Here is a 57,671-nt window from a genome sequence, read left to right as displayed (position 1 = left end):
TTCCGGAAAAATAAATGGATAATACGCACCTGTCTTTAACGACAGAGATATTAAAGGGCTGTAGCCAAGCGGTAAGGCATCTGGTTTTGATCCAGTGTACCGCAGGTTCGAATCCTGCCAGCCCTGCCAATATCCTTCCCGAATTCCCCAAGTCATATTATCCTCGAACAGGAGCGCCTTAAATGGCTAACAGAAATGTCATGATTTTTGCGGGAAACGCAAATGTCAGTCTTGCAGAAAAAATCTCCCAGTATTTAGATATTCCTCTTGGTAAAGCCGATGTTGGCCGTTTTAGCGATGGCGAAATCATGGTTGAGATAAAAGAATCTGTTCGTGGACAAGATGTCTATGTTTTGCAGCCGACTTGTACTCCTGAACCTGCTGTTAATCTGATGGAAATGTTGGTGATGATTGATGCGCTTAAGCGAGCTTCAGCAGCACGTATTACAGCCGTAGTTCCTTATTACGGTTTTGCGCGTCAGGATCGTCGTCCTCACTCGGCGCGTGTTCCGATCACTGCGCGTCTTTCCGCCGATATGATCACTGTAGCTGGTGCTCATCGCGTCATTACTGTGGATCTTCACTCGGATCAGATTCAAGGTTTCTTCGATATCCCGGTTGATAATATTTACGGTTCGCCTCTATTAGTTGAAGATATGCAGAAGAATTGTGACTTGGAAAATGTCACGATTGTGTCTCCTGATATGGGTGGTGTGGTTCGCGCACGAGCTGTTGCCAAAGCGGTTGATGCGGATATGGCGATTATCGACAAGCGTCGTCCAAAAGCGAATGTTTCACAGGTTATGAACATTATTGGTGATATTGAAGGTCGCGACTGTATCATCATTGATGATATGGTTGATACCGCGGGTACTTTATGTAAAGCGGCTGCGGCATTGATGCAACGAGGCGCTAAAAGCGTTTCTGCTTATGTCGTTCACGCGGTTCTTTCTGGCCCTGCGGTTGAAAACATTAATGGTTCTGTTCTGAAAGAATTGGTAGTCACTGATTCGATTCCGGCTACGGCGGAAGCGATGGCTTGTGAGCGTATTCGTCGCGTAAGCATCGCCGGAATGCTGGGTGAGACGATCCGCCGTGTTCACCAGGAAGAGTCGGTAACGGAATTGATGCACCACTAATTGGTTACTGCTTCGAATTCGAGAAAACGCCCCTTTTGGGGCGTTTTTGCTTTTTAGAGATATGGAATACAATTGAAGTGCTTGAATTTAATATAAAAAGCTGGAAAAAAGCCTTTTTTTGAGTATAATTCTCGCTTCCCTTGCGTTTGGTCGCGAAACGTAAGATTTATGAATTGGCAGTCTTTGAATATATGAAGGTACGGTAACCGATTGATTTACCGGCTATTTATAAAGATTGTCGTTATTGGAGTATAGAAAAATGAGCCAAAATTGGACAGCAGAAATCCGTTCGGAAGAAGGGAAAGGTGCGAGCCGCCGCCTTCGTCGTGCGGGTAAAGTACCAGCAATTATTTACGGCGCTGATAAAGATGCGGTATCGGTTGCTTTTGCACAAAACTTTGTAAAGCACGAGTTTGAAAATAGAGACGTTTTCAACACCGTTTTGACAATCGATGTTAACGGTGGAGAGACTGAAACATGTGTTGTTAAGGATGTTCAACGTCATCCAGCAACTGGTGATGTTTCTCACATCGACTTGCAGCGTGCTTCTGATAACAATCAGATCACGAAAACTGTACCGTTCAACTTCGTTGGTAAGGCTTCTGCGCCTGGTGTGAAGATGGGTGGTATGATGACGATTCTTCAGCCTACTGTTGAAATTCGTTGTTTGGCTAAAAATCTACCGACAGCTATTACAGTTGATGTTTCTACAATGGAAGCAGGTGCAAGCTTGCGTTTGTCTGAGTTGGCGTTGCCTGAAGGTGTTGTAATCACAGCATTGACTCACGGTAATACTGATTACGACCAGTCAGTTGTGAACATCACTAAGCCAAAACGTAAGTAAGGATTTATTGATTCAATTCAATAAAGACTTGATTGTTTGAGAGCCGGCGTATGTCATCTGTTCAACTTATTGTAGGCCTGGGTAATCCGGGCGATAAATATGACCAGACTCGACATAACGCCGGTTTTTGGTTTGTGGAGGAAGTAGCCAGACAGTATGGTGTGGTATTTCGTCCAGAAACCAAATTTCTTGGCGAAGCGGCTCGTGTGCAGTCTGCCGGTTTAGATTTCTGGTTGTTAAAGCCGGCCACATTCATGAATCGTAGTGGTCAATCGATCCAGGCCTTGGCAAACTTCTATAAAATTCCCGTTGAATCCATTCTGGTTGTTCATGATGAACTGGATTTGGAGCCTGGTGTCGTCAAGCTCAAGAAAGGGGGCGGTCATGGCGGCCATAACGGTTTGAGAGATATGATCGCGGCTATGGGTAAAGAATTTCTGAGATTGCGCTTGGGAATTGGTCATCCGGGGCATCGGGATCAAGTAGTCGATTATGTCTTGAAGTCACCTTCTAAAACGGATCGCCAGAAAATCGATGACGGAATTTATGAAGCGAGCCGGGTGCTTCCGGATTTGATCAAAGGCGATCTTCAGAAAGCGATGCATCAGCTTCACACCAAATCTTAATACAACGCCCTCTATATTCTTAAGGAGACACTCAATGGCAATTAAATGCGGAATCGTTGGCTTACCTAACGTTGGAAAATCGACATTGTTTAATGCATTAACGAACGCTGGGATCGAATCTGCTAACTACCCGTTCTGCACGATTGAGCCGAATGTCGGTGTTGTGCCGGTTCCGGATCCGCGTGAAGACGCGCTGGCAGAAATCGTAAAACCGGAGCGTGTATTGTCCGCGACGGTCGATTTCATGGATATTGCCGGCTTGGTTGAGGGTGCCTCCAAAGGTGAAGGACTTGGGAATAAATTCTTGGCCAATATTCGTGAAACCGATGCGATCGTCCAAGTAGTGCGTTGCTTTGAAAACGACGATATCGTGCATGTCGCCGGTAAGGTTGATCCGTTGAGTGACATTGAAATCATCAATATGGAATTGGTGTTGGCGGATATGGAATCGATTGAAAAAGCGATTCAGAAAGTACAGCGTGTTGCCAAAAGTGGCGATAAGGAAGCTTCCGCTCGTTTGTCCGTGTTGGAAAAAGTCCAGAAAGAAGTTGAAGCCGGTAAGTTGGTGCGCCTGATTGACCTGAGTGATGATGAGCGCAAGCAGTTACAGGACCTTCATCTATTGACCATCAAGCCGATGATGTACATTGCCAATGTGAATGAAGACGGCTTTGAGAATAATCCATATTTGGATGCCGTTGAGAAGTTGGCTAAAGAGCAGGGTGCAATTGTTGTGCCGGTATGTGCAGCAATCGAATCTGAAATTGCTGAGTTGGATGCGGAAGATAAGGCCGACTTCCTAGAAGAAATGGGGCAAGAAGAACCAGGTTTGAACCGAGTGATTCGCGCCGCTTATAAGTTATTAGGCTTGCAAACGTATTTTACGGCCGGTGTAAAAGAAGTGCGTGCTTGGACGATCAAGGTCGGAGCAACTGCACCGCAAGCAGCTGGTGTTATTCATACGGATTTCGAGAAGGGCTTTATTCGTGCCGAAGTCACTTCTTATGAAGATTTTGTTGAGTATAAAGGGGATGCCGGAGCTAAAGCAGCCGGTAAGCAACGATTGGAAGGGAAGGAATATATCGTGCAGGACGGAGACGTAATGCATTTCAGATTCAATGTCTGATCGAATTTAACTTGGCAGGCCTGCTTGGTTTTGGATTTTAACTGCGTAAATTGATGGAAAATTTATGCATAAGTGATTGAAACCATTTGAACTAAGCAGTATAATCCTTGCTCTCGTTAATCCTTCCCCCTTATTGCCCGTTAAAACAGTAAGTGGATTGATCGGACTTAACGTAAATCGTTATAGAACGATGGATCTTATGGATTTGGATTATTTAAATTTTAGGAACAAATTATGAAAACATTTGTTGCAAAGCCAGCTGAAATCAAACGTGACTGGTATGTTGTGGATGCTGAAGGTAAAACTTTGGGTCGTTTAGCGGCGGATATCGCTTCTCGTTTACGTGGTAAGCACAAGCCGGAATATACTCCTCACGCTGACTGTGGTGATTACATCGTTGTTATCAATGCAGACAAGGTTGCAGTAACTGGTAACAAGCGTAAAGATAAGATGTATCATCACCACACTGGTTATGTTGGTCATCTTAAGTCTACCAACTTCGAAAAGTTGATCGATAAAGCACCTCAGCGTCCAATTGAGTTTGCAGTAAAAGGAATGTTGCCTAAAGGTCCTCTAGGGCGTGCAATGTTTAAAAAACTAAAAGTGTATGCTGGAACTGATCATCCGCATACGGCACAACAACCTAAAGCACTTGAGTTGTAAGAGGAATTAGAAGATGGCAACAGAACAATACTACGGAACAGGACGTCGTAAAAGCTCAGTCGCTCGCGTATTCTTGCGTGCGGGGTCTGGAAAAATGACTGTAAACGGTCGTGATATCAAAGAGTATTTTGCTCGTGAAACCGACCTAATGGTTATTAACCAGCCTCTTGAAGCAACTGAAAACCTTGAGAAGTTTGACGCTCACATCACTGTTGTTGGTGGTGGTACAACTGGTCAAGCTGGTGCAGTTCGTCACGGTATCGCTCGCGCATTGGTTGCGTATGAAGAAGGTAACCGTCCTGCATTGCGTGCACGCGGTCTATTGACTCGTGATGCTCGTCAGGTTGAACGTAAGAAAGTGGGTCTGCGTAAAGCACGTCGTCGCCCACAGTTCTCAAAACGTTAATATTTACATATTTTCGCTTTGTATCAAAAACCCGCCTTATGGCGGGTTTTTGCTTTTTAGGCTTGAGTGTTAAAAAAATAATTAAGTTGTAATTGTTAACTTGTTGATTGTTTATGAGTTGAATAAGAGGGATTGCAAATTGTGTTGCAAAAAAACAACATCAAATAATTTTGTAGTTTTTTTGCAAAAAAAAGTTGCGTAGTAAATTTTAATCCAATATAGTCACTTTCAAGTTCACCAGTGGTGGACAGTTTTAACTAACTTAAGGATTGTAAAAATGAAAAAGAATGTAATTGCTCTAGCAATCGCTTCTGCTATCGCAGCTCCTGTTGCAATGGCTGACGCTCCTACTGTTTATGGTCAGATCAACATGAGTATCGATAACGTTACTGACGCTGGTACCTCTGTAAACTCTAACGCTTCACGTATCGGTATCAAAGGTTCTCAAGACCTAGGTAACGGTTTGAAAGCTGTTTACAAAATGGAATGGGAAGCTGACGTAGCTGGTGGTACTAATGCTACTACTACTACAACTACTTTCAAAGACCGTAACGCATACGTTGGTCTTGCTGGTGGTTTCGGTACTGTATTGATGGGTCGTCACGACACTCCATACAAAATGTCTCAAGCGACTGATATGTTCAACGACGGCGCTGGTGATAACAAGCCTCTAGCTGGTAAACTTGGTTTTGGTGGTAAAGGTGGTGAAAACCGCGCTGCTAACGTTCTAGCTTACGTTTCTCCATCTTTCGGTGGTGTTAAGATCGTTGCTGCTGGTATCTCTCCAGAAGCTACTGATACTGCAACTCAAGATACTTCTTTGACTGATGCATACTCAATCGCTGCTATGTACGGTTCATCTAAGAAAGGTCTTTTCTTGTCTGCTGCATACGATAACTTCACTGACAACCTAACTGGTACTAAAGACTACACTGAAACTCGTGTGTCTGCTCAGTACGCTACTGGTGGTCTAGTTGCTAACGCAATGTATCAGAACTTCGACGACGGTGTTACTGGTGATACTGCTACTGAAGGTTCTAACATTCAAGCTAACATCGGTTACACAATGGGTGCTTTCACTCCTAAAGCTAAGTACTCTTCTGTAGACTACAAAATGTCTACTATGAAAGACGCAGCTGGTTTCGGTGTAGGTCTTGATTACTCTTTCGGTAAGAAGACTACTGGTTACGTTGAATACGTAAGCCTAGACAAGCACATGGCTAACAACAGCCTAGCTAAGTCTATGGACACAGTTTCTGTTGGTCTATTGCACAAGTTCTAATCAATTGCTGTCGTAAGACAGTTTGATTAAAATTTTGTCTAAAGCCCCGTCTGTTTACAGTCGGGGCTTTTTTATTGCCTGCAAAAAGCCATTGTTTCTTTTTTGGCTATTCCTACTACGTTATACTTTTCTACTGATTTGATTGAGTTTTAAGGTGTCAGTTTATGTTGAGAGAATGTCAACCTTGTACGGCATGTTGCGACGGTTGGGTGCAAATAAAGGTCAAGGGGTGTGAAGCTTATCCTGGACATCCATGTCCTCACAGTACCGGAAGTGGGTGTGATGACTATGATAATCGCCCGGTTGATCCGTGCCGTAAATTCGAGTGTGCCTGGGTTAAATCCGGTTCCTTTTTACCCGATTCGTTTAAGCCGAGTGAGTGTGGCGCATTGGTTATTGATTCGATTTTGACCTGGCAAGGACTTAAAGTGGATCTGGCTGTTCCGGTTGGTAGAGAGATACCTGAAGAAACATTGGCCTGGTTGATGCAATTTGCCGAGCGTGAGATGAGGCCATTGATTTACCAGCAGCAAGACCCTTCTAGCCCTGCCTTGGAGAAGAATCCTTTGACCCTGGCTTATGGCCCTCCTGCATTCCAGGAGTGGGTGCTTGAGCAGCAAGCTAATAATATAAGTTTATGGTAATAAAAGAAAAATCCCACGAAAGTGGGATTTTTAGTTTATAAGGATTATTCTATACTAATAGTATGGAATAGAGTTTGAGAGTATCATGTAAAACATAGTGAGGTGTTTATATGGATGTATGCCGCAAACAAAATGGATTTGTTTTGATGCTCTTTATTGTAGTAGTGGTGATTGTAGCTGCATTGTGGGTGTCTACTAAACATCAAAGCTTGATTTCCGTTTTCAAGAATGAAGAGTTGGATCAGGAATTGTATGCTTTGAAACAGGTCAGGAAACGGTTGTTGAATTTTGCGACTTTGCAGCCGGAAATTTATATGACGGACTCCGGTAGTGGGAACTTGGAGGGGAGTGATAAGATTCCTGGTGTAGGGTATTTCCCTTGTCCTGATTTGGATGGAGATGGGCAAACGACAGGGGTGGAAGACAACTGTGGGAATCCTCTTCTGCCAGCCTCGGCTGAACCTCAAAAAACAGGATTTGTACCGGATCCTTATTTGAATGTCGGTTTGGGCTCATGTAATGGAGCGGGGGTTTGTACTGGATACGTACCGAGAGAAATCTCCACTTACAATATTTATTTTGCGCCTGCCGGTCGATATTTCTATTTTTTGGATGAGCGTTTTAGCACCCAAAATACCAACTATAACAATGTTGGGGGGGTTGGTCCTAAACGATACGCGCCTTTGTACCCGAACAGGCTTGGAGGTGACCCGTTATCTGCTACGAGTAGTACGGATTCGTTTGACCCTGTGTTAACTTTGAATGGTGTGGGTGGATATGTAGCTATCATTATTGATGCAGGTGATGACGGCTTGGACGCAGCCAATAACGACGGTGATTACAATTTTGTTTCCGGTACTCCGGATTTGAGTGATTCAGAAGGTGCCGATCAGATTGTTGGAATCACTTATGAAGATTGGATTGCCTTGATGGCTCATAGGGTATGCGTTGAAAAAGGACGTATAGAAGGTGTTGATGCCGATTACACCGATATCGATCATGCTTTGCCGCATTGGTATAACGACTATAACGCAACCACTAACCCGAGCGGTGGAAATTGGCGCACGTGGGGGATTGTATGTCCATAAAAAGTCAGAAGGGTTTCTCTTTAATTGAAATTGCACTTGGGCTTTTAATTCTGTCGTTCGTGCTAGCAGGGTTTAATGGTGTATTCGAATTGGTGTTTGATACCGACCACAAGATGGAAGAGCAGCAAAATATGGAGCGTATTGACGATTCGATACAGACTTATTTGTCCGTCAATGCTTATTTGCCCTGTCCCGATACGGATGGGGATGGCGTTGAAAATCGAACGGTTACCAGTGGAATTTCAGTTTGTGATGATCGTGAGGGGACTCTACCGTTTAATGATTTGGGTGTGCCGGAAAAAGATGCGTGGGGGAACCCTTATTATTACAGAGTACACCAGCGAGCTGAAAGCTCTACCTATGTGAACGATATTTGTGAGCCCGCGAGTGTTTTAGGCAAGTCCGGTACGCGTACTAAGGCGAATTTATGGTTATGTCCCGCAACGAACATTTACTACTGTTCAGCCAGTATCACGGCTGGCAGTGATTGCAATGTTTCATTGGGAATATGTAGTGAGCCGTGTACCAATACAACGGATCCAAGGCCTTTGCTTAATTCCACGAAGCCCCCTTTCTTTCATTTGGCGACGCCTCCGTATGGAGGTGTGACCGGCTCTTATAATTTGACGGTCAGTGATGAGGATGGAAACCAGATGGGAGAGGGCGTGGTTGCCGTTGTGGTTTCCTGGGGAGCGAACGGAAATAAGGTAAATCGAAGTAGTTGCAGTGGTGGGACTGCAGACGAACTTGAAAATTGTGATGATGATAGGAATTTTGTTGATACTCAGACGGGAAAGGATAGGGATTTTCTAACCTGGGTCACCGTTAATCAGGCAAAAGTGGCCATAATTGGCACGGGAGAATTTAGATGAAAAAGACAATGGTAAAAAACCTAAGAGGCTTTACCCTGGTTGAGATCGCAATCGTTCTTGCGATTATCGGTTTGGTTTTCGGTGCCGGCTTCACTACGTTGGGTGCTTATATAGACAATGCGAACCAGTCTCATACCATGGGTAATTTGCAGGTGACTAAGCGCGCTATGCTGGACTATGTATTGGTGAACCGTCACATGCCTTGTCCGGATACGGATAATGACGGGGTGGAAAATAGAACTGGTATTGCATGTACTTCCAGTAAGGGAACGGTTCCTTTTGATGACCTTGGCTTGGGCTTTGATGTGACCAGTGATGATTATGGTAACGTGTTCGCTTACGGGATTAATACGGATGCAACGAATGCGGTAGCAATAGTGAATTCGGCTAACTCGGCGAGTTATTTTGGAAACCAAAGTCCTCCGGCGTTTACGTTGCAGACTCCTCCGACAACCGATGTTCCTGCGGTGCCGGAAAGTTACACCGTATGTAAAAAGTCTGCTACCGGGTGCGATATCACACCTAGCAATATTGAAGTGAGCGCGATTCCGGCTGTTATCGTTGCATATAATGAGAATGGCGGTTCAACTTCTTTGACAACCTGTAATGCAGAAACAGGTAAAGAGGCAGAGAACTGTAATAACGACCTGTTTCTATGGAAGAGCTATTTCAATAGGGCGGATTACGACGACCAGATGGTGACGATTTCGGGTTATGAAATCAAACAGCAGATTTTGGATTTGTTGAATAACATCTCTCTGACTTATGATGACTCTAAATATGATGGTTATGATGTCATCATTCGTGGAGATGTGGATAGTTCCAATGACCTAAACGTCGGTACCGGTGAGAACAATGCGTTTTATATCGATGCAGGAACGGATGAGTTCGGTAATCCAGAAGAAGGGAATCTTAATGCAGCTGTTCAGTTGAAGGACGGAGACGATAAGCTTTATGTTACCGCGAACATCGAGGCCGGTGGTAAGGCTGATACAGGTTCTGGTAACGATACCTTGGAAATTGGCGGAAACATTGAAGACGGCGGTGTCGCAACCATGGGGACAGGGAATGACACGCTGATTATTTGGGGTAATGTCGCAGCCAACGGATCCGCTGATTTAGGTGGTGGTAACGATACCTTTACAATCGCAGGCGGTGTACTTTATCGAGGCAGTGTAGACCTTGGTACGGGTGATGATACCAGTACGATCGGCGGTTCTGTTGGTGGTGTTTTAGCTACCGGTTCTGGTATTGATACGATTGTCGTAGAGGGTGATGTTACCGGTACTGTGAAACTTGAAGACGATAACGACACGATTACGGTTCTGGGTGATGTGGTAGGCGGAACCTTGGATGGTGGTGCTGGTGACGATACTTTGTTAGTAACAAGCACACAGGCTGAATGGGATGCGGTCATTGCCGCAGAAGGTGGAACGGTGATTAATTTCGAACACATCTTATACGAACAGCCGGCTCCTTAAGTTGCGAATGGAAGCAATGGGTACTGATTTACTGATTGTCGATGACGATCCCGCTTTACGTGGAATGTTAAGTTATTCTCTTGAAGGAAATGACTTTAATGTAAGCGAGGCGGGATCCAGGCAAGAGGCATTGAAAAAATTGCAGGAGTTTACGCCTTCTGTTGTGGTTTTGGATATGGGGATGCCGCCGCATGAGCACACACCGGATGAAGGTGTCGCAGTGCTTGAGTGGTTGGCAAATAACCAACCTAATATCAAAACAATCGTGCTGACCGGTCAGAATGCAGAATCGGTTTCTTATTTGGCATTGAAACACGGCGCATTCGATTTTCTGGAAAAACCCATTTCTCAAGAGTCTTTATTGCTCGCCGTTCGGCGGGCTTTTTTGTTTTTCGAACAGGCACAAAGGCTTAAAGAACAGGAAGGTGTTCAAAGAGTCGAAATCGATGCCATGATGGGCGAAGGCGTCAAATCCATTCGTAACCAAGCAGAAGAAAAATTGTTGAAGCAGGTATTGGCGGATACTGAGTTCAATGTGCATGAAACCGCCAGGCGTTTAGGTATCAAGCGTGAAAACGTCTATTATTTGATTAAAAAATACGGGCTTCAGCGTGATCAATAGCTTGTCTGTGCTTTTTCGTCGAGAAGACGCGCAAAAGGTATGAAAAAATGGATTTTTTGACCGATTGGGTGTCTTTGAGTTTAATTTCTATTGGTTTGGTTTTGTTCTGGGTGGCTTATTATGTCCGTCGTCAGACCTTGCAGTTGAGCCGTATCATTACCGAACTCTACGAGCTTAATCATAAGGTTGGTCAAGACGCCTTGGATTTTTTTGACCAGGCCTGGCCAATTCTGGATAAAGCGGGAATTTATCAATTACAGGCCAGTATTGAATGGTTTGGCGAACATCGCTTTGAGTCGTTCGGTCATGATGGACGGCGTTCGGCTATTCAAAGAAGTTGTGATGTTGAAACGGAAGATATGCATTTTCAGTTGACGTTCGAATTGCCTGGATACAAGGGTGAAAAAAGCAGTTGGCTGAATTTGGTTGTGACGACGTTCATTCAAATTTTGCAACAGGACCTGGAGCATAAGCGTGCTGAGATTTTGAATTCGCAAAAACGTTTGGAACGTTATCAGATGTTTGTGCAGCACGAGGTCAAGAACATTGCCCAGTTCATTAAATTGTTGAGTGAGCAGGTTGCCGATATTCAGCAGGATTCCGATAAGCTGCGTCTGGTTAACCGTCTTCAGGATACGATGCCGGTTATGGCGCAAAGAGCGACCAATACCATTAGGCAGATGAATCAGCCTTTGCACGAATTCTATCAATCTGATTTGGTTGATCTGAATGCATTGATTGAAGAAGTGCTGTTCATGTATCAATTGCAGGCGGAATTAACCGGCGAGGGAAGTGTAGCCGTTGCCCGGCCTGTGTTATTGGAAGTGTTTAAAAATATTTTGGGTAATTATCGAGACCATCCCGTTGGCGACTGCCCTTTGAGTATTGAGATCGTAAGTGAGAACGATGAAGATGTGACGGTCTATATAAATAGTTGTTTACAAACAAGTAATGGTCAACTTAAATCCGAACGAATGTTTGAGCCGTTCTGGACGACGAGCGAAAGTGGGATGGGTCTGGGGCTGTTCCTGACTCGCGAGTTGCTTAAGCAGGTTGGTGGTGAAATTCAGTTCAAACAGGAAGAAAATCAAGTTTCTTTTGAAATAACCCTACGTAATTTGCCACATTTATAAAAATGTGGTTATATTGTCGTAGAGTAAAAAACTTTTACTCTTTTTTTAAAAAAAGCGTTTGTTATTATAAATTCACCTAACAGGTAAACGGTTATAGAGTGTTTCAAATTTCAAGAGGATGAGAAAATGAAAACTACGCAAACACAACTTCAAAATCAAAAGGGTTTCACATTGGTTGAAATCGCGATTGTATTGGTCATCATCGGTCTGTTGCTTGGTGGTGTATTGAAAGGTCAAGAATTGATCGAAAACACAAAGATCAAAGCGGTGAAAACTGGAGCGGATGCGCTTATGTCTGCCGTTTATGGTTATCAGGATCGTTATAACAACCTTCCTGGTGATGATGCTGATCTTCTTGCAGGTGCTACTCAGGCAGCCGGTAACGAAGATGGTTTGATTACTGCAGCTGAAGCTCCATGGGAGTCTTTGAGATTGGCAGGATTCCTTGCTGGTTCCGGTGCTGCTGCTCCTGAGAATCCATTTGGTGGTACGACGACTCTTCTATCTGTCACGAACGGGATTCAGATTTGTCAAGGTGGTTTGACACAAGAGCAGAAGCAGCTTGTAGATACTAAATATGATGATGGTGATGGTACAACAGGTGTGATTGTCGAGGGTGGCGCTGCTCCATCGGCAACGTATGCGACTGCTGCAAGTACAATTTGTATCACTTACTAAGATAATCTGAAGCGGAAATTTCCGCACCAGTCAGATGATTCTTTAAAAGCCCGCCTATATGGCGGGCTTTTTTTATTTTTACGAAAAGTCATCGAATCGTTTTTAGGGTTTTCTAAAACTCTGTGTTAGAATACGCGACCTTAATTTTTATATAATATTCAGTTACATAGCTTTATAGCGAAACCTTATATTGAGTACGGAAAATAGTATGTCGCAAACCTCTCCTTTTACTGGCGGACTTTACGTGATCACCTACGGTTGTCAGATGAACGAATACGATTCTGACAAGATGGCGAGTTTATTGGAAAAAACCCACGGCTTGAAGTTGGTCACGGAGCCGGAAGAGGCTGATGTGGTGCTGATGAATACCTGTTCGGTTCGTGAAAAGGCCCAGGAAAAGGTGTTTTCCGAGTTGGGTCGTTGGGCCAAATGGAAGCAGGAAAAGCCGAATCGCGTCATCGGGGTTGGTGGTTGTGTGGCTTCCCAGGAAGGCCAGGTGATTCGACAGCGTGCACCAAGTGTGGATGTGATTTTCGGGCCACAGACCTTGCACCGTTTGCCGGCGATGATCGACGAAGCATTGGCGATGCGCGGCGATGAAAGCATTAAAAAGAAAAAGGCCGTTATCGACATCTCGTTTCCTGAAATCGAGAAGTTCGATAATTTGCCTGAGCCGGAAGTTAGCGGCGTTTCTGCGATGGTGTCGGTCATGGAAGGGTGTTCCAAATATTGCACTTTCTGTGTGGTGCCTTATACGCGTGGTGAAGAAGTCAGCCGTCCGTTTGAGGATGTGATGCATGAAATCCGTTCTTTGGCTGAACAGGGTGTTCGCGAAGTCAATTTGCTTGGTCAGAACGTCAACGCTTACCGTGGTGAAATGCCGGATGGCGAGATTGCGGATCTGGCGGTTCTGATGCACGCGGTCAGAGCCGTCGAGGGCATTGACCGTATCCGTTTTACGACGTCGCATCCTAACGAGATGACCCAGAGCATCATCGATTGTTATGCGGAGATTCCAGAGCTGGTGTCACACTTGCATCTGCCGATTCAGTCGGGTTCCGATCGTGTTTTGGCATTGATGAAGCGTAACCACATGGCGCTTGAATATAAGTCGACGATCCGTAAGATCCGAGCTCTGCGTCCGAACCTGAGTTTGTCGGGTGATTTCATCATCGGTTTCCCGGGTGAAACCTGTGACGATTTCAAAGAGACTTTGGCTTTGGTTGAAGAACTTAAGTACGACCGTTCGTTCAGCTTCATCTACAGTCCACGTCCGGGGACTCCGGCTGCAAGCTTGCCGGATGAAGAGCCGATGGAGAAGAAGAAGCGCCGCTTGTATGCATTGCAGGAACTGCTTAATAAACAGACCGCTGAGATCAGCGAGGGTATGATTGGAACGGTTCAGAGTGTACTGGTGGAGCGTTTATCGCGTAATAAGTTTAATGAAGTGGCGGGCCGTACCGAAAATAACCGTGTGGTGAATTTCGAAGGTTCACCGGAATTGATCGGCCAGTTTGTGGATGTTGAAATCCTTGAAGCATTGCCTAACTCCTTGCGCGGAAAATTGGTCGCAACGCCGGAAGCAGATAAACACGTTGCGCCACAATTTCATGCGTTGTAAACTTAGTTTCATCGTTCCGTAGATCACAGTCGGTCATATAATTTTCATGCAAGCGTTATTATTTATTTGAAATAATAACGTTTTTTCATTTTTTAGCTCCGAGAGTCACTATTGACAACATTGCATACTATTCAATTTGATCTTTATCCTCAGGATAATGAGCGCCTGCAGAATCTATTCGGCTGGCACAACGAACATCTGGAACAGATCGAATTGCGTTTGGGGGTTGAACTCAACGCCCGTGGGTTTACCGTTTTCGTTACCGGATTGGGTGATCGCTTGGTGCAGGCCGAACAGCTGCTGCGCGATTTGTATGAAGAAACGGCTTCGGAAACGTTGGATCCTGAGAAAGTGCATCTGGCACTTCATGATTTAGGGTTGGATGAGGCTCAGCCAATGACGGTCGAGCAGAAATTGATCAAGACGCGCCGTAAGGTCATTAAAACGCGTAACGCCAACCAGGCCCAGTATGTGGAATCGATTCAGGAATACGACATCAATTTCGGAATCGGTCCGGCCGGAACCGGGAAGACCTACTTGGCCGTTGCCTGTGCGGTGGAAGCTTTGGAGAACGAAAAGGTTCGACGCATCATTTTGACGCGTCCGGCGGTTGAAGCGGGTGAGAAATTAGGCTTTTTGCCGGGAGATTTGAGCCAGAAAGTTGACCCTTACCTACGTCCTCTGTTCGATGCGTTGTTCGAAATGCTCGGATTTGAAACGGTCGAGCGTCTGATCGAAAAAAATGTGATCGAGGTGGCTCCACTGGCTTTCATGCGCGGACGCACTCTGAATGAAGCTTTCATCATTTTGGATGAGGCGCAAAACACGACCATGGAACAGATGAAAATGTTCCTGACTCGTATGGGGTTCTCTTCCACGGCGGTGATCACTGGCGACATTACCCAGTGTGACTTGCCGAAACACCAGAAATCCGGCTTGCGCCATGTGATTGAGGTGTTGGATGGGGTCGAAGACATTGGCTTTACTTTTTATCAGGCTAAAGACGTGGTGCGCCATTCTCTGGTTCAGAAAATCGTCAAGGCCTACGACCAGTATGATCGTAAACATGCCGGTAAGACATCTAAAGGTTGATGGTGCCGAAGGTTTGCAGTATGGAGTTTAATTTCAGTTTGTTAAAGCACAATGCCGGAGGCGAAAATGGTTGAGGTAGATTTGCAGTGGGCGATCGAGCCGCAAAAAATTCCCACATTGGAGCAGTGTGAGCAGTGGGTTCAAGCCAGTTTGGTCGGTGAGTTGGCGAATGAAGCCAATGAGCTGACCGTAAGGATCGTGGATGAGGAAGAGAGTCAGACCCTGAACCGCGATTATAGAGGCAAGGATAAACCCACCAATGTGCTTTCGTTTGAATTCGAAAACCCACCAGGCCTGCTGGATCTTGGCGAGGCATTGCCTTATCTTGGCGACTTGGTAATCTGTGCCGATGTGGTGGCGAAGGAAGCGGAAGAGCAGGGCAAAACATTGGAAGCCCATTGGGCGCATATGATTGTGCACGGCACCTTGCATTTGCAAGGTTATGACCATATAGAGGATGACGAGGCGGAAGAGATGGAAGCCTTGGAGATCGAGATCATGCACGGATTGGGTTATGCCGATCCTTATGACGAACAGGTGTGATCAAACAGAATTTTTATAATGGAAGGTAACTAAAGCTAATGAGCGACAGTAGTAGCGGCTCTTCGTGGTTAGAGCGTCTTGGAAAGGTATTTTCAGATGAACCGGAGAGTCGGGAAGAGCTTCTAGATATGATCAAAGATGCGCAAAGCCAGGGGGTGATAGACTCGGATGCGCAGTTGATGATCGAAGGTGTGTTAAACGTCTCTGAAGCACGAGTCAGAGACATCATGATTCCAAGGATGCAAATTGAAGTGGTGGACGCTTCGGAGCCTTTGGAAGTGATTTTGGAACAGATGTTGGAAACATCGCATTCGCGTTATCCGGTGATTGAAGGGACTCAGGGCGGTATCGTCGGGGTTCTGTTGGCTAAGGATGTGTTTCGTGCGGTGGTCAAAGGCGAATTGAAGACTAAGGAAGAGTTGGAAGCGATTTATCGTGAGCCGACATTCGTTCCGGAAAGCAAACGTTTGAATATGCTGTTGCACGATTTTAAGACCAGTCGCAACCACTTGGCTTTGGTCGTCGATGAGTACGGTGAGCTGGCCGGATTGGTGACGATCGAGGATGTGTTGGAGCAAATCGTCGGTAATATTGAAGACGAACATGACGTGGATGAAGACTCTTTCATCCAGAAGTACGTCGGAGGTGCTTACACGGTTAAGGCGATCACGCCGCTTGACGAGTTTAATGCATTTTTCCGTGTGGACGTTCCAACGGATAAAAGTGAAACCATTGGCGGAACTTTGGCGCTTGAATTGGGGCATGTTCCGGTCGAGGGTGAAGAGATTGAACTTTGCGGCTTGAATTTTACCGTATTCAAGGCCAGCGATCGCCGTGCCGAATTGTTTAAAGTCCAGCCGCTCGATTCAAGCCAGGTGTATCCTGAAATCGAGGCCGATTAATTGAAATTCTTTTGGAGAATCATCGGTTCGGCCTTCGTACCCCGTAAAAACCATCTCATCGCATTTTTGCTTGGGGTGGTTTCGGTGTTCGCCTATGCGCCGTTTTCCTATTCTCCGGTTATTCTGATCTCGTTGGCGGGCTTGTTCGCCCTATGGTTGGAGGCGGAGAGTCGTCTGGACGGTTTCAAGCTTGGCATGTGGTTCGGGCTGGGGCAGTTTGGACTGGGAGTCAGCTGGCTGTTTTCCAGTATGTATTTCTATTCCGGCGTTCATCTGATCGCTGCGGTTCTTGCTACCTTTGCGTTCGTCCTATTTTTGGCGCTGTATACAGGGTTGTCCGGACTTTTGGCATTTGCTTTCAGAGACGGAAAGCGAACCGCACCAGCTTTGTTTCTATTGTTTCCCGCGGTATGGGTGCTGGGCGAATATTTGCGCGCAACCCTGTTCGGCGGTTTTCCGTTCTTGCCGTTGGGAATGAGCCATCTTGACACTTGGCTGGAAGGCTACGCACCGCTTCTGGGTGTTCTAGGAGTCAGTTGGGCGGTGGCGATGAGCGCCGGGCTGCTGCTGTGGTTTGTGAAGCAGCGCGCCTGGCTGCTTCCGAGCGTTTTGTTGGCTGCTCTGTGGATCGGAGGCGGTTTCCTGCAGCAAGTGGAGTGGGTGAAACCGGTTGGCAAGCCGATCGATGTCGCATTGGTTCAGGGCAATATCCCGCAGGAAGAGAAATGGCAGAAGCAGAATTTCTATCCTACCTTGAAGTCCTATGTCACTCATACCAAACAGAATATGGATGCTGATGTGGTGGTCTGGCCGGAAACCGCAATCCCGACCTACTTTGATGTGGTCGAGAAAGGGGCTTTATATTCGTTCATCAGAGACGCCAAGCTGCTCAATACCGATATTGTGGTCGGCGTGATTACGGGTGATGAAGGTGGGGATAACTATTACAACGCTGTGGTGAACCTTCATAAGCCCGAAGATCGATATCTGAAAAGTCATTTGGTGCCGTTCAGTGAGTTCTTTCCTTTCCATTCGCTGTTTGAATTCCTGACGGGCCTGTTCGATATTCCTTTTTCGACCTTTACTGCTGGCAGTGCCGATCAACCACCGATGATGTTGGGTGGTCAGCTAGCGGGTTTAAGTATCTGCTACGAGATGGCTTTTGGTGATGAACTGGCTCGCTATCTGCCGGATGCCAAGTATTTGCTTACAGTGAGTAACGATGCTTGGTTTGCGCATACCTTCGAACCGGATCAGCAGGTGCAGGAGGTTCGTATGCGAGCATTGGAGCTGGGACGGGAAATCGCACGTAGCACCAATACCGGGAATACGATTATTGTCGGCGTGGACGGTGTGGTGAAACAGTCGATTCCACCTTATGAAGAGGGCGTGTTGAGAGGAGACGTTCAGCCTTACGAGGGGATGACGTTCTTTGCTGAATGGCGTAACTTGCCGGTATTGTTTATGCTGTTCACCATTTTTGCTTTTGTTCTTAGTAAACGTTACTTCCTTTCCGGACGTTTTTCTAAGCTTTCTGGTCGACAGAAAGATTCTAAAGTCTGAAGGGCCTGTCTGCTTGATCGTGCGGAAATGAATGGTGAGATTTTTTTCCGCATGCTGTTCGGTTTGTCTTTGCCTTTGATACAATTGGTCTATTCAAACGGTCGTTTGATTGTTAATTTCCAAAGTTAACTTCTCTTAATATCTTTCCTGGTAATTTCATGGAACCGAAAAATAGTTGGTTGGCTAAGTTAGACCTTTTGGTGCAAAAAGAGGTTGAGCTTGGTATGGTGAAAGCTGTTTCGTTGCTTCGACTTGTTTTCATTGTTTTTATGGTGGTGTATCTTGCTGCCTGTTTGTTTAGTATTTCAAGTAAACTGCTTGAATTCATTCTTGCGCAGGGTGTTTTGGATTTCCCGTCGATTAAAGTATTGCTGACGGATGCGTTATTTACTTTGATCGTGTTGGCAATCGTTAAGGCTCTGTTTATAAATAACAGTTTTGATTACGCGCTGACCTTTTTGGAGATTGCGTTTGTCGTGATTATCCGAAAATTAATTCTTCTCGATACCGTGCCGGAAGAGAATTGGACGTTGTTGATTCTAGGTGGAATTTCAACCGCCTTTTTTATTCTGATTATCTATATCCATAATTTGAAGCGTATATGGAAAGAAAAGGAAGCGGCGAAAGTGTAGGGTGCTTCTACAGTATAAACGCACTCGTTAGAGAGTGCGTTTGAAGTACCGATTCAAGGTTAACGGTTTAATGTTTGTGGGCTTCTTCGAGAATCGGATGGTTTTCATCCATAGCCGCCGCCAAACGGAATCGTAAAACCGTGATTTCCGTCGGATCCGCCAAGCTTAGGGCTTTGTCGATCAGTATCTGTTCCAGAACCGGTAGGTCCATATCCAGAAATTCATCGATGCCTTTTTCAACATCGGCTAGGTATTCCGCCGTCTGCATCAAGTCAGCCTGCAAATCTTCCTGAACCTGCTTGAATTCCTTGTCGGTAAGTTCTTCCAGGTCGTGATCGATCTGCTCGGCTTTTTCGATGGTTTTGCCAAGCAGCGACCAAGTTGCGTTTTCCGCTGAAATCGCTGTGCGCATCGCAAAATTCAACAATGTACGGTAAGCATGCAACATTTTATGTTGACTCATTATTTTTCCCTCTGACGTGTCTGTATCTACTATAATATTGAACTTATTTATTTGATTTATCAAGCCGAAGTTCCGCTCAGGCATTTTAGCCCTTGGAACTGATTTTAAACGATTTAAGTTTTTAGAAAGCAGAAGAAAAAATTCATGTCAGAAGTTCAGTATCAACCGCAACAGATCGAAGCCGAAATTCAGAAGTATTGGGATGAGAACCAAACCTTTGTCGTCACCGAAGATGAGAGCAAAGAGAAGTATTACTGCCTGTCCATGTTCCCTTACCCGAGCGGTAAGCTGCACATGGGGCATGTGCGTAACTACACCATCGGTGATGTGATCTCGCGCTTTCAGCGTATGCAGGGCAAAAATGTTTTGCAGCCGATGGGTTGGGATGCGTTCGGTCTGCCGGCGGAAAACGCGGCGATGCAGCACAAGGTCGCACCGGCCAAGTGGACGTACGAGAACATCGATTACATGCGTAATCAGTTGAAGTCGCTTGGCTTGGGATACGACTGGACGCGTGAAGTGGCGACCTGTCATCCGGAATACTACCGTTGGGAACAGTGGTTGTTCACCAAGCTGATGGAAAAAGGCTTGGTTTACCGTAAGTTGTCTGTAGTTAACTGGGATCCGGTCGATCAGACGGTACTGGCAAACGAACAGGTTATCGACGGTAAAGGTTGGCGCTCCGGTGCACCGGTTGAGCGTAAAGAGATTGCTCAGTGGTTCTTGCGCATCACAGATTACGCCGAAGAGCTTCTAAACGATTTGGATAAATTGGAAGGTTGGCCGGAACAGGTCAAGACCATGCAGAAAAACTGGATCGGGAAATCGACAGGCCTGCAGATTTCGTTCCCGATCATTGGCGAAGACGATAAAACATTAGATGTGTACACCACCCGTCCGGATACATTGATGGGGGTGACTTACGTTGCCATCGCCGCCGATCATCCTATGGCGAAAAGAGCCGCTTTGAACAACGAGCCGCTTGAGCGTTTCATTGAAGAGTGTTCGCATATCTCCACGGCTGAAGCCGATATGGAAACCATGGAGAAGAAAGGGGTTGATACCGGAATCCGTGTGACACACCCGATTACTGGTGAAGAAGTCCCGGTTTGGGCGGCCAATTTCGTGTTGATGGGGTATGGAACAGGCGCGGTCATGTCGGTACCGGCACACGACCAGCGTGATTATGAATTCGCCAAGGCTTATGACTTGCCGATGAAAGCGGTTATTGCCCCGAGCGCCGATGAGATGGCGGACATTTCCGAGCAGGCGTTTACAGAAAAAGGCATTTTGGTCAACTCAGGTCAGTTTGACGGATTGAAATCCAAGCAGGCCTTGCATGAAATGGCGAAAGTCTTGGGTGAGAAAGGTTTGGGCGAGAAACAGACCAACTACCGTTTGCGTGACTGGGGTATCTCCCGTCAGCGTTACTGGGGTTGCCCGATTCCGGTCATCTATTGCCCGGCTTGTGGTGCCTTGCCGGTTCCGGAAGAGCAGTTGCCGGTTCGTCTGCCTGAAGACGTGGTGCCGGACGGTTCCGGTTCGCCGCTTGCGAAAATGGATAGCTTCAAGAATTGTGAATGTCCTCAATGTGGTGGCCGTGCCAAACGTGAAACCGATACGTTCGATACCTTTTTTGAATCGTCCTGGTATCACGCACGTTATACCTCGAAAGACAACGACAAGGCGATGTTGGACGAGCGTGCCGACTATTGGGCGCCGGTCGATCAGTATATCGGCGGAATCGAACATGCGATTCTTCACCTGTTGTACGCGCGTTTCTTCCACAAGTTGATGCGTGACCAGGGCTTGGTCAAGTCCGACGAACCGTTCAAAAACCTGTTGACGCAGGGGATGGTGTTGCTGGACGGATCAAAGATGTCCAAGTCCAAAGGGAACACGGTCGATCCTCAGGAGTTGATCGAGAAATTCGGTGCCGATACGGTACGACTGTTCATCATGTTCGCGGCTCCGCCGGAGCAGAGTTTGGAATGGTCGGACAAAGGGGTGGAAGGGGCATTCCGCTTCCTGAACCGTGTCTGGCGTCAGGTGCACGGCCATTTGGAACAAGGTTCTGTTGAGGCGTCCACTTCTTCGGAAGGTTTGGACAAAGCACAGAAGGCATTGCGTTTGAAAGTGCACGAGACTTTGCAGAAAGTGACGGACGACATGGGTCGCCGTCAGCACTTCAATACCGCTATTGCGGCGTGTATGGAGCTGATGAACGAACTTAGCAAGTTTGAAGACGAAACGGCGCAGGGTCGAGCGGTGATGCAGGAAGCGTTGGAAATTCTGGTTTGCATGTTGTCGCCGATGGCGCCGCATATGGCTCAGAGTTTGTGGGCATCGCTTGGCAAGTCCGGTTTGGTGTTAGACGTAAGCTGGCCGGAAGTCGATGAGTCGGCACTGGTGAAATCGGAAATCGAGATGATGGTTCAGGTCAACGGTAAGCTTCGCGGTAAGGTTGAAGTGGCCGCGGATGCTGATAAGGATACGATCCTGGCCGCAGCCAAAGCCGATGAAGCTGTGTTGAAGTTCATCGACGGTAAGGAGATTGTGAAAGAGATCGTTGTGCCGGGCCGTTTGGTCAACTTGGTTGTTAAAGGTTAAGGATTCGGTATGACGATGTCGGTTTCGACGCCTTCGAAAACCCAACAGGCCTGCCGGGTTTCAAACGCTCCGTTTGACGTGTCGATGGACACTTTGAGAATAGGTGCGGGTGTGTTGCTCGTGTTGTTTGCGGTCACTTTATTGAGTGGCTGCGGTTTCCACCTTCGTGGCTACGGCACAGCTGGAGAAGTGCAGTTTAAAAGCGTTAAGCTTTCCGGCCTGGAGTCTGTTCAGCCTGATGTGGCAGATGCGTTGAAACAACAGCTTAAGAGCAGTGGTGTTACGATTGCCGACAGTCTGGCCGGTGCGGAATTGGAGGTGCGTCTCGCAACGACCTATAGCCACCAGTCGAGAACCAGTTATACCGGAACTGGTGACGTTTCGTCTTTGTTGTTAACTCTTAAACAGGCGTTTGAGGTTGAAGAGGTTGCGACCGAAGTCATGTTGTTGAATGCGGAGGTCAGCAGTTACCGCGATCACCAGATTGACAACAATGCGTTGTTGGCTTCAAACCGTGAGTTGGAAGACATCCGCCGCCAAATGGCTCAGGAGGTCGCTCGTCAGATCGTGGATCGCATCAACCGCGCTCTGTTGAAGAGATCAAAACAGGGCGACGAGGTTGCCAAATGACGGTTCGTCCAAGTTTGAAAAACATTTTGAATCCCATATAAACAAAATAAGTTGAATAAAACACCGTGATTTTAGCCAGCGCTTTTTTAAATCAGTTACAACAGGGAACCGTGGATCTAAAGCCGATCTATCTGTTCCATGGTGAAGAAGCGTTGTTTTTGAGGGATTGCGTGGACGGTTTGAGACAGAATTTGCAGTCGCAAGGGTATCTGTTCGGCGACCGTTACGAGGTGGATGCCGGGTTTGATTGGCAGTCACTGCAGATGGAAACCCAAGCGGGCTCCCTGTTTTCGGAACAGCGGGTGGTTATGGTCTCTATGCCGAAAGGTTCTCCGGGAACCGACGGCACCAAGTTCATACAGGATTGGGCCAACCTGACGCAGGCGCAGGCCGGAATGCCTCCGGAAGTGATTGTGCTATTGGAGTGCGAAAAACTCGACAGCCGTCAGCTTAAATCCAAATGGGTTTCAGCGATTGAATCAGCAGGACTCGTGGTTCAGGCCAAGCCTGTGCCGACACAGGCTCTGCCGGGGTGGTGCCAGCAGAAAGCCGTTCAGTACGGATTACAACTGGAGCCGGAAGCGGCGGCATTACTGGCGGAACGTGTCGAGGGTAATTTGCTTGCGGCTGACCAGGAATTGATCAAACTGAGCTTGCTCTATCCGGCCAATTCCAGCATCAACGCACAGATAATTGCCGACAGTGTTGTCGACCAGGCGCATTATCAGTTGTTTGCGTTGGCGACGTCGATGTTGCTTGGCAAATCCGATCATGCCCAGCAGATGCTATTGCGTTTGCGACAGGAAGGCTTGGAAGCTCCGGTGATTCTGTGGTTGTTGGCCAAGGAGATCCGTCAGCTTGTGGAACTTTCGCAGTTGCGTCAGTCCATGCCACTGGCTCAAGCGTATAAACAGCTGCGTATCTGGCAATCACGCCAGAATGAAGTCGGTTCGGCCTTGCAGCGTCATCAGGGTGATTACTGGCAGGGTTTATTGAAAGAGGCTCTGCAGATTGATTTGATGATTAAAGGCATTCGCAAAACACTCGACGCCGAAGAAGTCTGGATGGGATTGACGGCACTGGTTAACAAAATCGCGAATTGAGAGTTCGCGGACAAAAACGAATTAAAGAACAGATAGAAAAGGGATAGGAAGCGTAACGCATGGATATTCAAGCCTATATGCAACAGTTGGGTCAGCAGGCCAGAAAGGCCGCCAGAGTATTGGTCAGTGCCAGCACCGCACAGAAAAACCAGGCTCTGTTGGCCATGGCCGAAGCCATCGAAAATTCCGCTGAAAGTTTGAAGGCGGAAAATGCCAAAGACCTTGAGAACGGCAGACAGAACGGACTGGATGCAGCGATGTTGGATCGTCTGGCATTGACCGATGCTGGAATTGCCGGCATTGCGGAAGGTTTGCGTCAGGTTGCGGCTTTGCAGGATCCTGTCGGCGAAGTGACCGATATGAGCTACCGTCCTTCCGGCATTCAGGTCGGTAAGATGCGAGTCCCATTGGGGGTGGTGGGAATCATTTACGAATCGCGTCCTAACGTGACTGCGGATGCGGCGGCGCTGTGCCTTAAGTCGGGTAATGCGGCGATTTTGCGTGGCGGTTCGGAAGCGGCTTTTTCAAACCAGGCGTTGGCAAGTTGCATTCAGCAGGGACTGAAGCAGGCAGGCCTGCCTGAAACCGCAGTTCAAGTGGTGGAAACAACCGACCGTGCGGCAGTGGGTGAATTGATTGCCATGCCGGAATATGTGGACGTCATTATTCCACGTGGCGGTAAAGGGCTGATCGAACGCATCAGTCAGAACGCACGCGTACCGGTAATCAAACATTTGGACGGTATTTGTCACGTCTACATCGATGACGCGGCCGATTACGATAAGGCGATTCGTGTTGCGGTCAATGCTAAAACGCATCGTTACGGTGTCTGTAACGCGATGGAGACTCTATTGGTCGCCGAGTCGCAAGCCGAAAAAGTATTGCCGGAATTAGCCAAACAATATGCCGAGAAAGGTGTTGAGTTACGCGGTTGTGAAAAGACACGTGCCATTATTGATGCAGTACCAGCCACAGAAGAAGATTGGGCGACCGAATATTTGGCGCCGATCCTGTCGATTCGTGTTGTGGCGGATGTGGATGCGGCAATGGATCACATCGCACAATACAGTTCGGGGCACACCGAATCGATCATTACCGAAAACTTCAGCACTTCACGTCGTTTTCTGGCCGAGGTTGATTCCAGTTCGGTAATGGTTAACGCTTCGACGCGTTTTGCAGACGGTTTCGAATATGGTCTGGGTGCGGAAATCGGGATCAGTACCGATAAGTTCCATGCCCGCGGCCCGGTAGGGTTGGAAGGGCTAACTTCCCAGAAATACATCGTGCTTGGAGACGGCACCATTCGTCAGTAATGGCGATTGTCGGGTGGATATGCGTTTAATCGGTATTAACGGAGGCACTTTCGACCCGATCCATTACGGCCATCTGCGACCGGCTCTGGAAGTCCAGATGAAGTTGGGCTTGGATCAGGTTCGTTTTGTGCCTTGTTATCAACCGGTGCATCGGGGCCAGCCCAGTGTGTCTGCCGAACAGCGGTGCGAGATGATCGAAAGGGCGATTGCAGGGCAACCGACCTTTTGCTTGGACACGATTGAGATCGACCGTGGCGGCCCGTCCTATATGGTGGATACTTTGGCGGAATTGAAACAGCGTTACGTTGATGCCGGACTGGTGTTGATCATGGGAACCGATGCGTTTGCGAACTTTCACACCTGGCATAATTGGCAGGAGATATTGCGTCTGGCGAACGTCGCAGTGACGCATCGCCCGGGAGAAGCCCTGCCGCTATACTCCGAAGCCGGGCAGATTTTGCGGGCGCATCACGTTAAACAGTTTACGCAGCTATGTGAGCAGATCGTAGATGTCCAGGTCACGCAGCTGGACTTGAGCGCGACGGCGTTACGGAATTATTTACAACAAGGACAGTCGGTCGATTATCTGATGCCGCCGGCTGTCATCGAATACATACAACAGAACCATCTCTATCAAGATGTGGAATAAAGGAAAAGAATCAAAGATATGGAATTAGCAGAAATCAAAGAATTGATCGTGCAGAGCTTGGAAGATAGTAAAGCACGCGATATCCAAGTCATGGACGTTGCAGGCGTAAGCTCGTTTGCGGATTTGATGGTGGTGGCCACAGGTACCTCGACCACTCATGTGAGATCAACCGGTAACGCGGTTGCCCAGGCATTCAAGGACGCCGGCTACCCTCCGTTGGGAGTGGAAGCCGGGCCACAGCCTGATTGGGTTTTAGTGGACCTTGGTAATGCCATCGTTCACGTAATGACCGAAGCGGCGCGAGCACATTATGCGCTTGAAAAACTTTGGGATGTTAAGTCTACAGCCAATTCCGAAGGCGAATAAAACACCAGTCATCCAGTAGAGACGGCATGCGACTGTCGAATTGCTCGACAACGCATCCGTTTGATCCACTCTCATCAAAACAGTCTCAGGAATATTTGTGATTATCCACTTCATCACCGTCGGACAGAAAATGCCTAAATGGGTGCAGGAAGGGTATGCCGAATATGCTAAGCGGTTACCTAAAGCCTGTAGCTTGAAGTTGGTTGAACTGCCGATGGCGCAACGCGGTAAAACCAGTTCCGTCGAGCAGATGAAGGCGGAAGAGGCCAAGCGGATTCTGGCTGCCGTACCCAAGGGCGCTCGCTTGATCGCGCTGGATGAGCACGGCCAACAGGTCACCACCAAAGGATTGGCCGATAAGATGGAGGACTGGTTATCCGGTGGTCAGGACATCGCTTTGATTGTCGGTGGGCCGGACGGTCTGGATCGGAGTGTGCTAGAGCAAGCCCAATGGAGATGGGGGCTGTCCAAATTGACCATGCCGCATCCGATGGTGCGGATTATGGTGGCCGAGCAGATTTACCGGGCGTGGTCGGTCATCAACAACCACCCATACCACCGCGAATAAAAAGGGTCTTTTTGTCCGTTCTCGGCGTTAAGCTTTGGTTCGTGTACTATTTGTACACGTCACCAAACCTTGCCTTGATAACGAACAAAAATCCTCCTTTTTACAGATAGCCTTAAACAAAACGATTATTTTTATAACAAAAGATTGTTTTTGAGTTGTTTTGCAAACTGAACAGGCCTGTTCAGTTTCAATAAGTGGTTAATTTTTGGAATAAAACTTGACCGGGTTGTTTGGATTGTGGATAATTCTCATCCTCTTGAACCATTCATGTGTGGGTGGTTTTAAACATCGTAGTCATTGTTCTTGTGTACGCATAAGGCAATGTTGTGTTAATTGTTAATGATAGGTCTACGGATCGTTAACACGTAAAAACAAATTGGAGAAATAAAGTGGCAAACTCAGCACAAGCAGCAAAACGCGCACGTCAGGCAGAAAAACAACGTCAGCATAACGCTTCCATGCGTTCTGCAATGCGTACTTCTTTGAAAAAAGTTTACGCAGCGATCGATACTGGTGATCAGGCAGCAGCTAACACAGCATTCCGTGACGCTCAGTCAAACCTAGACGGTATGGCTCGTAAAGGCATCATTGCTAAAAACAAAGCCGCTCGTACCAAGAGCCGTTTGAACGCTCGCATCAAGGCGATGGCGTAATTCTTTAGCTTTTAAAGCGAAGAGTTGAAAAAGACCGGGATGAATCCCGGTTTTTTTATGTCCGAAATTTATTAAAAAAGGGGAATGGCATGGCATTTTTAAGATTTATGGCTTTGTTGGAAGGAACGTCATTATTGTTGTTGCTGTTTGTGGCGATGCCGTTGAAATACCACTACGGTATGCCGGAAGCGGTCAGTTTGGTGGGTAGGGCGCATGGCGGTCTGTTTTTGGCTTTCAACGCTGTGCTTTTCTATCATGTAGCGAAAGGCCATGTTTCCGAAACCAAAGGGTTTTTGGGGTTGGTTGCTTCTCTGATTCCGTTCGGAACCTTCGTGTATAAGGCGAAAGTATTGAAGAAACCCGCCTGATTTCATCATTCAGCCGAATTTATAAACCGGACCGGCCTGTCCGGTTTTTTTGTATTGGAAATCAGGTCGGACAGACAAGGTGACCGAGTTCTTCAGTCAATTTCAGGTTCTCTGAGTAATCGACCGGGCAATCAATCAATACCACGCAGTTGTCTTTGATGGCACGTTGAAGCGTTGGTAGCAGCTCATTCGCCGCATTGATTCGATAGCCCTTGGCCCCAAAAGCGTCGGCCAGTTTGACGAAGTCTGGGTTGGTAAAGGCGACATTGCTTTCCCGGCCGAAGTGATTTTCCTGTTTCCATTTGATCAGGCCATAATGCTGGTCGTTCCAGATCAGGACGATAATTGGAATTTGGAGTCTGACAGCGGTTTCAATCTCTTGGACGTTCATCAAGAAGCCCGCATCGCCGGTCACGGCAACCGCCACCTGATCCGGGTTGGCCAGTTTGGCGGCGATAGCCCCCGGCAGGGAAATGCCCATGGAAGCAAATCCGTTGGAGATGATGCAGGTGTTGGGTGACAGTGTCTGGTACATGCGCGCCACCCACATCTTATGTGCTCCGACATCTGATATCACAATGTCTTTGGGATTTAACGCAGAACGTAAGTCGTGCAAAATTTTCTGAGGTTTGAGTGGGTGGTTGGCGTCGTTTTCATGGGCGTGCAAATGTTCATCAATATGGCGTTTAAGTGATTGGTAGACCGGTTTTTGGTGGCGTTTACTGATAGCGGAGACTTTCGCCAGAGATTCACCTATGTCGCCAATAAGACCTGCCTCGACGATGTAATATTCATCGACTTCGGCCGGCTGGCTGTCGATGTGGATGATTTTGCACTCGGGGTTATGGTTCCAAAGGTAAGGGTGGTATTCGACGATGTCGTAGCCGACACAAATTACCACGTCCGCGCGGTTGATGCCGCAGGAGACATAGTCTTCGGCCTGCAAACCGACCGTGCCCAGTGAGAGTTCGTGATGGCAGGAAATGACGCCTTTTGCCATAAAGGTGGTCGCCACCGGAATGTTGAGTTTGGAGGCGAATTCCTCCAAGGCATCGCTGGAGTTTGATCGAACAACGCCGTTGCCTGCGATGATGATCGGGTATTGGGCTTCGCTGATGATGTCGGCGGCCTGTTGTACTTTTAGTCTGTTGGGTTCCGGGGGCAGAGGGCTTTGCCTTTTCAAAGGCAGTTTGTTGACCTCGAACCCGGCGATGTTTTCCGGAAAGTCGATAAAACAGCAGCCGGGTTTTTCGGACTGTGCCACCTTGAATGCCTTGCGAACCACTTCGGGAATGATGTCCGGCGTCAGGATTTGAGTGCTGTATTTGGTGATGGGTTCGAACAGATTGACCAGATCCAAAACCTGGTGACTTTCTTTATGCAAACGATTGGTCGCGGCTTGGCCGGCGATCGCTACTACCGGTGCCCGGTCCATATTTGCATCTGCCACGCCGGTTACCAGATTGGTGGCGCCCGGCCCCAGCGTGGAAAGGCAGACGCCAGCTTGTCCGGTTAAGCGACCATAGACGTCGGCCATAAAAGCGGCACCTTGTTCGTGGCGCGTCAGAATGAAATGGATTTTACTTTCGAGTAAAGCGTCCATCAGATCGAGATTTTCTTCTCCCGGTATCCCGAAGATATATCGGACTTCCTCGTTTTCCAGACAGTTCACAAACAATTCGGCAGTTTTCATCGTTCTTCCCGGTTGGTTGTTGGGTGTTACTACGTAGTATTGTGATTAATCTTGGCATAATTTCAGGTGGATAGGAACCCCTATCATGAAACGTTAATATGCTTTAAATGCGTGCGCTCTAGAGCTTTGATACAATGCGGGAAGTTAGATTAATTAAACAGAAGAACTCATTTTGAAAAGAATCTTAAAAGCGACCGCAACCGTGGGCGGAATGACTATGATCTCACGTGTGTTGGGATTTGTACGTGACGTGATCATTGCCCGATATTTCGGTGCCAGTATGGGGGCGGATGCGTTCTTCGTGGCCTTCAAGATTCCTAATTTCTTCCGTCGACTCTTCGCTGAAGGCGCCTTTTCTCAAGCGTTTGTGCCGGTGTTGGCCGAGGCGAAAGAGAAACGCGGAAAGCAGGCGGTCAAACATCTGGTCAACGCAATCAGTTTCCGTCTGGGCGGAATTCTATTGTTGCTGACGGCGTTCGGAGTATTCGGTTCTTCTTTGTGGATGATGGTGTTCGCGCCCGGATTCATCGACGATCCGGTCAAATTCAATCTGGCGTCAGACATGCTATCGATTACGTTTCCTTATCTGTTGCTGATCTCATTAGTGGCGTTTTCATCCGCCATCATGAATACATACAACCAGTTTGCAGTACCGGCGTTTACTCCGGTTTTCCTGAATCTGGTTTTGATCAGTTTTGCTGTCTGGGTTGCGCCGCTGTTGGATGTACCGGTTATGGCATTGGCTTGGGGGGTGTTGGTCGCTGGAGTGGTTCAACTTTTATTTCATCTGCCGTTCCTTTATAAGCTTGGTCTGCTACCGCATCCCTCCAAAGAGACTGATCCGGGTGTCGGTGAAGTCAAACGTTTGATGCTGCCTGCGCTGTTCGGGGTGTCGGTTGCACAAATCAACCTGTTGATCGATACAGTGCTGGCGTCGTTTCTGGTTACCGGTTCTGTATCGTGGCTCTATTATTCCGATCGTCTGATGGAGTTTCCGTTGGGTGTCTTCGGAGTCGCTTTGGCGACTGTGGTGTTACCAGGCCTGTCGAAAAAAGCGGCGAACGAAAATTGGGAAGGATTTCGGGAAGATATCGACAGTGCGTTACGCCTGGTCCTGATTATCGGGCTTCCTGCCACTCTGGGATTGCTGCTTCTGGCAGAGCCTTTAATTGTGTCTCTATTTCATTATGGCGCCTTCACCGATCACGACGTCACCATGTCTGGCATGAGTTTGATGGCGTATTCGTTCGGGCTGTTGGGCTTCATTCTGGTGAAAATTCTAGCGCCGGCATTCTACTCTCGAAAAGACATGAAGACGCCGGTCAAGGTCGCGGTGGTGGCTTTGGTGACCAATACGGTCCTGAACCTGATTTTAATCGGGCCTTTCGCGCATGTCGGTTTGGCTGCGGCGACAACGGTTTCGGCTTTTGTAAATGCCGGAATGTTGTATTGGTACCTGCGTAAGCAGCAGGTGTTCACGCCGCTGGCTGGCTGGAGTAAGTTGATCTTTCAAGTGCTGGTAGCGAATCTGTTGTTGGTCGGATTCCTGCTCTGGTTGTCGCCTGCAACAAGCAGTTGGTTGGCGTTTGACGCCTGGCAGCGAATGGCTTGGCTGGGCGGTTTGGTAGTCGGCGCCATCGTGCTCTACGGAATCGCTTTGGTGGCTCTTGGCCTCAATCCTAAAAAACTGCTCAAAAAATAAATTCCCCGACCTTTTTTCATTGGAATTTTTAAAAGATTTACAAACAGTTAATCACCGAGTTACGGTATAATTTACGGCTTGTTTTTTCATTCTCAATCAAAAGATAATCACGGTCAGATGCAGTTAATCCGAGGCTTGCACAATTTGAACTTGTTTCAGGACTCGCTGGCGAACGGTTGTGTCTTGACGATTGGGAATTTCGACGGGGTGCATTTGGGGCATCAGCAGGTGTTGGACGCAGTTACCGCCGAGGCGAAAACGCGTGGCCTACCGAGTGTGGTGATGTTGTTCGAGCCGTTGCCGATTGAGTTTTTCGCCCCTGAGGAAGCGCCGGTCAGGTTGATGAATTTTCGTGAAAAGATTAGCGCGTTCCAACAGACCGAAATCGATTACGTTTTGTGTATCCGTTTCGAGAGCCGGTTCGCCGCCTTGACCGCTGAACAGTTCGTCAAACAGATTTTGGTGGACGGATTGAACGTCAAGCACTTGGTGGTTGGCGACGATTTTCATTTCGGCAAACAGCGTATGGGCGATTTCGCCTATCTGCAACGTCAGGGATTGGAAAGTGGATTTACGGTGACCGATATGCCGACCTACCATGTAGATGGCGAGCGGGTCAGTAGTACGCGGGTCAGGGCGGCGCTGGCTAAACCTGATTTGGAACGGGCGCAAGCCTTGTTGGGCAAACCGTTCAAGTTTAGTGGACGTGTGATTCACGGTCAGAAATTGGGTCGGACCATCGGTTTTCCGACATTGAATCTGAATCCGAAGCGTCTGCAGATGCCGGTTCAAGGCGTGTTTGCCGTGACCGTGGACGGCATTGCGGACAAACCGTGGCCGGGGGTGGCCAATTTGGGAATCCGCCCGACAGTGAACGGACACCGGCCTTCAATCGAAGTACACTTGTTCGATTGGACAGAAGAGATTTATGGACGGCATGTGGATGTGACTTTGCAGTACTACATCCGTCCGGAACTGAAATTTGAAAGCATCGAGGCGTTGACCGAACAGATCCGCCTGGATGCCCAAGAAGCCAAACAGTATTTTACTATTTGAATTTTTTAAACTTTAACTCCGATATAGAAGCTAGAGCATGACAGACTATAAATCGACCTTAAACCTTCCAGAAACCGACTTTCCGATGCGCGGTAATTTGCCGAACCGTGAACCGAAGCAGGTGGAGAGCTGGCAATCCGAATCGCTATATCAGACGGTTCGTGAGCACATGGCCGGACGTCCGAAGTTCATTCTGCACGACGGCCCTCCGTATGCGAATGGAAACATTCACATCGGTCATGCAGTGAATAAGGTTTTGAAGGATATGATCGTCAAGTCTAAAGGATTTAGCGGTTTTGATGCGCCGTATGTGCCGGGCTGGGATTGTCATGGTCTGCCGATCGAACTGAATGTAGAGAAGAAAAAAGGCAAGGTTGGTCAGAAAATCGGTGCGACCGAATTCAGACAGGCCTGTCGAGATTACGCCCAGCAGCAGGTGGAAGGTCAAATGGCCGATTTCCAACGTCTGGGCGTAATGGCCGATTGGGAAAACCCTTATTTGACGAAAGATTTCAAATTCGAAGCCAATGAAATCCGTGCTCTGTCCAAGATCATTCAGAACGGTCATCTTGTGAAAGGAACCAAGCCGGTTTACTGGTCTGTCGGCGGACACTCTGCTTTGGCAGAAGCAGAAGTAGAATACGAAATGAAGCGTTCTAAGTCGATTGACGTACGCTTCAAAGTCTTGGATGAGGAAGCATTCTTCAAGCGTTGCCACCACGTGGAAGATCATCTGGGTGAAGGGCCTTTGTCGGTCGTCATCTGGACAACCACGCCTTGGACACTGCCGGCCAACCAGGCGGTATCAATCAACCCGGAACTGGAATATGCCGTGGTTCAGGTAGAGGGCGAGCATGGTCCGGAGCGACTGTTCCTGGCAGAAGCGATGATCAAGGATTCGATGGACAAGTGGGGCTTTGAACATTACAACGTAATTGCTTACGGTCGCGGTGAGCAATTCGAACTGATCCGTTTGCAGCATCCGTTCTACGATCGCATTGTACCGTTGATCTTGGGTGATCACGTTACCACCGAAGCGGGTACCGGGTGCGTTCACACGGCTCCGGGGCACGGTCAGGAAGATTTCGCGGTCGGCCTGAAATACGATTTGGAAGTCGACTGTCCGGTGGACGGTCGAGGTAACTATGTGGCGGGCACTCCGCTGTTTGAGGGCGAAAACGTATTGAAAGTTGACGATCACGTGATCGAAGTGTTGAAAGAGCATAAGGCTCTGGTGCACATTGAAGTGATTGAACACAGTTATCCGCACTGCTGGCGTACCAAGACGCCGTTAATTTTCCGTGCTACGCCACAGTGGTTCATCTCAATGACCGAAGGGGGCCTGCGTGACAAAGCGATGCAGGCGATTCCAAATGTCGAGTGGATTCCGGAATGGGGTCAAAACCGAATCGAAGGGATGGTTGACGGTCGTCCAGACTGGTGTATCTCTCGTCAGCGTTTCTGGGGTGTACCGATCACGATCTTCGTTCATAAGGTAACCGGTGAAATGCATCCGCGTACCGTCGAGTTGATGGAAGAAGTCGCTAAACTGGTTGAAGAAAAGTCGATCGATGCCTGGTACGACCTTGATCCAACCACTTTGTTAGGTGATGAAGCAAAAGATTACGAGCAGGTAACGGACATTCTGGACGTCTGGTTCGACTCCGGTATTTCGCATTACACGGTATTGGATCAGCGCGAAGAATTGTACTCGCCTGCGGACTTGTATTTGGAAGGTTCCGATCAGCACCGCGGTTGGTTCCAGTCGTCTTTGTTGACAGCTTTGGCGACATCCGGTCAGGCTCCTTACAAACAAGTACTGACGCACGGGTTTACGGTGGACAAAGACGGTAAGAAGATGTCCAAGTCGAAGGGGAACGTGGTAGCGCCGCAGGAAATCGCAAACAAATACGGTGCTGATATCCTTCGTCTGTGGATTTCCGCTGCGGACTACCGTTACGAGATGACGGTTTCCGACGAGATCATCAGCCGTACCGCAGATGCGTACCGTCGTATCCGTAACACAGCACGTTTCCTATTGGCGAACATCAACGGTTTCAATCCGGAAACGGATTTGGTGGCTTATGAGGACCTATTGCCTTTGGACAAGTGGGCGATTGGCCATGCGTCAAAATTGCAGAAAGAGATCACCGAAGCTTATGAAAAATACAATTTCCATGAGATTTATCAAGTCGTGACCAATTTCTGTTCAGTTGAATTGGGTGCTTTCTATCTGGATGTGATCAAAGACCGTCAGTACACCTGTAAAGCGGATGGCCTGCCACGCCGTTCGGCACAGACCGCTTTGTACCACATCGTTGAGGCAATGAGTCGTTGGATCGCGCCGATCTTGAGTTTTACGGCTGAAGAGATTTGGCAGGCTCTTCCAGGAGAGCGCAGTCAAACCATTTTCGTTTCGACCTGGCATGAAGGTCTGGTCGAACTGGATGAAACGGCACAGATGAACTCGGCTTACTGGGCACAATTGATGGAAGTACGTTCGGCAGTTGCCAAGCAGTTAGAGCAGCTGCGTAACGATAAGGTCATCAAAGGTTCCTTGACGGCGGAAGTATCCCTATACTGCGATGACGGTCTGTTCGATGCGATCAATAAGCTGGAAGACGAGTTGCGTTTTGTTCTGATCACTTCCGGAGCAGCAGTTAAGCCATTGGCTGAGAAGCCAGACAGTGCGGTTGAATCTGAGCTGTCAGGCCTGTGGATTGATGCAGGAGCCACTGACAAACCGAAGTGTGCACGTTGCTGGCACCATCGTGAAGAAGTCGGTCAGATCGAAGCACATCCTGAATTGTGTCAGCGTTGTGTGGACAACGTAGACGGAGAAGGGGAAGTGCGTCATTATGCCTGATCAACCGAGTGTCATGCCAACATCCAAGTCTGCTGTTCGTACTTTGTGGTTTACGCTGTTAGTGATTGCGCTGGATCAGCTGACCAAAGTCTGGGCGGTCAGTGCTCTGGAATTCGCCGTTCCGGTTCCTGTGATGCCAAATCTGAACTGGACGCTGAATTATAACCACGGCGCCGCATTCAGTTTCTTGGCTGACATGGGCGGATGGCAACGTTGGTTTTTCACGGCCTTGGCCGTGGGGATCAGCGCCATTCTTTATGTCTGGCTTAAGAAACTGCCGAACAAACTGAATGTTGAAACAATCGGTATCAATATGGTTCTGGGCGGAGCGATCGGTAATGTTATTGATCGTGTATTTGAAGGCAAAGTCACTGACTTCATCGATTTCTACATCGGTACTTGGCATTACGCGACCTTCAATGTTGCCGACGTGGCAATCAGTGTCGGTGCGGCGCTTTTGGTGTTAAGCGAGTTGATTTTAAAGCCTCGGGCGGAAAAGAAAGCCAAGGCTGCGAGCAGCGCGAATACCGAAGCCGACAAATAAGCATTTGCATGGATTCCTGAANGAGTTGATTTTAAAGCCTCGGGCGGAAAAGAAAGCCAAGGCTGCGAGCAGCGCGAATACCGAAGCCGACAAATAAGCATTTGCATGGATTCCTGAATTAAAAAAACCAGCAGGCCTGCTGGTTTTTTTATGTCTGTGCAAAAGTAAATTCATAAGTTAATGATTATGAAATGTTTATAGTTACCCAAACATATAGTTATTATCCGCACTGCCGACTGACGCTATAATCACGATCAATTGAATTGATTTAAGCAGGTAAGAAAGTGAGTAGTAAGGAAAGTTATATTTTTGAGGTGTCGCAGAGCAATTTCAATAACTTGGTGTTGATGAACTCTTATAAGTTACCGGTGGTGGTTGAGTTCATGAGCGTGAATTCCGAAGTCTGTATCAATATGGAAACGTCGTTGTCGGAATTGGCGCGTGAATTTGCCGGTCAGTTCGTATTTGCCAAACTGGATGTCTATGAACAGCCTGAGTTGAAAGAACAGTACCAGATTGAAAACCTGCCGACGATCAAGGTGTTCAAGGATGGGGAAGTTGTTCGCAATGAAATCGGTAAGATGGATTCGAACGAGCTGGCAGCGATGCTTAAGGATTTCGGGATTTACCGCGAGTCTGACGAGATGCGTCTGCAGGCACGCGAATTGCATTTGCAGGGCGATACGGGCGGTGCAGTCAACCTTCTTACTCAGGCGATTCAGGCAGATCCATCCAATACCAAGGTGGCGATGGACATGGTTCAGGTACTTTTGGATGTGAATGTATTGGATCAGGCCATGGATATTTTCAACCGCCTGCCGGACAAGGACAAGGAGAGTGAGACCGGGCGAGCATTGATCGGTCAGTTGACCTTCAAGCAGCTAGCGAGTGAAACGGAAGGCAAGCAGGCAATGTTGAATCGTCTGGATCAAAATCCGTTGGATTTCGATGCCTATTTCGATTTGGCGGTATGCCTAGTGGCTGAGCACGATTACCAGGGGGCATTGGAAAGCTTGTTTGCGTTGTTCGAGCAGGAACCGAATTACAAAGACGGTGCTGCGCGTGAAATGATCGTAACGATTTTGAATATGTTGTCACCTTCCGATCCGGAACTGTCGAAACAGTATCGCCAGCGATTGGGTAGTGCGCTTTCCTGAATAAGGACGGTATCTTCAAATGAAAAAGCCGGAACCTGATACATTCAGGTTCCGGCTTTTTATTATGGTTTCAAGCTGGCTGTTACCAGTGACGAACGCGTCCTGTATCGACATGGACGAAATTCGATTTAGGGTAGAAACCGACGCCACCTTGTTTTTCGTGCATGGCGATTTTTCTTAAATCCGTCAGTTTCAATCCAGGAAGGTTGATATCGATCGCTTTACCAACCATGTGCAGGCTTTTTGTCGCCACACCTTGCGTGGTGTTATGAAGCATGGCATTGGTTTTTGGAGAACGGTATCCCGAGATAACGTTGAATGCCTTGTTTTTACCTGCACGGTTATGGATGTCGTGCAACAGGTCAAACAGCGCGATGTCCATTTTGTGAGTTTCATCGGTTCGGAAGTCTCTCAATACGTGCTCAATTTCTTCCAGCGCTTCAGGGTGATAGATCCCTTGTTCCCAATAGGTCGTCTTTAAAGACTCACCGGTATGCAGGTTGTAAAAAGATAGGGTACGGAACTCTTCGTCTTTGTGCTGTCTCTGCATGTTTGCAAACACTGAAGTCGGTGCTAGAGCAGCGGCTGCTGCACCCATTCCGCCAAGTTTCAAAAATGTTCTACGATTCATATTATCGTGTTTTGACATAGCCACCCCATTCACGTTATGAAAATATGTGAAAATATACCATAAATTATTTAGCATTAATTTTCAAGGGTTTTTTTCATAAAACTCATTAGGTTAGCGTCTTCTTTGTAGACATCTTTACGTAGAAACAGTCTGCCTTCCGTATCCGCCCATGCGGTTTGGTAGGTGACGAAGACCGGTATTTTTTCCTTGAGGTGAACGACCTGCCGGTCTCCACCCTCAATTTGGCTGTAGATGGAGTCGTAGGTGGTTTCGGAGTTCTCCCGAACCAAGATCTCATAAGCTAGCTGCATCGGTTTTTCCGCGCGAATACAGCCCGAACTTACTAGATAGGCCTTGTTCTTAAAGAGGTAGCGTGCCGAGGTATCATGGATATAGATATCTTCACTGTTGGGGAACATGAATTTGATTCTTCCAAGTGGGTTTTTAGGCCCTGAATCCTGGCGGAATATGTATCGAAGCATGCCGTTTTTAGTGACCTTGTTCCAGTCAATTTTCGTAGCGTCAAGCGGATGACTTTCTGTTCTATCCGTAGCGCTGAACAAACGAATCTTTTTTTGATTGAGGTAAGTGCTGTCATTTCGGAGTTTTGGCAGGATATCTTCCGCCAATATTGTTTTGGGAATACGCCAGTAAGGGTTGTACACCAGATAACTCATCATCGCTTCCATCATCGGTGTTGGACGTTTTATTTGGCCAACGACCGCCTGCATTGACAAGACCTGGTCGTCTGCGATGTATTGAAGTGAAAAATTCGGGATGTTTACCATGACATAGCGGTCGGGAATATGACTGCTATACCAACGCCAACGTTCCAGGTTGAGACGAATCTTGAGGATGACGTCTTGAACGCTCTCTGCCAGTTTGTTTTTGGTCTGAGGGCCGATCACTCCATCGACGATTATATGATGACATCGCTGAAACTCTTTGATGGCGCGTGTTATCTCTTCGGGCTGTTCACTCGTTTGCGCTGGAGGTTGTGTGTTATTTTGAGAAGATTTATCTTCCCAATCATTTTCTGTCCAACTCCAACCAATCGGTTCCGTGTTCAGGTAATCGTATGGAAAAGACGAATCGGTTGATTGGGGGTCATAATCGAGTTCTCCCGTGATCGAAAGTCTTTTTTTCACATTTTCAATATCTGAATAAGCTTCGGGGTTTTGATTCCAACCACCTTGATCGGCAATGGTCCGATAGCGCTGCAATGCTTTTTTCAGATTTCGGTAATAGCGATGTTGCGGAGTCAGCTGTGACAGTGCCGATTCTATTCGGCCTTGTTGTAAGGCGTTGGCTAAAATAGCCGGCATATCGATCGTCTTACGGGCGACGGCTCTATGCAAGGTATCCGCTTCCGTACCAAATGCTATCCCGTAGAATAGGTGGTATCCCAACGTCATGAAAGCATCGCTAAGAAGAAGATCTTGGATGGCTTGGTCTTCAGGTGTCGGTGATTTGGAAAGGCGTTGGAGTAACGCATGGTGATAGCCGGAATATTCAGGATTTAGACCATCGTCCTCAGCAGCATTGATGGCGTTGAGTAATTGATTGGAGAGGCCATTTTCTGAACGGCTTTTCCAGGCAAGTTCATAGTTGCGTTGACTATAGAATTTTTGCAGCAGTGTCTTTTTTGATAGCCGAATATCATCCTGACCGAAAATGGACGGCAGGTAGTCTTGCGATAACATCGCTTTCAGCTGTTGCTGGATGGTTTGCGGTTGGGCTTGTGCAGCCGTCAGAAACATGCCAGCAATCATCAGAATACTTATCAAACGTATCACTGCGATTGCCTCCTCATTGAGCCGTTCTATTTAATATTTTAGCGAAATTACACTTAAAAATCTGTTCGCATTGGTGCTTATTATAGAAGGACTAAAGAAGAAAAGAGTGGTTTTTTACAAGATTAAGTCCTTGTTTTTTATAGGTAAATAGGAGTTTTGTGTATGGTCTGTAGGGGGTGGGCCCGCACGCAGCGGGCCATGAAGAAGGGGGGCAGATTGCTTCAAGAAAGAAGGTGTTTGAAATCCTCGACAACTTTTTCTGGACTGGTGGAGAGCGTAATCGCGGTGACCACGGCAATGCTGTCAACCTGAGTTGAAATGACGTCCGGTGCATTTTGAAGTGTGATGCCACCGATGGCCACCACCGGAATGCCGGTCTTTAGTTTCAGGATTTCTCTAAGGTTATCCACGCCCTGAATTTGACCGGTCATGTCTTTGGTACGAGTCGGGAAGATGGCACCAATGGCCAGATAACTCGGTTTGATCTGTTGTGCCAGCAGGAATTCATAAGAACCGTGGGTACTGATTCCCAGACGGATTCCGGATTTCTGAATGATCTGAATCTCTTCTGCTGAAAGGGCTTGAAGGTCTTCCTGTCCCAGATGAACGCCATAAGCGCCATATTCAATCGCCAACTGCCAGTAATCGTTGATGAATAAGCGGGTTGGGTACTGTTTGGATAAAACGACGGCTTGTTCGATGAATCGGCAAAGTTCGTTCTCTGTCTTGTTCTTCAGACGCAATTGGATTATTTCGATGCCTAGAGGCATCAGCTTTTCCAGCCATTCGACCGAGTCGACTACCGGATAAAGCCCCGGTTTTTGAATGCCCAGATCGGCAAAACCGGATTGGGAAACCGACTCTAAAGGCCTGCTGAGAACAACCTGTGGATAAAATTGTTTTTCAACCGGCCAGTAGGGTTGAATCAGTGCGCCGTAATATTTCAAATCCTTCGGACAAAGCGAGAAAGCCTTATTGGTAAAGGCCTGAGCTTGAATGAAGGCGTCACGCAATAGGTAGCCTTGAGCCATAAAGCCGGCGATGGCAGTGGATAAACTGCAGCCGCTGCCGTGGCCGTAACCGGTTGCCGTACGAGGCGACTTTAAAGCAAGGTGCTGGTCTTCAAAATAACAGTTGTCTGTAACAAATTGTTCAGACTCACCATGTCCACCGGTGATGACAACCGCTTGGCAACCTTTATGTAAAATCCGTTCAGCCCATTCGGACGAAGTGTGTTGTTGTTCGTCATCTTCCGCTAGGCTGGCCGCTTCAGAGTGATTTGGCGTGACAATATCGACGATTTTTAATAATTCATCGAACAGACCCGCACCAATGGATTCAACAACCAAATCTTGTCCGACACTGGCTTTCATTACAGGATCCAAAACCACCACCAGGCCTGGCGAGTTTTGTTTAAGTGTTTTAAGACGCTTAACTAACCAGTCGAGTTGTTGGTTATTGGCGATTAATCCGATTTTGACTGCCTGAGGCGGCTTGTCCTCCAGAAGACAATCGAATTGCTGTTGCAGCAAGTCAACAGGAACCGAGTTGATGGATTGTAGCTGGCGTGAATTCTGCACAGTGTTGGCTGTGATGAGGGTACAGACCTCACAGCCGATGGCATGACCGCTTTTAATGTCGGCCTGAATGCCGGCGCCACCGCTGCAATCCGAACCGGCGATGCTCCAGATGATCGGTCGCTTGGATTGGATTTCAGCCATAGTTCACCTGATGCCAGAAAGGTTTGTCCAGAGTCGGCGTACTTGGTTTAGCGGTGGAACGTTCGCTGATTAAACCACTCTGATAGGCCAGACGTCCCGCTTCGATAGCACGGGCGAAAGCGGTTGCCATCATGACTGGGTTTTGCGCCTGAGCGACGGCAGTGTTGAGCAGAATCGCATCCACACCCATCTCCAATGCTTGGGTAGCATGAGACGGCTTCCCGATACCCGAATCCACGATCAGGGTAACTTCCGGGAAGCGGTCTCGGATCGCCTGTAGGGCATACGGGTTGAGCAGGCCTTTGCCGGTTCCGATCGGCGAGCCCCAAGGCATGATGACTTCGCAGCCCAGTTCTACCAGATGTCTCGCGATCACCAAATCATCAGTGCAGTAAGGCAGTACCTTGAAGCCGTCGTTCAACAGTATTTCAGTCGCTTTGACCAGTTCGATCGGATCAGGCTGAAGGTTGTAGTCGTCCCCGACCAGTTCCAGTTTGACCCAATCCGTCTGGAACAGTTCGCGACTCATCTTGGCCATGTTGACCGCTTCAGTAACGCTATGACAGCCTGCAGTATTCGGAAGAAGATGTAAGCCTAAGGATTTGATCATCTCCCAGAAACTGGCGCCGCCGTTGGCTTCCGGATTCTGGCGGCTTAGCGACAGGGTGACGACCTGGGCACCGGACGCCTGGATGGATTGTTGCATCACGTCCGGTGACGGGTAAAGGGCACTGCCGATCAGTAGTCGGCTGTCGAGTTGGATGCCGTAAATATTAAGTGTATCGGATGTCATCTTATCCCCCTTGGATTGCGGAAATGACCTCGATGGCGTCATCGGGGTTGAGAGTGATTCGGTCATGTTCCGAGTTGGGTACGAAATTCTGGTTCAGCAACAGCGCATAAGGCGCTTGTGCGCCAAATTGTGTTGCGGCTTCGGCCAAGGTGGTATCGCCGTTGGCTTGTTGCGGTGTATCGTTGACCAGGATTTGAAAAGTATCAGTCATGGCTGTTCTCGGTAAATTCGATTAAATGTTCAAAAACGGGCGGTTTTGGCAAAGCGGTATCGATCAAAGCGATGCACTGTTCGGCCACGGCCGGCGCCAACAGGTAACCGTGACGGAACAGGCCGTTGACCTGAATTAAGTTGCCGTCAACCCGAATCTTCGGTTCGTTGTCCTCAAACGCCGGGCGCAAACCGGATTTGATTTCCAGTATCTCCGCTTCGGCAAACCCTTTGTGCACGCTGAAGCACGCTGACAAAAGCTCCAGAGCGGAACGCACGGTCGGTTGTCGCTGGTCTTCGGTTTCGATCTGAGTTGCGCCGACTACGAAACGGTGGTCCGCTTTCGGAGCGATATAGATCGGGTAGCGCGGATGCATCAAACGGACAGGCCTGTTCAGATTGACTTCCGGTGCATACAGTCGAACGACTTCACCTCGCACGCCGCGCAATTTGTGTTTGCCGTGCTCGGTTCCGGTTTGCAATATCTGGTCTTTAGCACCCAGACCGCGGCAATCGATCACCCAGTCGAATGATCGGCGTTCACCGTCGTAAACCACTTGGCGATTCTCGATCGATACCTCTGTGTTTTGGTGCCAAACCACATTGCGTTGTTCCAGTGTGCTTGCCAAACTTTCAAGCAGCTCGCGGTTGTCCAGCTGACCTTCTTCGGGAAGCCAGAGGATATGCTGGAAGGTGTGCGGCTGTTGGGCCAGTTCAGGTTCCAGCTCTTCGAGCTGTAATGGTGTCAGGCTGCTGTAGTCTTTCCCCATTTCGCCCTTGATACGGTGGCCGAAATCGACTAGGTTTCCGTAGTCTTGCTCATAGGCGAGAATCAAGCTGCCGTTCTGCTGGAAGAAGACCGGCTTTTGCAATTTTTCCAAAACGCCGGGCCACAGTTCCAGACTGCGTTGGCCCATTTGCATCACGCTTAGTGAGCTGTCTGCGGATTCCGCCAAAGGCGCCAACATTGCTGCTGCGAGATGGGCGGCACTGAGCGATCCCTGTCGGTCATCACGATCAAACAGTGTGACCTTGTGGGACTCGCTCAGGCTGACCGCCACTACTCGTCCTATCAACCCAGCGCCGACAATGGCGATATTGGGCGTATTCGGCATGTTAGGCTTCCTTCTGGTAGATTTCGCTGCCGGATTCACGGAACTGCTGTGATTTTTCCTTCATGCCGCTTTGAATTTCTTCCAAGGTGATTTCGGTGATCTGGCCGGCCTGGTCTTGCTGGGCGGCATAATCGCGAACTTCCTGGGAGATTTTCATCGAACAGAATTTAGGCCCGCACATCGAGCAGAAGTGTGCCACTTTACCGGATTCCTGCGGGATGGTTTCGTCGTGGTAGGCGCGTGCGCGTTCCGGATCCAGTCCCAGGTTGAACTGGTCTTCCCAGCGGAATTCGAAGCGTGCTTTCGACAAGGCGTTGTCGCGAATCTGAGCGCCCGGATGGCCTTTCGCCAGGTCGCCGGCGTGGGCCGCGATCTTATAAGCCATCAGACCTTCCTTAACGTCTTCTTTGTTCGGCAGACCCAAGTGTTCTTTCGGTGTGACGTAGCACAGCATGGCGCAGCCGTACCAACCGATGTTGGCGGCACCGATGCCAGATGTGATGTGGTCGTATCCCGGTGCGATGTCGGTCGTCAAAGGACCAAGCGTATAGAAAGGCGCTTCGCCGCATTCACGTAGTTGCTTGTCTACGTTCTCTTTGATCATGTGTAGAGGAATATGTCCCGGACCTTCGATAATGGTTTGAACGTCATGTTTCCAAGCAATCTGAGTCAGTTCCCCCAAGGTTTCCAGTTCGGCAAACTGGGCTTCGTCGTTGGCATCTGCAATGGAGCCAGGACGTAAACCGTCACCCAATGAGAAGCTGACGTCGTAGGCTTTCATGATTTCACAGATTTCTTCAAAGTGGGTGTACAGGAAGTTTTCCTGATGGTGTGCCAGACACCACTTCGCCATGATGGAACCACCGCGTGAGACGATGCCGGTAACACGCTTGGCGGTCATAGGGACGTAACGCAATAGTACGCCCGCATGAATGGTGAAATAGTCGACCCCTTGTTCGGCTTGTTCGATCAGGGTGTCGCGGAAGATTTCCCAAGTCAGGTCTTCGGCGATGCCGTTGACCTTTTCCAGTGCCTGATAGATCGGTACGGTTCCGATTGGAACCGGCGAGTTACGCATGATCCATTCGCGGGTTTCATGAATGTTACGACCGGTCGACAAATCCATTACGGTGTCAGCACCCCATTTGGTTGCCCAAACCAGTTTTTCGACCTCTTCGGCGATGGAAGAACCGACCGACGAGTTACCGATGTTGGCGTTGACCTTGATCAGGAAGTTGCGTCCGATAATCATCGGTTCCGATTCCGGGTGGTTGATGTTACAAGGAATAACCGCACGTCCACGGGCGACTTCGTCACGCACGAATTCCGGGGTGATATCTTTTGGAATGCTTGCTCCGAAGGATTCACCGGCATGTTGTTGGGTCAGCATTTCGTCACGCACTTCGGCGCGCTTCATGTTCTCGCGGATGGCGATGTATTCCATTTCAGGTGTGATGATGCCTTGACGGGCATAGTGCATCTGGGTGACGTTTTTGCCCGCTTTGGCGCGGCGCACCGGCGGCAGGTTTTCGAAACGGATGTGATCCAGCCCTTGGTTCGCCAGACGCTCCTGAGTGAATTTGGAGGTGACGGAATCCAGAAGCTCGGTATCTCCACGGGCTTCAATCCAGCTCTGGCGAAGCTTCGGCAAACCTTTATAGACATCGACTTCAATGTTTGGATCGGTGTATGGGCCCGATGTGTCGTAAACCGGAACCGGTTCGTTAGGCTCCATTACCGGATTGTCCTGTGGGCCGCTGACGTAGGTGTCGCTGACCGAAATTTGGCGCATTCCGACCTGAATCGGGTGGATTTCGCCCGGCACGTAGATTTTGGTTGAATTAGGGAAGGATTGTCCGGAAACGTCTTTGATGAATGCTTCCGCTGCTGCACGCGCTTCGCGGCGGTTGGTTTTGTTTGTTGAACTCACGGCTCTGCCTCTTTTAAAAATTAAAATCAGGCGGGGCACGATAGACTTGTGTAGAAAACAGACGAATTCGAAACGAATTGTTTTGGAAACAACGTTTGGGTTTCAGTTGAAGAGGATTCAGAAAGATAAGGTGAGTTTGAATTCACGCAAATCTTGCATGAATCAGACGATTGAAACTCGAATACCGCTTGGAGCAGTAACGTTGAATGTCTGATTGTTCCCTTCGCTGGTATTAACCAGATCAGGTTCTACGGATCCCGCTTACGCGATCTCAGCCTAGTCTAGGCACTCCGACAATTTACTGTTTTTCTAGTATAACCAGCGATTTGCGTTTTGCAAAGCCCTTATTCCGTTTCCGTAGGCTTCTCGGAGGTGGGTTTTCTATGGTGGGTTGTGCGGTTGAGGCGATAATTCAACTTGACGAGTTGACTCTGAACCTTCCAGAAGAGGTAGCTGGGATGATCGTACAGTTCCGGTTTCGGCGGCAGGATTTTATGGATTGCCAGATCGGATTTGCTCTGTTCGTCATCGGAAGCTGTCATGGTTCCATACCCACCTTTGGCGTATTACTTTTGAGTACTCAATAGCATGTCCAGCATGCGATGAGATGGATAACCGTCTGCCGGAAGGTCACGTTCGGCTTGGAATGCCCGAAGGGCGCTACGAGTCTGGCTGCCGACAATTCCGTCTGGTTTTCCGGCATCGTAACCGAGCCAGTTGAGGCGTTCCTGAATGGACTTCATCTGAGTTTTACTCAGGGCTTTATCGTCTTTGGGTGCTTTTTTGGATAAATCGGGGCGTCCGATGATTCTGTCTGCCAAGTGTGCGACCCCCAGCGCGTAGTTGTTGGAGTTATTCCAGCGTTTGATCACCTTGAAGTTGTCGAATACCAGAAACGCCGGTCCACGGTAGTCACTCGGCAGAATCAGTTTGGCTTGCATATCTTCTTTAGGCAGTGGTCGACCGTCGGCAAGTTTCAGCCCCATTTTGCTCCACTCGGCAAGCGGACGAGCCGTTTTGCCGTCGGCCAGGACATAGTTAAAGTTTTCCGGAAGTGACACCTCTCGGCCCCAGTTTTCTTGTTTCTGCCAACCCAAGGTCGATAAGAAATTTCCGGCGGAGAAGAATACATCCGGCAGACTGCCCCAAAGGTCTTTCTTACCGTCGCCGTCGCCGTCAACCGCATAGCGTACATAATTGGACGGCATGAATTGGCACTGTCCCATCGCGCCAGCCCATGAACCTTTCATCTCATCAAGTGTGACATGTCCCTGATCGAGAATCTTCAACGCATCGATCAGCTCTTTGCTGAAGAATTCACTACGGCGTGGGTCGAAAGCAAGAGTTGCCAAGGATTCTATGATCGGAATGTTTCCTGTGTAACCACCAAAATTGGTTTCCATCCCCCAAAAGGCGACCAGAAAACGACCGGGTACGCCGTATTTTTTGGTGACTTCATCCAGTAATCTACGGTGCTTTTGGTAGAGGTATCGGCCTTTGGCAATACGCCATTCGGTGACCGCACTTCTGAAGTACTGCCAAAAGGTGCGTGTGAATTCCGGTTGACGACTATCCAGGTCGAGTACTTTCTGATTCAGGGTGACGTGTTCGAAGGCTTGATCCAGAGTGGTTTTTGAAATGCCTTGTTCAACGGCCTGTTTTTTGAAGTCTTTAACCCAGGATTGAAACTCGGCTTCGTTCGATTCAGAGGCTGACGCCGGTAGAGCCAATGAAAGGAACAATGCGAGAAGGATGAATCGGAATCTCATGGAACCACCGTCGAATTATGTTTTATGAATGAATTCAGGTCTCTATTTTACAGAAACTTACCTAAAGCAGACAGTAAAACAGTAAAATGTGCGGATTAAAATCCGTTATATGTCGAGCTTGCGAAAACATAACCTTGAGTCCATCCGTTAGCCGTCATTTTCTAAATTACCATTGGAATCGATATGTTGAAATGTTTTGCCACCTCTCCGGGTGGGTTGAGTGAGATGTTGCGTGAAGAACTGCTTTCTCTGGGTGCCCATAATGTTAAGGCACAACCAAGGGGTGTGAGTTTTGAGGGTGACCTGGAAGTGGCTTACCGTGCCTGCCTGTGGTCTCGTCTGGCAAACCGGATCTACTTGACCGTTTTGGAGACGGAGCTGGTGAATCAAGAGGATTTGACCGAACAAGTCTCTACGATCGACTGGAATTCGCATATGGATGCGTTCGGAACCTTTGCGGTGTCCTTTTCCGGGAAAGGGATGGGGATTGATCACAGTCATTACGGTGCTTTGAAGATCAAGGACGGCATCGTCGATTATTTCAGAACGGTTTCGAACAGTCGTCCAAGTGTCGATACGGTTCACCCTGAACTGCGGGTGCACGGCCACCTTAACCGTAACCAGTTGACTTTGAGTATTGATTTGACCGGACACAGTCTGCACCAGCGCGGTTACAGAGAAGGGCAACAGGTCAAGGCGCCTTTGAAAGAGAACGTGGCGGCCGCTTTGTTGATGCGGGCAGGGTGGCCTGAGATCGCCAAGCAGGGCGGTACTTTATACGACCCAATGTGCGGCTCCGGAACCTTTCTGATTGAAGCGGCGATGATGGCTTCTGATCTGGCACCCGGATTGGAAAAGTCCGAACAGATGGGCTTTTTGACCTGGAAACAGCATGACGCGAAATTGTGGCGCAAATTGGTGGACGAAGCGGAACAACGCGAAGCGGAAGGTTTGAGAAATTTGCCGGAAATTTACGGTTCGGACGCTTCGCACCGATCGCTGGATGTCGCTAAGGAAGCAATCGCCAATGCGGGTTATTCCGACAGCATTGAGATCAAGCAGATGACCGTCGAACAAGGGCGACGCTGGGGAGGTTGGACACCTGGCCTGGTGATATCCAATCCACCTTATGGCGAGCGTTTGGGTGAGCTGGAGACTGTGAAAAGCGTTTATGTCGATCTTGGAAATTATCTGAAAAGCGAATTCGACGGTTGGCAGGCCGCAATTCTTACGTGTAATCCTGAGTTGGGCATGTATTTAGGTATCAAGGCCAAGCGCAGCCATAATTTCTTCAACGGGGCGATGGAGTGTAAGTTGTTCCGTTTTGATATTCTCAAAGAGTTCCATCGCCAACCAGCTGTCAAAGGTGGCGCGAATCTGGCTGAAGAGATTCAGATGGCGTTGCCGGACATGAAAGAGTCGGAAGGCGCGCAGATGTTCGCCAACCGTCTGAAAAAGAATTTGAAGAACTTGCGCAAATGGGCACAAAAAGAAGAAGTTTCTGCTTACCGTGTGTATGACGCCGATATGCCCGAGTATGCCTTGGCGATCGACTTCTACCAGACTTTGGAAGGAGGCGATTGGCTGGTAGTGAACGAATATGCCGCTCCGAAATCAATTGACCGAACGGGGGCAAAAAAACGTCTTCATGAAGCTATGTCCGTATTGCCGGAGGTGTTCGATCTGCCGGCGGACCATATCGTTTTCAAGGTGCGCGAGCGCCAGAAAGGGACATCTCAGTACGAGCGTCTGGATGAGAATCGACAGTTTTTCACCATTATGGAAAACGGTGTGAAATTGCGCGTCAATTTTACTGATTATCTTGATACCGGTGTGTTTTTGGATCATCGTGATGTGCGTGCTTATGTGGCACAACAGTCAAGGGGCAAACGTTTGCTGAACTTGTTCTGTTATACCGCAACGGCGACGACTCAGGCGGCGGTTCAGGGAGCGAAAAGCAGTTTGAGTCTGGATATGTCCAAAACCTATCTGTACTGGGCCAAACATAATTTCTTGAGCAACGATTGCGACGAATCCAAGCATCGCCTGGAACAGGAAAACGTGCTGGAATGGCTTGAGCAGGCCTCTCAATCGGGACAAGCGGATTTTGACGTGATCTTCCTTGATCCTCCATCGTTCTCGACCTCCAAACGCATGGAAGGAACGTTGGATATTCAGCGCGACCATGTGACGTTGATTAATCAGACTTTGGCGTTGTTGAAACCGGGCGGTGAATTGGTCTTCTCGACTAATCTGCGTAAATTCAAACTGGCGGAGGCTGATTTCAGCGGCGTCGAGATCACGGATATCACGCAAAAGACCATGCCTAAGGATTTTCAGCGCAATAGCAAGATTCACCAGGCCTGGTCTTTTAAGTTGTTGTAAGTATTGTTAAAAGGTGGGTAGAATGGGGGCTGTTATTCTATAGAGATTCCTATGCTCACCATCTCCTCCATCAATCAAATGATCGGCGTCGATGACGAAGATCGAACTCAGTTTGAGCTAAGCCGCGCCTTTTTCATTGAATTGAAGCCCTTGTTTCTGGCGGAATTGAACGGTTGGCTGAACGAATACGATTACCAGATTGAGCAGGTGTTCATTGATGGCTATTACGATGCCCTGGTGTCCGGACACTATTCACAAGAGTTCTACATTCGGCAATATACTCAATGTACCTACTGGTACAAGTTGGGATTGAGTTCCGTCAGAACGACGTTGATCATCAATCAGTGCCGCCATATGTTTTTCAAACATACTTCCAAGAGTGGCAAACCCCAGTTGGGATACGTTATCAGCCAAGCATTGGATATCGCTCAAGCCGTCAGCGCCAATGTCTACGCCATTGCAGGCATGATGGAAAAAATGCACCAGAAGTTCCGTGCCGACATCACCGGTATTGAAAGAGCGACCAAGTTCGGCAGCATCAAGATTTCCGAAGAGTTGGTCGGAGCTTACATAGACCATGTGAATTGGAAAGTGAGATTGTTTTCTATGGCACTGGGTTCTGTAGAGGACGAAGAGTTTCCTTACTCTACCGATGAATGCAGTTTGGGGAAGTGGCTCAATGCAGGAGGCTGGGATAAAATTCCGGCCGATCAAAAGGAGTCATTCGACCTGGCACATCGCCAGGTTCATTCCTTGGCGAGACAGGCTATTCAGGATTCCATCGCCCAGCACCCGGAAAACATCATAAAGTCGCTCTCCAAAATGGAGAAAGCCTCCGATAAGGTCGCTGAAGTATTGTTGCAGTTGATTGATGAGCAAATCATCCATTCCGCGACCTTGGACGGCCTGACCGAGTTGCCGTTAAGGAAAGTATTCGATGAGGAATACGGGCAGATGCTCTCTTTGGCAAGACGTCAACATTTACGGGTCGGTCTGATTATTTTGGACGTCGATCATTTCAAAAAAGTGAACGATGAAAAAGGGCATTTGGTCGGAGACCAAGTGTTGAAAAAGCTGGCTGAAGTGTTGAAAAACTCCTTAAGACAAGAAGACAAAGTCTACCGCTGGGGAGGAGAAGAGTTTGCGGTCATGACATTGGGAGAGGGTGATAACAATGTGAGCGCTTTGGCGGAACGCATTCGATCCACTGTCGAACAGACCATTTTTTGTGAAAATACCGATGATGAAATGCGGGTAACGGTGAGTTGCGGGACGGTCTGTTTTAATCCGCTCAAAACGAATTCGATCGACAAGATGTTTTCTTTGGCGGACAAACAACTCTACTTCGCGAAACAAAACGGGCGTAACCGGGTTGAATCCCAAACTCTTGATATGGAATAACTCACGCAACCGGTTTTTCATTTATCATGCCTGTTTTGAATCATTATGGATCATTAGATTCGACCTCAGGACAGCAATTTGTTATGGAACAGAACATTCAATTCGATGAAGGCTTGATCAAACGTTATAACCAGACAGGTCCTCGTTACACCTCTTATCCGACCGCGATTCAGTTTGATGAGTCGTTCGGAATCGAAGAATACAAAGCAGCGGCTCAAAGAAGCAATGAATCCGGACGCGGATTGTCTTTGTATTTTCATATCCCGTTTTGCGATACGGTCTGTTTCTTCTGTGCCTGTAACAAGGTATGGACTCGTGACCGCTCCAAAACTACGCCATATTTGGAGCGTCTTTTTAAGGAAATCGAGATGCAGTCCAGATTGTTCGATCCGAACCGTAAGGTCGAACAGCTTCATTGGGGCGGTGGTACGCCAACGTTCATCAATACCGATGAAATGCGCCAGTTAATGGATAAGACCCGTGAACATTTCAACCTGTTCGATGACGATTCCGGTGAGTATTCAATTGAAATCGATCCCCGTGAAGCGAATCGTGAATCCGTGAAACTTTTGCGTGAACTGGGTTTTAATCGAATGAGCCTTGGGGTCCAGGATTTTGACCCTCAGGTTCAGAAGGCGGTTAATCGTATCCAGAGTCAGGCGGAAACCTTTGAGGTGTTGGAAGGCGCACGTGAGGCCGGTTTCATGTCGGTGAACGTCGATTTGATTTACGGTCTGCCTTTTCAAACCGAAAAGGGATTCATCGCAACCTTGGACAAGGTGTTGGAGGCGGAACCGGATCGTTTTTCGATCTTCAATTACGCCCACATGCCAAGCATGTTCCCGACTCAGAAGAAGATGAAGGAATCCGACATGCCTTCGGCAGATGAAAAGCTGGCGATATTACACGCCACAACCGAACGTTTGTTGGAAGCCGGGTACATCTACATCGGAATGGATCATTTCGCCAAGCCGGATGACGAACTCGCTGTAGCGCAACGTAATGAAACCTTGTACCGGAACTTCCAAGGGTATTCCACTCATGCGGATTGTGACCTCATCGGTATGGGGGCGACGTCTATTTCATTGATTGATAACACCTATGCGCAAAACCGTAAAAGTTTGGAAGAGTATTACCAAGCGATTGATGCGGGCGATTTAGCGGTATTTAGAGGCGTGTTTCTCACTGAAGACGATGAGTTGCGTCGCGATGTCATCACTCGCCTAATCAGTCACTTCCATTTGAATTTTGACAAGCTGGATCAACAGTGGAATATCCGTTTTAAAGAGTATTTTGCACAGGAATTGCAAAATCTGACGCCGATGGTTGAAGATGGATTGATTACGATGACCGATAAGGATATTTTCGTGACCGCGAAAGGGCGTCTGTTGATTCGAAATATTTGTATGGTGTTTGATGCCTATTTGAAAGCGGGCACGCAAAACCGTTTTTCAAAAGTAATTTGATTCGATCCGGTTTTAAACAGGCCTGTTTAAAACCGGAAAGTTCTCCAGATACGACTTTCTAAGGTGTTTTAGTCCCTTATTACGGGCTTGGATACCATTCCGAAGTCTTGTCTGTCCAGTAGTAGACGGTCAATCCGATCCATTCTTTAACGGCCGGTTCCAATGCTTTGAGATGGTCGAAAAGATCAAAGTCCCACTGTCTTAAATCGCTGCTGTTGGAGCGATAATCCACAGGATAGGGAATGACATTGATGCCGAGTTGACGAGCGATCCCTACGGAGCGCGGCATGTGGAAAGCCGACGTGACCAGTAGGTAAGTCCCATCCGGTTTTGGCAACTTAGGTTGTGTATATAGAAAGTTTTCGTAGGTGTTTCTGGAGCTTGATTCGATAACGAGTCGTTTTTCATCAATCCCGATTGTCGTTAGAATTTGTTTGGCGATCGATCCCTCGTCATCCTTGGTGTCCTGCAATTGAACCGAACCACTTCCGCCTGTAAAGATAACCGGCGCTTTAGGGTATTGTGCCGCCAGTTTCGCCGCCGCAATGTAGCGGTCTCCACCGAGTCCCAGTTCGGCGACATTCCAGCTCAATGAGCGTTTTAAGTCTTCTCCACCGCCAAGTATGATGATGCCGTCAATGTCTTTGGGCATGGATTCAGGTTTTGAAAATCTTGATTCCAGCGGATTCATCAGAAAATCACCGACCGGATAGGCCATGGTGAAAAAGCTGATCAGGGCAGTAGGTACCAATATTTTTTTAGCGGCGCGTACGTGATTGTTGATCAGGTAGAGTGTTCCCAGGATCAGCGCGATGACAAAGAGATTCCCTGGGCTCAGAAAGGCCCATGCAATCTTGGAAAATAAGAAAAAGAGACTATCCATAATAAAGCTGTATTCGTTATTGCTATTTAGTTGGTGTTGGCGGGTGAAGCAGCAAAAATAGTTTGGTTTCGCCCTTGTTCTTTTGCAGTATACACCGCTGTGTCGGCTTGTTTAATCAGAGTTTCAAAATCTTCGCCGTGATTCGGGCAACAGGCGATGCCGATACTGACAGTAAGTGCGGGGATGTTGATCCCTGACCAATCGGCATCTGAAAAAACCTTGTGGATCTTGTCTGTAATGTACTCAATCTGCTCCAAGTCGGTATCCGGGAAGAGGATTACGAATTCCTCACCGCCCCAGCGGTAGACGAAGTCGGACTTTCTGAGAGTGGATCGTAATAATTGGGCCCCAAACACCAGAACTTCATCGCCTTTTTGATGGCCGTAGAGATCATTGATACGTTTAAAGTCATCGAAATCCACGACTGCAAGACACATTGGCCGGCCGCTACGTTTGCTCACTTCAAGCTGTTGGTGTACTTGAATTTCGCCTTCCCTGCGATTAGGTAATTGAGTAAGGACATCGTTCGCAGCCAGTTCTTCGAGCTGAAATTGCAACTGTTTGCGTTCGCTGATATTTTCAACCATGCCGACGACATAGGTCGGGTTACCTTGTTCATCGCGTTCGCAGATTTTACCTTTGTCGTGCACCCAGAGGTAGTGGCCATTGCGGTTTTTAAGTCGGTATTCCGCTTCGTAGCTGCTGAGTTTCCCTTGTAGGTGGTCTTCTAGAATTTGTGCGACTCGGTCCAGATCGTCGGGATGAATGTTGTGGATCCAGGTATTCACTTCCGGCTTCATTTCATCCGGACCGTAGCCCAGCATTCTTTTGAGTTGCGGACTGAAAAAGACGTGGCCGGTTTCGACCTCCCATTCCCACATGCCATCCGTTGCTTCGTTCAGCGCAAACCAGATCCGATGGTTTCGACTCTGAAGTTCCTGTTCCATCGCCAGACGTTTGTTGATGTTGCGTGCCACCGACAGACAGTAGGTTTGGCCTTGGTGTTCAAAGTGGGTGGTGTTGACTTCCACTGCAATGTCACCTCCTTCTTTGAGTGCATGCCGGCCTATGAACGTAAAGGTTTCGCAGTTGATGATCGCTTTCACCACTTCGTCCCATTGCGGTAGTCCCTGCAAGTCCTTCTGCAGACTTAGAACGGAGTGGTTTAAGATTTCGTTCTTCTCGAATCCGAGGTCTTCGTAGCCCGCACGGTTGCACCAGATGATGTTGGATGTTTTGGGGTCGATCAGGTACGCCGCATCAGCCATGTTATCAAACAGGATCTCAAGTGTTGGCTCGTGGGGTGTGGAAGGTAGATTCATATGGAACGGACTTCTTAATTTTGATCGTCACACTATCCTGTCATGAATGGTGATTATGTGGTGAGTAGTTTTATTGATAATCTAGTATTATATCTTTATTAACTAAGAAAGATAGCGGTAAAAGTGTGGTTTTTTACAAGGTCTTAACTTTCTGTATTTAAAGGGAGTTTTGTTTTTTTTGTGTGAGTTGGGTTTGTAAAGCAGGCGATTTTTTTCACCTTAAAGTTTGAGTTATTCGAAGTCGTCCTTATATGTTACTTAGTTAAATAAAATCAGTTGAAGGGGTGTTTTAACGATGATTGATAAATTTACCACTCAGTTTCAGTCGGCTTTAGGGCAGGCACAGTCGCTTGCGTTAGGACAGGATAATCAGTTTATTGAACCGCTGCATATCTTGTCTGTACTGCTGGAAGAGCAGGCATCCTTGTTGCAGTTGGCCCAAGTCAATGTCGGAGGATTGCGTCAGGCTGTGAAGCAAAAGCTTGAAACCTTGCCGAAAGTGACCGGAACCGGCGGCGATGTTCAATTGTCCCAGAAATCGGGGCAAGTTCTGAATATGATGGATAAAGCGGCCCAGCAAAAAGGTGATGCTTATATTGCCAGTGAATTGTTCTTTTTGGCCGCTCTGGACTCCAATGATGTGGTGTCGGAACTACTGAAACAGGCCGGGGCAACTAAAAATGGTCTTGAACAAGCGATTCAACAAGTGCGTGGAGGGGAAAGCGTAATGAATCAAAATGCAGAAGAAACGCGCCAGGCGCTTGAAAAATATACGATCGATTTAACCGAGCGTGCAGAGTCCGGAAAACTGGATCCGGTTATCGGACGTGACGATGAGATTCGTCGTGCGATTCAAGTTTTGCAGCGCCGTACCAAAAACAATCCGGTATTGATTGGTGAACCGGGTGTTGGTAAAACCGCGATTGTGGAAGGGCTGGCTCAACGTATCATCAACGGAGAAGTGCCGGAAGGCTTGCGCGATAAGAAAGTGCTCTCTTTGGATCTGGGTGCTTTGTTGGCGGGTGCTAAATACCGTGGTGAATTTGAAGAACGCTTGAAAGCTGTTTTGAATGATTTGGCCAAGAATGAAGGCCGGATCATTCTGTTTATTGATGAAATCCATACCATGGTTGGTGCAGGAAAGTCCGACGGTGCCATGGATGCCGGAAACATGCTTAAGCCGGCTTTGGCACGAGGTGAGTTACACTGCTTAGGTGCGACGACTTTGGATGAATACCGAGAATATATTGAAAAGGATGCAGCTTTGGAGCGTCGTTTCCAAAAGGTGTTGGTGGATGAGCCAACTGAAGAGGATACGGTTGCTATCTTACGTGGTCTTAAGGAACGTTACGAGGTGCATCATGGTGTGGATATTACCGACCCGGCAATCGTAGCAGCTGTTCAGCTTTCTCAGAGATACATTACAGATCGTCAGTTGCCGGACAAGGCAATCGATCTGATCGACGAAGCGGCCTCTCGTATTCGTATGGAAATTGATTCCAAACCGGAAGAGATGGACAAGTTGGATCGACGTTTGATTCAGTTGAAGATTGAGCGTGAAGCGTTGAAAAAAGAGAAGGACGCAGCATCTAAAAAACGTCTGGAAGATCTACAGTCGCAAATCGATGAATTGGAAAAAGAGTACTCTGATCTGGAAGAGATTTGGAAAAAAGACAAAGCTTCCTTGCAAGGAACCCAGCAATATAAGGAAGCGTTGGATCAGGCTCGTTTTGAAATGGAAGCGGCACGCCGTGAAGGTGATCTGGCGAAGATGTCCGAATTGCAATACGGAACGATTCCTGACTTGGAAGCCAAGATCAAAGCGGCTGAACAGGCGGAAAGTGAGGACGGAAATGTACTTCACCTGTTGCGCAATAAAGTAACCGACGAAGAGATCGCTGAAGTGGTGGCGCGCTGGACGGGGATTCCTGTCTCACGCATGCTTGAAGGTGAGCGCGACAAACTGTTACGTATGGAAGAGGCGCTGCAGAAGAAGGTTGTAGGACAGGCGGAAGCGGTAAGTGCTGTGTCGGATGCGATTCGTCGTTCCCGAGCAGGCCTGTCCGATCCGAATCGTCCGAATGGTTCGTTTTTGTTCCTTGGGCCGACGGGGGTCGGTAAAACCGAATTGACCAAGGCTTTGGCGGATTTCCTGTTTGACACTCAGGATGCCATTGTGCGTTTGGATATGTCCGAGTTCATGGAGAAGCATTCTGTCGCACGTCTGATTGGTGCACCTCCGGGTTATGTTGGCTATGAGCAGGGCGGTTACCTTACCGAAGCGGTGCGTCGTAAGCCTTATTCGGTGATATTGCTTGATGAGGTGGAGAAGGCACATCCGGATGTTTTCAATATCCTGTTGCAGGTGTTGGACGACGGACGCCTAACGGACGGTCAAGGTCGGACGGTCGATTTTAAGAATACGGTCATTGTGATGACGTCCAATCTGGGATCGCAGATCATTCAGGAAAAAGCGGGCGAGGAGAATTACGATGCGATGAAGTCTGACGTCATGGAGGTGGTCGGTGGTCACTTCCGCCCGGAGTTCATCAACCGTATTGATGAGATTGTGGTGTTCCGTCCGCTAGGTCGTGAACAGATTCGTTCAATCACCAATATTCAATTGCAGCATTTGCGTCAGCGTTTGCAGGATGTGGAATTGAATCTTGAAATCAGTGACGAAGCTTTGGATTTGTTGGGTGAGGCTGGATTTGATCCGGTGTACGGCGCGCGTCCATTGAAACGTGCTATCCAGCAACGCGTTGAGAACCCGTTGGCTCAAAAACTTCTTAAAGGGGAGTTTGTGAGCGGATCGACGATTCATATCACAGTGGATAACGACGAAATTCAATTTTCGTAAACTTAGACACTGTTTACATTGTTAATAAAAAAGGCTCCCTAGTGGAGCCTTTTTTATGTCTGCAATAGCTAAAAATGTAGATGGTTTAAAGTCGAGGGCCGCCTCGGCGATGCTTCACACGTGTCAACAATGTATTGCAGTCTACTTCAATGATGTGTTCGCGTGAGAAGATGTGTTTACGAGTGAAACGGTCCAGTGCTTCGAAATCGTCTGTCAAAGTATGGATGTGTAAACTTTTCATGTCGCTCATTATATATAGGCTGACGACTTCAGGGCATTCTGCCAGTTCATTGGCAATCTGCTCAATGCCTTGCGGTGCCACTTTGACGTCCAGAAAGGCGGAAAGGGACTTTCCAAGTTTGAGCGGATTGATGACGGCCGTGAATTGCTCGATTACACCGTCTTCCTGTAATTTCTGGACGCGCTGACGTACATAAGCGCGCGAAACACCGATCTCTCTGGCTATGTCTGCAAAGGACGCGCGTCCATTTTTTATCAGTAGATTAATAATGTGATTATCGATTTTCATTTTTCCTGTTCCTCTGCGAAGTGCAATGAAATGCTCTTTTTTGGTGCGAAAGTTAAATTGTCATATTTGTGTCAAATGTAAACTGTCCGACTTTTTTTATAATTTAATCGAAATAATAATTTGATTAAAGGGATTAATTCGTCGCAAATGCTCTAATTTTTT

52 protein-coding genes, 1 tRNA gene and 1 riboswitch are annotated in these 57,671 nt (G+C 48.0%); of the genes, 39 read left to right on the top strand and 14 right to left on the bottom strand.

What is annotated here, in order from left to right; genetic code table 11:
- The first annotated feature begins 54 nt into the window (after window positions 1-54).
- The 21 genes from QCB45_RS10620 to QCB45_RS10520 all read left to right on the top strand — a co-directional run bounded on the left by QCB45_RS10620 (window position 55) and on the right by QCB45_RS10520 (window position 18,957).
- Window positions 55-129, top strand: a tRNA-Gln gene (locus tag QCB45_RS10620).
- Between the two features lie 53 nt (window positions 130-182).
- Window positions 183-1,139: a ribose-phosphate pyrophosphokinase gene (locus QCB45_RS10615; RefSeq protein ID WP_279420982.1), complete on the top strand. Its 957-nt coding sequence runs from the start codon at window positions 183-185 to the stop codon at window positions 1,137-1,139.
- A gap of 259 nt (window positions 1,140-1,398) precedes the next feature.
- Window positions 1,399-1,983 (top strand): 50S ribosomal protein L25/general stress protein Ctc, encoded by a 585-nt coding sequence (locus QCB45_RS10610; RefSeq protein ID WP_279420980.1) that lies wholly within the window; start codon window positions 1,399-1,401, stop codon window positions 1,981-1,983.
- A 50-nt stretch (window positions 1,984-2,033) separates the two neighbouring features.
- Entirely contained in the window at window positions 2,034-2,609 is a 576-nt protein-coding gene (pth, locus tag QCB45_RS10605) for an aminoacyl-tRNA hydrolase (RefSeq protein ID WP_279420978.1), read from the top strand.
- 34 nt (window positions 2,610-2,643) lie between these two features.
- Window positions 2,644-3,735 (top strand): redox-regulated ATPase YchF, encoded by a 1,092-nt coding sequence (gene ychF / locus QCB45_RS10600; RefSeq protein ID WP_279420976.1) that lies wholly within the window; start codon window positions 2,644-2,646, stop codon window positions 3,733-3,735.
- Window positions 3,736-3,969: 234 nt separating this feature from the next.
- Entirely contained in the window at window positions 3,970-4,398 is a 429-nt protein-coding gene (gene rplM, locus QCB45_RS10595; protein ID WP_279420974.1) for a 50S ribosomal protein L13, read from the top strand.
- Between the two features lie 13 nt (window positions 4,399-4,411).
- The gene (gene rpsI, locus QCB45_RS10590; RefSeq protein ID WP_279420971.1) at window positions 4,412-4,804 is read left to right on the top strand and encodes a 30S ribosomal protein S9; all 393 of its coding nucleotides are present in this window, start codon (window positions 4,412-4,414) and stop codon (window positions 4,802-4,804) included.
- A gap of 277 nt (window positions 4,805-5,081) precedes the next feature.
- Window positions 5,082-6,086, top strand: coding sequence for a porin (locus tag QCB45_RS10585; RefSeq protein WP_279420969.1), 1,005 nt, complete (start codon window positions 5,082-5,084; stop codon window positions 6,084-6,086).
- A gap of 164 nt (window positions 6,087-6,250) precedes the next feature.
- The gene (locus tag QCB45_RS10580; protein ID WP_279420968.1) at window positions 6,251-6,730 is read left to right on the top strand and encodes a hypothetical protein; all 480 of its coding nucleotides are present in this window, start codon (window positions 6,251-6,253) and stop codon (window positions 6,728-6,730) included.
- Window positions 6,731-6,840: 110 nt separating this feature from the next.
- Window positions 6,841-7,818: a hypothetical protein gene (locus tag QCB45_RS10575; RefSeq protein WP_279420966.1), complete on the top strand. Its 978-nt coding sequence runs from the start codon at window positions 6,841-6,843 to the stop codon at window positions 7,816-7,818.
- Window positions 7,809-8,690 (top strand): type II secretion system protein, encoded by an 882-nt coding sequence (locus tag QCB45_RS10570; protein ID WP_279420964.1) that lies wholly within the window; start codon window positions 7,809-7,811, stop codon window positions 8,688-8,690. The genes QCB45_RS10575 and QCB45_RS10570 overlap by 10 nt, the downstream gene beginning before the upstream one ends.
- Window positions 8,687-10,171, top strand: a complete 1,485-nt coding sequence (locus QCB45_RS10565) for a type II secretion system protein (protein WP_279420962.1) — start codon at window positions 8,687-8,689, stop codon at window positions 10,169-10,171. The genes QCB45_RS10570 and QCB45_RS10565 overlap by 4 nt, the downstream gene beginning before the upstream one ends.
- Before the next feature lie 16 nt (window positions 10,172-10,187).
- Window positions 10,188-10,793: a response regulator gene (locus QCB45_RS10560; protein WP_279420961.1), complete on the top strand. Its 606-nt coding sequence runs from the start codon at window positions 10,188-10,190 to the stop codon at window positions 10,791-10,793.
- A 47-nt stretch (window positions 10,794-10,840) separates the two neighbouring features.
- A complete protein-coding gene (locus QCB45_RS10555; protein ID WP_279420960.1) occupies window positions 10,841-11,926 on the top strand; it encodes an ATP-binding protein in 1,086 nt (361 codons plus the stop codon).
- A gap of 126 nt (window positions 11,927-12,052) precedes the next feature.
- Window positions 12,053-12,604 (top strand): prepilin-type N-terminal cleavage/methylation domain-containing protein, encoded by a 552-nt coding sequence (locus tag QCB45_RS10550; protein WP_279420958.1) that lies wholly within the window; start codon window positions 12,053-12,055, stop codon window positions 12,602-12,604.
- 208 nt (window positions 12,605-12,812) lie between these two features.
- Window positions 12,813-14,225, top strand: a complete 1,413-nt coding sequence (gene miaB, locus QCB45_RS10545; RefSeq protein WP_279420957.1) for a tRNA (N6-isopentenyl adenosine(37)-C2)-methylthiotransferase MiaB — start codon at window positions 12,813-12,815, stop codon at window positions 14,223-14,225.
- 111 nt (window positions 14,226-14,336) lie between these two features.
- A complete protein-coding gene (locus tag QCB45_RS10540) occupies window positions 14,337-15,317 on the top strand; it encodes a PhoH family protein (RefSeq protein WP_279420955.1) in 981 nt (326 codons plus the stop codon).
- Between the two features lie 66 nt (window positions 15,318-15,383).
- Complete coding sequence (gene ybeY, locus QCB45_RS10535) at window positions 15,384-15,860, top strand: rRNA maturation RNase YbeY (protein ID WP_279420954.1); 477 nt, start codon at window positions 15,384-15,386, stop codon at window positions 15,858-15,860.
- Between the two features lie 38 nt (window positions 15,861-15,898).
- A complete protein-coding gene (locus QCB45_RS10530; RefSeq protein WP_279420953.1) occupies window positions 15,899-16,762 on the top strand; it encodes a CBS domain-containing protein in 864 nt (287 codons plus the stop codon).
- Window positions 16,763-18,325 (top strand): apolipoprotein N-acyltransferase, encoded by a 1,563-nt coding sequence (lnt, locus tag QCB45_RS10525; protein WP_279420952.1) that lies wholly within the window; start codon window positions 16,763-16,765, stop codon window positions 18,323-18,325.
- 158 nt (window positions 18,326-18,483) lie between these two features.
- Complete coding sequence (locus QCB45_RS10520) at window positions 18,484-18,957, top strand: hypothetical protein (protein WP_279420951.1); 474 nt, start codon at window positions 18,484-18,486, stop codon at window positions 18,955-18,957.
- A 67-nt stretch (window positions 18,958-19,024) separates the two neighbouring features.
- Here the strand turns inward: QCB45_RS10520 and QCB45_RS10515 are convergent, their stop codons facing one another.
- Window positions 19,025-19,420 (bottom strand): hypothetical protein, encoded by a 396-nt coding sequence (locus tag QCB45_RS10515; protein ID WP_279420950.1) that lies wholly within the window; start codon window positions 19,418-19,420, stop codon window positions 19,025-19,027.
- Window positions 19,421-19,564: 144 nt separating this feature from the next.
- On the opposite strand from QCB45_RS10515, the gene leuS reads away from it, so the two are divergent.
- From leuS to QCB45_RS10470, 9 genes are all read left to right on the top strand, one after another.
- Window positions 19,565-22,030 (top strand): leucine--tRNA ligase, encoded by a 2,466-nt coding sequence (leuS, locus tag QCB45_RS10510; RefSeq protein WP_279420949.1) that lies wholly within the window; start codon window positions 19,565-19,567, stop codon window positions 22,028-22,030.
- 9 nt (window positions 22,031-22,039) lie between these two features.
- Window positions 22,040-22,660 carry an LPS assembly lipoprotein LptE gene (gene lptE / locus QCB45_RS10505; RefSeq protein ID WP_279420947.1) on the top strand — a complete coding sequence of 207 codons (621 nt, stop codon included), beginning with the start codon at window positions 22,040-22,042 and terminating at the stop codon, window positions 22,658-22,660.
- Between the two features lie 65 nt (window positions 22,661-22,725).
- Window positions 22,726-23,763: a DNA polymerase III subunit delta gene (gene holA / locus QCB45_RS10500; protein ID WP_279420946.1), complete on the top strand. Its 1,038-nt coding sequence runs from the start codon at window positions 22,726-22,728 to the stop codon at window positions 23,761-23,763.
- A gap of 59 nt (window positions 23,764-23,822) precedes the next feature.
- Window positions 23,823-25,076 (top strand): glutamate-5-semialdehyde dehydrogenase, encoded by a 1,254-nt coding sequence (locus QCB45_RS10495; protein WP_279420945.1) that lies wholly within the window; start codon window positions 23,823-23,825, stop codon window positions 25,074-25,076.
- A gap of 19 nt (window positions 25,077-25,095) precedes the next feature.
- Window positions 25,096-25,725 carry a nicotinate-nucleotide adenylyltransferase gene (gene nadD, locus QCB45_RS10490; RefSeq protein ID WP_279421091.1) on the top strand — a complete coding sequence of 210 codons (630 nt, stop codon included), beginning with the start codon at window positions 25,096-25,098 and terminating at the stop codon, window positions 25,723-25,725.
- Window positions 25,726-25,743: 18 nt separating this feature from the next.
- Window positions 25,744-26,091 carry a ribosome silencing factor gene (rsfS, locus tag QCB45_RS10485; RefSeq protein WP_279420944.1) on the top strand — a complete coding sequence of 116 codons (348 nt, stop codon included), beginning with the start codon at window positions 25,744-25,746 and terminating at the stop codon, window positions 26,089-26,091.
- Between the two features lie 97 nt (window positions 26,092-26,188).
- Window positions 26,189-26,659: a 23S rRNA (pseudouridine(1915)-N(3))-methyltransferase RlmH gene (rlmH, locus tag QCB45_RS10480; protein WP_279420943.1), complete on the top strand. Its 471-nt coding sequence runs from the start codon at window positions 26,189-26,191 to the stop codon at window positions 26,657-26,659.
- 389 nt (window positions 26,660-27,048) lie between these two features.
- Window positions 27,049-27,312, top strand: a complete 264-nt coding sequence (rpsT, locus tag QCB45_RS10475; RefSeq protein WP_279420942.1) for a 30S ribosomal protein S20 — start codon at window positions 27,049-27,051, stop codon at window positions 27,310-27,312.
- Between the two features lie 89 nt (window positions 27,313-27,401).
- Complete coding sequence (locus QCB45_RS10470) at window positions 27,402-27,680, top strand: DUF3817 domain-containing protein (protein WP_279420941.1); 279 nt, start codon at window positions 27,402-27,404, stop codon at window positions 27,678-27,680.
- Between the two features lie 61 nt (window positions 27,681-27,741).
- On the opposite strand, the gene QCB45_RS10465 is transcribed toward QCB45_RS10470, so the two are convergent.
- Window positions 27,742-29,373, bottom strand: a complete 1,632-nt coding sequence (locus QCB45_RS10465) for an acetolactate synthase large subunit (RefSeq protein WP_279420940.1) — start codon at window positions 29,371-29,373, stop codon at window positions 27,742-27,744.
- 172 nt (window positions 29,374-29,545) lie between these two features.
- Here QCB45_RS10465 and murJ point away from each other — a divergent pair, with 172 nt between their 5' ends.
- The 5 genes from murJ (at window position 29,546) to QCB45_RS10440 (ending at window position 36,698) form a co-directional block, all read left to right on the top strand.
- Window positions 29,546-31,075 (top strand): murein biosynthesis integral membrane protein MurJ, encoded by a 1,530-nt coding sequence (gene murJ, locus QCB45_RS10460; RefSeq protein WP_279420938.1) that lies wholly within the window; start codon window positions 29,546-29,548, stop codon window positions 31,073-31,075.
- A 117-nt stretch (window positions 31,076-31,192) separates the two neighbouring features.
- Complete coding sequence (ribF, locus tag QCB45_RS10455; RefSeq protein ID WP_279420937.1) at window positions 31,193-32,131, top strand: bifunctional riboflavin kinase/FAD synthetase; 939 nt, start codon at window positions 31,193-31,195, stop codon at window positions 32,129-32,131.
- A gap of 37 nt (window positions 32,132-32,168) precedes the next feature.
- A complete protein-coding gene (gene ileS / locus QCB45_RS10450) occupies window positions 32,169-34,997 on the top strand; it encodes an isoleucine--tRNA ligase (protein ID WP_279420935.1) in 2,829 nt (942 codons plus the stop codon).
- Window positions 34,990-35,541 (top strand): signal peptidase II, encoded by a 552-nt coding sequence (lspA, locus tag QCB45_RS10445; protein ID WP_279420933.1) that lies wholly within the window; start codon window positions 34,990-34,992, stop codon window positions 35,539-35,541. The genes ileS and lspA overlap by 8 nt, the downstream gene beginning before the upstream one ends.
- A gap of 284 nt (window positions 35,542-35,825) precedes the next feature.
- Entirely contained in the window at window positions 35,826-36,698 is an 873-nt protein-coding gene (locus tag QCB45_RS10440; RefSeq protein ID WP_279420932.1) for a tetratricopeptide repeat protein, read from the top strand.
- Window positions 36,699-36,780: 82 nt separating this feature from the next.
- Here QCB45_RS10440 and QCB45_RS10435 read toward each other — a convergent pair whose 3' ends face one another.
- The 9 genes from QCB45_RS10435 to QCB45_RS10395 form a co-directional block, all read right to left on the bottom strand.
- Complete coding sequence (locus QCB45_RS10435; protein ID WP_279420931.1) at window positions 36,781-37,347, bottom strand: DUF882 domain-containing protein; 567 nt, start codon at window positions 37,345-37,347, stop codon at window positions 36,781-36,783.
- A gap of 56 nt (window positions 37,348-37,403) precedes the next feature.
- Window positions 37,404-39,125 (bottom strand): L,D-transpeptidase family protein, encoded by a 1,722-nt coding sequence (locus QCB45_RS10430; protein WP_279420930.1) that lies wholly within the window; start codon window positions 39,123-39,125, stop codon window positions 37,404-37,406.
- Between the two features lie 221 nt (window positions 39,126-39,346).
- Window positions 39,347-40,846 carry a thiamine phosphate synthase gene (thiE, locus tag QCB45_RS10425; protein WP_279420929.1) on the bottom strand — a complete coding sequence of 500 codons (1,500 nt, stop codon included), beginning with the start codon at window positions 40,844-40,846 and terminating at the stop codon, window positions 39,347-39,349.
- Entirely contained in the window at window positions 40,839-41,639 is an 801-nt protein-coding gene (locus QCB45_RS10420) for a thiazole synthase (protein WP_279420928.1), read from the bottom strand. The genes thiE and QCB45_RS10420 overlap by 8 nt, the downstream gene beginning before the upstream one ends.
- Before the next feature lies 1 nt (window position 41,640).
- Window positions 41,641-41,850 carry a sulfur carrier protein ThiS gene (gene thiS, locus QCB45_RS10415; RefSeq protein ID WP_279420927.1) on the bottom strand — a complete coding sequence of 70 codons (210 nt, stop codon included), beginning with the start codon at window positions 41,848-41,850 and terminating at the stop codon, window positions 41,641-41,643.
- On the bottom strand, window positions 41,843-42,964 hold the full coding sequence (gene thiO, locus QCB45_RS10410; protein WP_279420925.1) for a glycine oxidase ThiO: 1,122 nt from the start codon (window positions 42,962-42,964) through the stop codon (window positions 41,843-41,845). Before thiO ends, thiS begins: the two co-directional genes overlap by 8 nt.
- Before the next feature lies 1 nt (window position 42,965).
- On the bottom strand, window positions 42,966-44,837 hold the full coding sequence (thiC, locus tag QCB45_RS10405) for a phosphomethylpyrimidine synthase ThiC (RefSeq protein ID WP_279421087.1): 1,872 nt from the start codon (window positions 44,835-44,837) through the stop codon (window positions 42,966-42,968).
- Window positions 44,838-45,095: 258 nt separating this feature from the next.
- Window positions 45,096-45,197, bottom strand: a riboswitch (TPP riboswitch).
- Between the two features lie 41 nt (window positions 45,198-45,238).
- Window positions 45,239-45,436, bottom strand: coding sequence for a hypothetical protein (locus QCB45_RS10400; RefSeq protein ID WP_279420924.1), 198 nt, complete (start codon window positions 45,434-45,436; stop codon window positions 45,239-45,241).
- 24 nt (window positions 45,437-45,460) lie between these two features.
- Complete coding sequence (locus tag QCB45_RS10395; RefSeq protein WP_279420923.1) at window positions 45,461-46,663, bottom strand: lytic murein transglycosylase; 1,203 nt, start codon at window positions 46,661-46,663, stop codon at window positions 45,461-45,463.
- 183 nt (window positions 46,664-46,846) lie between these two features.
- Here QCB45_RS10395 and rlmKL point away from each other — a divergent pair, with 183 nt between their 5' ends.
- The 3 genes from rlmKL (at window position 46,847) to hemN (ending at window position 51,915) form a co-directional block, all read left to right on the top strand.
- Entirely contained in the window at window positions 46,847-49,048 is a 2,202-nt protein-coding gene (rlmKL, locus tag QCB45_RS10390; protein WP_279420921.1) for a bifunctional 23S rRNA (guanine(2069)-N(7))-methyltransferase RlmK/23S rRNA (guanine(2445)-N(2))-methyltransferase RlmL, read from the top strand.
- Window positions 49,049-49,099: 51 nt separating this feature from the next.
- The gene (locus QCB45_RS10385) at window positions 49,100-50,449 is read left to right on the top strand and encodes a sensor domain-containing diguanylate cyclase (RefSeq protein WP_279420920.1); all 1,350 of its coding nucleotides are present in this window, start codon (window positions 49,100-49,102) and stop codon (window positions 50,447-50,449) included.
- A gap of 83 nt (window positions 50,450-50,532) precedes the next feature.
- Window positions 50,533-51,915, top strand: a complete 1,383-nt coding sequence (hemN, locus tag QCB45_RS10380; protein ID WP_279420919.1) for an oxygen-independent coproporphyrinogen III oxidase — start codon at window positions 50,533-50,535, stop codon at window positions 51,913-51,915.
- 79 nt (window positions 51,916-51,994) lie between these two features.
- Here hemN and QCB45_RS10375 read toward each other — a convergent pair whose 3' ends face one another.
- Window positions 51,995-52,798 carry a YdcF family protein gene (locus QCB45_RS10375; RefSeq protein WP_279420918.1) on the bottom strand — a complete coding sequence of 268 codons (804 nt, stop codon included), beginning with the start codon at window positions 52,796-52,798 and terminating at the stop codon, window positions 51,995-51,997.
- Between the two features lie 26 nt (window positions 52,799-52,824).
- Window positions 52,825-54,120: a diguanylate cyclase gene (locus QCB45_RS10370; RefSeq protein ID WP_279420916.1), complete on the bottom strand. Its 1,296-nt coding sequence runs from the start codon at window positions 54,118-54,120 to the stop codon at window positions 52,825-52,827.
- A 295-nt stretch (window positions 54,121-54,415) separates the two neighbouring features.
- Here QCB45_RS10370 and clpB point away from each other — a divergent pair, with 295 nt between their 5' ends.
- Window positions 54,416-56,980 carry an ATP-dependent chaperone ClpB gene (gene clpB, locus QCB45_RS10365; RefSeq protein WP_279420913.1) on the top strand — a complete coding sequence of 855 codons (2,565 nt, stop codon included), beginning with the start codon at window positions 54,416-54,418 and terminating at the stop codon, window positions 56,978-56,980.
- Between the two features lie 85 nt (window positions 56,981-57,065).
- On the opposite strand, the gene QCB45_RS10360 is transcribed toward clpB, so the two are convergent.
- Window positions 57,066-57,509, bottom strand: coding sequence for an Lrp/AsnC family transcriptional regulator (locus QCB45_RS10360; protein WP_279420912.1), 444 nt, complete (start codon window positions 57,507-57,509; stop codon window positions 57,066-57,068).
- Window positions 57,510-57,671 lie beyond the last annotated feature (162 nt).

Origin of the sequence: Thiomicrorhabdus sp. ZW0627 (assembly GCF_029767005.1) — a bacterium.
GTDB lineage: Bacteria > Pseudomonadota > Gammaproteobacteria > Thiomicrospirales > Thiomicrospiraceae > Thiomicrorhabdus.
The sequence above is the reverse complement of the archived record's forward strand: the minus strand, read 5'-3'. Positions and strand labels throughout refer to the sequence as shown.

Bases quoted from the DNA above. Each gene is read 5' to 3' on its own strand.
- QCB45_RS10615 (WP_279420982.1), top strand. From the start codon at position 183: ATGGCTAACAGAAATGTCATGATTTTTGCGGGAAACGCAAATGTCAGT.
- QCB45_RS10610 (WP_279420980.1), top strand. From the start codon at position 1,399: ATGAGCCAAAATTGGACAGCAGAAATCCGTTCGGAAGAAGGGAAAGGT.
- pth (WP_279420978.1), top strand. From the start codon at position 2,034: ATGTCATCTGTTCAACTTATTGTAGGCCTGGGTAATCCGGGCGATAAA.
- ychF (WP_279420976.1), top strand. From the start codon at position 2,644: ATGGCAATTAAATGCGGAATCGTTGGCTTACCTAACGTTGGAAAATCG.
- rplM (WP_279420974.1), top strand. From the start codon at position 3,970: ATGAAAACATTTGTTGCAAAGCCAGCTGAAATCAAACGTGACTGGTAT.
- rpsI (WP_279420971.1), top strand. From the start codon at position 4,412: ATGGCAACAGAACAATACTACGGAACAGGACGTCGTAAAAGCTCAGTC.
- QCB45_RS10585 (WP_279420969.1), top strand. From the start codon at position 5,082: ATGAAAAAGAATGTAATTGCTCTAGCAATCGCTTCTGCTATCGCAGCT.
- QCB45_RS10580 (WP_279420968.1), top strand. From the start codon at position 6,251: ATGTTGAGAGAATGTCAACCTTGTACGGCATGTTGCGACGGTTGGGTG.
- QCB45_RS10575 (WP_279420966.1), top strand. From the start codon at position 6,841: ATGGATGTATGCCGCAAACAAAATGGATTTGTTTTGATGCTCTTTATT.
- QCB45_RS10570 (WP_279420964.1), top strand. From the start codon at position 7,809: ATGTCCATAAAAAGTCAGAAGGGTTTCTCTTTAATTGAAATTGCACTT.
- QCB45_RS10565 (WP_279420962.1), top strand. From the start codon at position 8,687: ATGAAAAAGACAATGGTAAAAAACCTAAGAGGCTTTACCCTGGTTGAG.
- QCB45_RS10560 (WP_279420961.1), top strand. From the start codon at position 10,188: ATGGGTACTGATTTACTGATTGTCGATGACGATCCCGCTTTACGTGGA.
- QCB45_RS10555 (WP_279420960.1), top strand. From the start codon at position 10,841: ATGGATTTTTTGACCGATTGGGTGTCTTTGAGTTTAATTTCTATTGGT.
- QCB45_RS10550 (WP_279420958.1), top strand. From the start codon at position 12,053: ATGAAAACTACGCAAACACAACTTCAAAATCAAAAGGGTTTCACATTG.
- miaB (WP_279420957.1), top strand. From the start codon at position 12,813: ATGTCGCAAACCTCTCCTTTTACTGGCGGACTTTACGTGATCACCTAC.
- ybeY (WP_279420954.1), top strand. From the start codon at position 15,384: ATGGTTGAGGTAGATTTGCAGTGGGCGATCGAGCCGCAAAAAATTCCC.
- QCB45_RS10530 (WP_279420953.1), top strand. From the start codon at position 15,899: ATGAGCGACAGTAGTAGCGGCTCTTCGTGGTTAGAGCGTCTTGGAAAG.
- QCB45_RS10520 (WP_279420951.1), top strand. From the start codon at position 18,484: ATGGAACCGAAAAATAGTTGGTTGGCTAAGTTAGACCTTTTGGTGCAA.
- QCB45_RS10515 (WP_279420950.1), bottom strand. From the start codon at position 19,420: ATGAGTCAACATAAAATGTTGCATGCTTACCGTACATTGTTGAATTTT.
- leuS (WP_279420949.1), top strand. From the start codon at position 19,565: ATGTCAGAAGTTCAGTATCAACCGCAACAGATCGAAGCCGAAATTCAG.
- lptE (WP_279420947.1), top strand. From the start codon at position 22,040: ATGACGATGTCGGTTTCGACGCCTTCGAAAACCCAACAGGCCTGCCGG.
- QCB45_RS10495 (WP_279420945.1), top strand. From the start codon at position 23,823: ATGGATATTCAAGCCTATATGCAACAGTTGGGTCAGCAGGCCAGAAAG.
- nadD (WP_279421091.1), top strand. From the start codon at position 25,096: ATGCGTTTAATCGGTATTAACGGAGGCACTTTCGACCCGATCCATTAC.
- rsfS (WP_279420944.1), top strand. From the start codon at position 25,744: ATGGAATTAGCAGAAATCAAAGAATTGATCGTGCAGAGCTTGGAAGAT.
- QCB45_RS10470 (WP_279420941.1), top strand. From the start codon at position 27,402: ATGGCATTTTTAAGATTTATGGCTTTGTTGGAAGGAACGTCATTATTG.
- QCB45_RS10465 (WP_279420940.1), bottom strand. From the start codon at position 29,373: ATGAAAACTGCCGAATTGTTTGTGAACTGTCTGGAAAACGAGGAAGTC.
- ribF (WP_279420937.1), top strand. From the start codon at position 31,193: ATGCAGTTAATCCGAGGCTTGCACAATTTGAACTTGTTTCAGGACTCG.
- ileS (WP_279420935.1), top strand. From the start codon at position 32,169: ATGACAGACTATAAATCGACCTTAAACCTTCCAGAAACCGACTTTCCG.
- lspA (WP_279420933.1), top strand. From the start codon at position 34,990: ATGCCTGATCAACCGAGTGTCATGCCAACATCCAAGTCTGCTGTTCGT.
- QCB45_RS10435 (WP_279420931.1), bottom strand. From the start codon at position 37,347: ATGTCAAAACACGATAATATGAATCGTAGAACATTTTTGAAACTTGGC.
- thiE (WP_279420929.1), bottom strand. From the start codon at position 40,846: ATGGCTGAAATCCAATCCAAGCGACCGATCATCTGGAGCATCGCCGGT.
- QCB45_RS10420 (WP_279420928.1), bottom strand. From the start codon at position 41,639: ATGACATCCGATACACTTAATATTTACGGCATCCAACTCGACAGCCGA.
- thiS (WP_279420927.1), bottom strand. From the start codon at position 41,850: ATGACTGATACTTTTCAAATCCTGGTCAACGATACACCGCAACAAGCC.
- thiO (WP_279420925.1), bottom strand. From the start codon at position 42,964: ATGCCGAATACGCCCAATATCGCCATTGTCGGCGCTGGGTTGATAGGA.
- QCB45_RS10400 (WP_279420924.1), bottom strand. From the start codon at position 45,436: ATGACAGCTTCCGATGACGAACAGAGCAAATCCGATCTGGCAATCCAT.
- QCB45_RS10395 (WP_279420923.1), bottom strand. From the start codon at position 46,663: ATGAGATTCCGATTCATCCTTCTCGCATTGTTCCTTTCATTGGCTCTA.
- rlmKL (WP_279420921.1), top strand. From the start codon at position 46,847: ATGTTGAAATGTTTTGCCACCTCTCCGGGTGGGTTGAGTGAGATGTTG.
- QCB45_RS10385 (WP_279420920.1), top strand. From the start codon at position 49,100: ATGCTCACCATCTCCTCCATCAATCAAATGATCGGCGTCGATGACGAA.
- hemN (WP_279420919.1), top strand. From the start codon at position 50,533: ATGGAACAGAACATTCAATTCGATGAAGGCTTGATCAAACGTTATAAC.
- QCB45_RS10375 (WP_279420918.1), bottom strand. From the start codon at position 52,798: ATGGATAGTCTCTTTTTCTTATTTTCCAAGATTGCATGGGCCTTTCTG.
- QCB45_RS10370 (WP_279420916.1), bottom strand. From the start codon at position 54,120: ATGAATCTACCTTCCACACCCCACGAGCCAACACTTGAGATCCTGTTT.
- clpB (WP_279420913.1), top strand. From the start codon at position 54,416: ATGATTGATAAATTTACCACTCAGTTTCAGTCGGCTTTAGGGCAGGCA.
- QCB45_RS10360 (WP_279420912.1), bottom strand. From the start codon at position 57,509: ATGAAAATCGATAATCACATTATTAATCTACTGATAAAAAATGGACGC.